The 57,671-nt window shown below is 45.2% G+C and carries 49 protein-coding genes (1 of these 49 only partly in view); 18 read left to right on the top strand and 31 right to left on the bottom strand.

Annotated elements, in window-relative coordinates; genetic code table 11:
* Positions 1-203 precede the first annotated feature (203 nt).
* The 3 genes from rsfS (at position 204) to HMPREF1536_RS16305 (ending at position 3,598) form a co-directional block, all read left to right on the top strand.
* The gene (gene rsfS / locus HMPREF1536_RS16315; RefSeq protein ID WP_028726312.1) at positions 204-563 is read left to right on the top strand and encodes a ribosome silencing factor; all 360 of its coding nucleotides are present in this window, start codon (positions 204-206) and stop codon (positions 561-563) included.
* Between the two features lie 29 nt (positions 564-592).
* Complete coding sequence (gene ftsH, locus HMPREF1536_RS16310) at positions 593-2,626, top strand: ATP-dependent zinc metalloprotease FtsH (protein WP_044191349.1); 2,034 nt, start codon at positions 593-595, stop codon at positions 2,624-2,626.
* A gap of 138 nt (positions 2,627-2,764) precedes the next feature.
* Complete coding sequence (locus HMPREF1536_RS16305) at positions 2,765-3,598, top strand: phosphatidate cytidylyltransferase (protein ID WP_028726311.1); 834 nt, start codon at positions 2,765-2,767, stop codon at positions 3,596-3,598.
* On the opposite strand, the gene porT is transcribed toward HMPREF1536_RS16305, so the two are convergent.
* A complete protein-coding gene (gene porT, locus HMPREF1536_RS16300) occupies positions 3,585-4,286 on the bottom strand; it encodes a type IX secretion/gliding motility protein PorT/SprT (protein ID WP_028726310.1) in 702 nt (233 codons plus the stop codon). The genes HMPREF1536_RS16305 and porT overlap by 14 nt on opposite strands.
* 111 nt (positions 4,287-4,397) lie before the next feature.
* Here porT and HMPREF1536_RS27130 point away from each other — a divergent pair, with 111 nt between their 5' ends.
* Positions 4,398-4,568: a DUF362 domain-containing protein gene (locus tag HMPREF1536_RS27130; protein ID WP_007658993.1), complete on the top strand. Its 171-nt coding sequence runs from the start codon at positions 4,398-4,400 to the stop codon at positions 4,566-4,568.
* A gap of 98 nt (positions 4,569-4,666) precedes the next feature.
* Here the strand turns inward: HMPREF1536_RS27130 and HMPREF1536_RS16295 are convergent, their stop codons facing one another.
* Positions 4,667-5,029, bottom strand: a complete 363-nt coding sequence (locus HMPREF1536_RS16295) for a DUF3276 family protein (protein WP_028726309.1) — start codon at positions 5,027-5,029, stop codon at positions 4,667-4,669.
* Between the two features lie 224 nt (positions 5,030-5,253).
* Between HMPREF1536_RS16295 and nusB the strand changes: the two genes are divergently transcribed.
* From nusB to HMPREF1536_RS16270, 5 genes are all read left to right on the top strand, one after another.
* Positions 5,254-6,180, top strand: a complete 927-nt coding sequence (nusB, locus tag HMPREF1536_RS16290; protein ID WP_028726308.1) for a transcription antitermination factor NusB — start codon at positions 5,254-5,256, stop codon at positions 6,178-6,180.
* Between the two features lie 62 nt (positions 6,181-6,242).
* Positions 6,243-6,554, top strand: coding sequence for a preprotein translocase subunit YajC (gene yajC, locus HMPREF1536_RS16285; RefSeq protein WP_007658999.1), 312 nt, complete (start codon positions 6,243-6,245; stop codon positions 6,552-6,554).
* 12 nt (positions 6,555-6,566) lie between these two features.
* Complete coding sequence (locus HMPREF1536_RS16280; protein ID WP_028726307.1) at positions 6,567-7,580, top strand: YbbR-like domain-containing protein; 1,014 nt, start codon at positions 6,567-6,569, stop codon at positions 7,578-7,580.
* On the top strand, positions 7,573-8,172 hold the full coding sequence (coaE, locus tag HMPREF1536_RS16275) for a dephospho-CoA kinase (protein ID WP_028726306.1): 600 nt from the start codon (positions 7,573-7,575) through the stop codon (positions 8,170-8,172). Before HMPREF1536_RS16280 ends, coaE begins: the two co-directional genes overlap by 8 nt.
* A 105-nt stretch (positions 8,173-8,277) precedes the next feature.
* Entirely contained in the window at positions 8,278-8,727 is a 450-nt protein-coding gene (locus tag HMPREF1536_RS16270) for a DUF5606 family protein (protein ID WP_028726305.1), read from the top strand.
* Between the two features lie 71 nt (positions 8,728-8,798).
* Here HMPREF1536_RS16270 and HMPREF1536_RS16265 read toward each other — a convergent pair whose 3' ends face one another.
* From HMPREF1536_RS16265 to lon, 9 genes are all read right to left on the bottom strand, one after another.
* Entirely contained in the window at positions 8,799-13,496 is a 4,698-nt protein-coding gene (locus HMPREF1536_RS16265; RefSeq protein ID WP_028726304.1) for a T9SS type A sorting domain-containing protein, read from the bottom strand.
* Positions 13,497-13,508: 12 nt separating this feature from the next.
* On the bottom strand, positions 13,509-14,816 hold the full coding sequence (locus HMPREF1536_RS16260; RefSeq protein WP_028726303.1) for a hypothetical protein: 1,308 nt from the start codon (positions 14,814-14,816) through the stop codon (positions 13,509-13,511).
* Between the two features lie 11 nt (positions 14,817-14,827).
* Positions 14,828-16,096, bottom strand: coding sequence for a hypothetical protein (locus HMPREF1536_RS16255; RefSeq protein ID WP_028726302.1), 1,269 nt, complete (start codon positions 16,094-16,096; stop codon positions 14,828-14,830).
* 37 nt (positions 16,097-16,133) lie between these two features.
* Positions 16,134-17,255: a FimB/Mfa2 family fimbrial subunit gene (locus HMPREF1536_RS16250; RefSeq protein ID WP_028726301.1), complete on the bottom strand. Its 1,122-nt coding sequence runs from the start codon at positions 17,253-17,255 to the stop codon at positions 16,134-16,136.
* Positions 17,256-17,281: 26 nt separating this feature from the next.
* A complete protein-coding gene (locus HMPREF1536_RS16245; RefSeq protein ID WP_028726300.1) occupies positions 17,282-18,112 on the bottom strand; it encodes a DUF6261 family protein in 831 nt (276 codons plus the stop codon).
* Between the two features lie 278 nt (positions 18,113-18,390).
* Positions 18,391-19,830, bottom strand: a complete 1,440-nt coding sequence (locus HMPREF1536_RS16240; protein ID WP_028726299.1) for a hypothetical protein — start codon at positions 19,828-19,830, stop codon at positions 18,391-18,393.
* 42 nt (positions 19,831-19,872) lie between these two features.
* Entirely contained in the window at positions 19,873-20,799 is a 927-nt protein-coding gene (locus HMPREF1536_RS16235; protein WP_044191339.1) for a hypothetical protein, read from the bottom strand.
* A 693-nt stretch (positions 20,800-21,492) separates the two neighbouring features.
* Positions 21,493-22,338, bottom strand: a complete 846-nt coding sequence (locus HMPREF1536_RS16230; RefSeq protein WP_028726297.1) for a helix-turn-helix domain-containing protein — start codon at positions 22,336-22,338, stop codon at positions 21,493-21,495.
* Positions 22,339-22,522: 184 nt separating this feature from the next.
* Positions 22,523-24,982, bottom strand: a complete 2,460-nt coding sequence (lon, locus tag HMPREF1536_RS16225; RefSeq protein ID WP_369800835.1) for an endopeptidase La — start codon at positions 24,980-24,982, stop codon at positions 22,523-22,525.
* A 107-nt stretch (positions 24,983-25,089) separates the two neighbouring features.
* Between lon and HMPREF1536_RS16220 the strand changes: the two genes are divergently transcribed.
* A complete protein-coding gene (locus HMPREF1536_RS16220; protein WP_028726295.1) occupies positions 25,090-25,806 on the top strand; it encodes a tRNA1(Val) (adenine(37)-N6)-methyltransferase in 717 nt (238 codons plus the stop codon).
* Here the strand turns inward: HMPREF1536_RS16220 and HMPREF1536_RS16215 are convergent.
* Positions 25,791-26,762 carry a diacylglycerol/lipid kinase family protein gene (locus HMPREF1536_RS16215; protein ID WP_028726294.1) on the bottom strand — a complete coding sequence of 324 codons (972 nt, stop codon included), beginning with the start codon at positions 26,760-26,762 and terminating at the stop codon, positions 25,791-25,793. The two genes, HMPREF1536_RS16220 and HMPREF1536_RS16215, sit on opposite strands and share 16 nt — an antisense overlap.
* Positions 26,763-26,959: 197 nt before the next feature.
* Here HMPREF1536_RS16215 and spt point away from each other — a divergent pair, with 197 nt between their 5' ends.
* The 3 genes from spt (at position 26,960) to gldH (ending at position 30,215) form a co-directional block, all read left to right on the top strand.
* Positions 26,960-28,147, top strand: a complete 1,188-nt coding sequence (gene spt / locus HMPREF1536_RS16210; protein ID WP_028726293.1) for a serine palmitoyltransferase — start codon at positions 26,960-26,962, stop codon at positions 28,145-28,147.
* 171 nt (positions 28,148-28,318) lie between these two features.
* On the top strand, positions 28,319-29,764 hold the full coding sequence (locus HMPREF1536_RS16205) for a PSP1 domain-containing protein (RefSeq protein WP_044191336.1): 1,446 nt from the start codon (positions 28,319-28,321) through the stop codon (positions 29,762-29,764).
* On the top strand, positions 29,703-30,215 hold the full coding sequence (gene gldH, locus HMPREF1536_RS16200; RefSeq protein WP_028726291.1) for a gliding motility lipoprotein GldH: 513 nt from the start codon (positions 29,703-29,705) through the stop codon (positions 30,213-30,215). The genes HMPREF1536_RS16205 and gldH overlap by 62 nt, the downstream gene beginning before the upstream one ends.
* Here the strand turns inward: gldH and rodA are convergent, their stop codons facing one another.
* The 6 genes from rodA to purH form a co-directional block, all read right to left on the bottom strand.
* Positions 30,216-31,661 carry a rod shape-determining protein RodA gene (rodA, locus tag HMPREF1536_RS16195; RefSeq protein ID WP_028726290.1) on the bottom strand — a complete coding sequence of 482 codons (1,446 nt, stop codon included), beginning with the start codon at positions 31,659-31,661 and terminating at the stop codon, positions 30,216-30,218.
* Positions 31,651-33,528: a penicillin-binding protein 2 gene (gene mrdA, locus HMPREF1536_RS16190; protein ID WP_028726289.1), complete on the bottom strand. Its 1,878-nt coding sequence runs from the start codon at positions 33,526-33,528 to the stop codon at positions 31,651-31,653. Before mrdA ends, rodA begins: the two co-directional genes overlap by 11 nt.
* On the bottom strand, positions 33,518-34,036 hold the full coding sequence (gene mreD / locus HMPREF1536_RS16185; protein WP_028726288.1) for a rod shape-determining protein MreD: 519 nt from the start codon (positions 34,034-34,036) through the stop codon (positions 33,518-33,520). Before mreD ends, mrdA begins: the two co-directional genes overlap by 11 nt.
* Complete coding sequence (mreC, locus tag HMPREF1536_RS16180) at positions 34,029-34,883, bottom strand: rod shape-determining protein MreC (protein WP_028726287.1); 855 nt, start codon at positions 34,881-34,883, stop codon at positions 34,029-34,031. The genes mreD and mreC overlap by 8 nt, the downstream gene beginning before the upstream one ends.
* Positions 34,884-34,996: 113 nt before the next feature.
* Positions 34,997-36,016 (bottom strand): rod shape-determining protein, encoded by a 1,020-nt coding sequence (locus tag HMPREF1536_RS16175; RefSeq protein WP_028726286.1) that lies wholly within the window; start codon positions 36,014-36,016, stop codon positions 34,997-34,999.
* A 19-nt stretch (positions 36,017-36,035) separates the two neighbouring features.
* Positions 36,036-37,559 (bottom strand): bifunctional phosphoribosylaminoimidazolecarboxamide formyltransferase/IMP cyclohydrolase, encoded by a 1,524-nt coding sequence (gene purH / locus HMPREF1536_RS16170; RefSeq protein WP_028726285.1) that lies wholly within the window; start codon positions 37,557-37,559, stop codon positions 36,036-36,038.
* 229 nt (positions 37,560-37,788) lie between these two features.
* Between purH and HMPREF1536_RS16165 the strand changes: the two genes are divergently transcribed.
* Both HMPREF1536_RS16165 and HMPREF1536_RS16160 read left to right on the top strand, forming a co-directional pair.
* Positions 37,789-39,402, top strand: coding sequence for an ABC-F family ATP-binding cassette domain-containing protein (locus HMPREF1536_RS16165; protein ID WP_028726284.1), 1,614 nt, complete (start codon positions 37,789-37,791; stop codon positions 39,400-39,402).
* 66 nt (positions 39,403-39,468) lie between these two features.
* Positions 39,469-41,310, top strand: a complete 1,842-nt coding sequence (locus HMPREF1536_RS16160; protein ID WP_028726283.1) for an LTA synthase family protein — start codon at positions 39,469-39,471, stop codon at positions 41,308-41,310.
* 66 nt (positions 41,311-41,376) lie between these two features.
* Here HMPREF1536_RS16160 and HMPREF1536_RS16155 read toward each other — a convergent pair whose 3' ends face one another.
* The 13 genes from HMPREF1536_RS16155 to HMPREF1536_RS16095 form a co-directional block, all read right to left on the bottom strand.
* Positions 41,377-41,916: a DUF1097 domain-containing protein gene (locus HMPREF1536_RS16155; RefSeq protein WP_028726282.1), complete on the bottom strand. Its 540-nt coding sequence runs from the start codon at positions 41,914-41,916 to the stop codon at positions 41,377-41,379.
* A gap of 260 nt (positions 41,917-42,176) precedes the next feature.
* Positions 42,177-43,715, bottom strand: coding sequence for a ribonuclease Y (rny, locus tag HMPREF1536_RS16150; RefSeq protein WP_028726281.1), 1,539 nt, complete (start codon positions 43,713-43,715; stop codon positions 42,177-42,179).
* 106 nt (positions 43,716-43,821) lie between these two features.
* A complete protein-coding gene (locus HMPREF1536_RS16145; protein WP_028726280.1) occupies positions 43,822-44,118 on the bottom strand; it encodes a cell division protein ZapA in 297 nt (98 codons plus the stop codon).
* A gap of 5 nt (positions 44,119-44,123) precedes the next feature.
* On the bottom strand, positions 44,124-44,417 hold the full coding sequence (locus HMPREF1536_RS16140; protein WP_028726279.1) for a hypothetical protein: 294 nt from the start codon (positions 44,415-44,417) through the stop codon (positions 44,124-44,126).
* A gap of 148 nt (positions 44,418-44,565) precedes the next feature.
* Entirely contained in the window at positions 44,566-44,766 is a 201-nt protein-coding gene (locus HMPREF1536_RS16135) for a winged helix-turn-helix domain-containing protein (RefSeq protein ID WP_028726278.1), read from the bottom strand.
* 127 nt (positions 44,767-44,893) lie between these two features.
* Positions 44,894-45,583, bottom strand: a complete 690-nt coding sequence (locus HMPREF1536_RS16130) for a B3/B4 domain-containing protein (RefSeq protein ID WP_028726277.1) — start codon at positions 45,581-45,583, stop codon at positions 44,894-44,896.
* Positions 45,584-45,591: 8 nt separating this feature from the next.
* Positions 45,592-46,443: a peptidoglycan editing factor PgeF gene (gene pgeF, locus HMPREF1536_RS16125; protein ID WP_044191330.1), complete on the bottom strand. Its 852-nt coding sequence runs from the start codon at positions 46,441-46,443 to the stop codon at positions 45,592-45,594.
* Positions 46,388-47,545 (bottom strand): GTPase ObgE, encoded by a 1,158-nt coding sequence (obgE, locus tag HMPREF1536_RS16120; RefSeq protein WP_028726275.1) that lies wholly within the window; start codon positions 47,543-47,545, stop codon positions 46,388-46,390. The genes pgeF and obgE overlap by 56 nt, the downstream gene beginning before the upstream one ends.
* A gap of 14 nt (positions 47,546-47,559) precedes the next feature.
* Positions 47,560-48,132 (bottom strand): adenylate kinase, encoded by a 573-nt coding sequence (locus HMPREF1536_RS16115; RefSeq protein WP_028726274.1) that lies wholly within the window; start codon positions 48,130-48,132, stop codon positions 47,560-47,562.
* A gap of 35 nt (positions 48,133-48,167) precedes the next feature.
* Entirely contained in the window at positions 48,168-48,704 is a 537-nt protein-coding gene (hpt, locus tag HMPREF1536_RS16110; protein WP_028726273.1) for a hypoxanthine phosphoribosyltransferase, read from the bottom strand.
* 174 nt (positions 48,705-48,878) lie between these two features.
* On the bottom strand, positions 48,879-49,553 hold the full coding sequence (locus HMPREF1536_RS16105; RefSeq protein WP_028726272.1) for an ABC transporter ATP-binding protein: 675 nt from the start codon (positions 49,551-49,553) through the stop codon (positions 48,879-48,881).
* A 31-nt stretch (positions 49,554-49,584) separates the two neighbouring features.
* The gene (locus tag HMPREF1536_RS16100; RefSeq protein ID WP_028726271.1) at positions 49,585-51,993 is read right to left on the bottom strand and encodes an ABC transporter permease; all 2,409 of its coding nucleotides are present in this window, start codon (positions 51,991-51,993) and stop codon (positions 49,585-49,587) included.
* Between the two features lie 20 nt (positions 51,994-52,013).
* The gene (locus HMPREF1536_RS16095) at positions 52,014-54,407 is read right to left on the bottom strand and encodes an ABC transporter permease (RefSeq protein WP_028726270.1); all 2,394 of its coding nucleotides are present in this window, start codon (positions 54,405-54,407) and stop codon (positions 52,014-52,016) included.
* Positions 54,408-54,871: 464 nt separating this feature from the next.
* Here HMPREF1536_RS16095 and HMPREF1536_RS16090 point away from each other — a divergent pair, with 464 nt between their 5' ends.
* The 3 genes in view from HMPREF1536_RS16090 to HMPREF1536_RS16080 are tightly spaced (at most 10 nt apart) and all read left to right on the top strand, a layout consistent with a single transcriptional unit that may run on beyond the window.
* Positions 54,872-56,026 carry a PDDEXK nuclease domain-containing protein gene (locus HMPREF1536_RS16090; RefSeq protein ID WP_028726269.1) on the top strand — a complete coding sequence of 385 codons (1,155 nt, stop codon included), beginning with the start codon at positions 54,872-54,874 and terminating at the stop codon, positions 56,024-56,026.
* Between the two features lie 10 nt (positions 56,027-56,036).
* Positions 56,037-57,404 (top strand): sigma-54-dependent transcriptional regulator, encoded by a 1,368-nt coding sequence (locus HMPREF1536_RS16085; RefSeq protein ID WP_028726268.1) that lies wholly within the window; start codon positions 56,037-56,039, stop codon positions 57,402-57,404.
* Positions 57,401-57,671, top strand: partial view of a sensor histidine kinase gene (locus HMPREF1536_RS16080; RefSeq protein WP_028726267.1) — the start only. Its footprint extends 1,052 nt past the window's final position; the window shows 271 of its 1,323 coding nt (coding positions 1-271); it begins with the start codon at positions 57,401-57,403; its stop codon lies beyond the right edge, outside the window. Before HMPREF1536_RS16085 ends, HMPREF1536_RS16080 begins: the two co-directional genes overlap by 4 nt.

Here is a 57,671-nt window from a genome sequence, read left to right as displayed (position 1 = left end):
TGTTTCTCGATTACGGGTGCAAAGATACAGACATTTTTTATATCTGCAAATATTCTGCGAAAAAATTTTGTCAAAATAAACATTTTCATCTTTTCCCTGTTTTGAAAATACAGGGTTTATACATATATTAAATAGAGAAAGCATGTAATAATAAATATAAGAAGTATATTTGCAACTTCGAAATATTATTCAATAAAAAATAGATGGATCAAACAAAAGAATTAGTAAAAACAATTGTAGAAGGTCTACAAGAAAAAAAAGGCAAAAATATTGTAACCGTAGATTTAACCCAGTTATCAGGGGCAGTATGCCAGTACATGGTAATCTGCGAAGGAAATACTCCCACCCAGGTATCAGCCCTGTCTGATTCTGTATGGGATTTTGCGCGTAGAAATGCAGGTGAAAAACCACTGTCTATCGACGGCAATCAAAGTTCCTTGTGGATAGGTATGGATTATGGCACGGTTCTTGTACATATATTTACCCCGGAACAACGTGAGTTCTACAATCTGGATAATCTATGGTCTGACGCTAAAGTCACCCAGATTCCGGATCTCGACTAAGGCCGGATTAATATTATCGAATTCAAAGTATGGAAAATAAAAACGACATGTTCAACAAAGCACCGAAGAACAATAAGCCTAAGATGTTCCGGTTCAACCTGTATTGGATGTATGGGCTAATTTTCATGATGCTTATTGCTTTGTATCTGACTAACGACTCTTCGGCGTCAAAAGAACTGGGATGGACTGAATTCCAGAAGCTGGCACAGGAAAATGTATTCGACAAAATGGTTGTCTACAACAAGAAAAACCTGGTTGAAGCCAGCGTTAAAAGCGGTCAAAAAGGATTAGTATTTAAAAGTGACAGTGCCGCTTTGGGAACAAACCCGAAGGTGTACGTAAAAATACCGTCGGCAGACAAATTTTCCGATTTCTACGATAAAGCGGTTACCGATAACCATATCGACACCCAGGTGCGCTTTGAAGAGGGAGACGATGCCATATGGAACTTCCTGGTTTCATTCGGCCCCATCATCCTGATCATCGTTGTATGGATTTTCCTGATGAGAAGAATGTCAGGAGGTGCTGGAGGTGGCCCGGGTGGCGTTTTCAGCGTCGGTAAGGCTAAAGCACAACTATTCGACAAAGATAATGACCGGAAAGTAACATTTAAGGATGTGGCAGGATTGTCGGAAGCCAAGCAAGAGGTGGAAGAAATCGTTTCCTTCCTTAAGAGCCCGGAAAGATATACGGAACTGGGAGGTAAAATACCTAAGGGCGCCTTATTGGTAGGCCCTCCGGGAACAGGTAAGACATTGCTGGCCAAAGCGGTAGCAGGCGAAGCGGATGTTCCGTTCTTCTCCCTTTCAGGTTCCGACTTCGTTGAGATGTTTGTCGGTGTGGGTGCATCACGTGTTCGTGACCTATTCCGCCAGGCAAAAGAGAAATCTCCGTGTATCGTATTTATCGACGAGATCGATGCTGTTGGCCGCGCCCGTGGCAAAAATGCCAATATGAACAGTAATGATGAACGCGAAAACACATTGAACCAGTTGCTGACAGAAATGGACGGCTTCGGTTCCAACAGTGGAGTAATCATCTTGGCTGCAACCAACCGTGCCGATATTCTGGATAAGGCCTTACTTCGTGCCGGACGTTTCGACCGTCAGATCAGCGTGGAATTGCCCGACCTGAACGAGCGTAAGGAAATATTCGGCGTACATTTACGCCCGATCAAGATAGACGAGAGCGTGGATGCGGAATTCATGGCCCGTCAGACTCCGGGATTCTCCGGTGCCGACATTGCCAATGTGTGTAATGAAGCTGCATTGATCGCCGCCCGTAGCGATAAGAAGTTCGTTCAAAAAGAGGACTTCATGAACGCTATCGACCGTATCGTCGGCGGTTTGGAAAAACGCTCTATGATAACGACGGCGGATGAACGAAAGAGCATTGCTTTCCACGAAGCCGGCCATGCTACATTAAGCTGGTTCCTCGAACATGCCAATCCGTTGGTAAAAGTAACCATCGTCCCCAGAGGTAAAGCGCTGGGAGCTGCCTGGTATATGCCGGAAGAACGTCAGATCACCACCCGCGAACAGATGCTGGATGAAATGTGCGCAACTTTAGGCGGACGTGCGGCAGACGAATTTTTCCTCGGCAAAATAACAACCGGAGCATCCAACGACCTGGAACGTGTAACCAAGCAAGCTTATGCAATGGTCGTTTACTTCGGTATGAGCGAAAAACTGCCTAACCTGAATTATTACGATTCAACCGGTCAGGACTGGGGATTCACCAAACCGTACAGCGAGGAAACATCCCGCATGATCGACCAGGAAGTACAAAAGATCATCAGCGAACAGTATGAACGTGCCAAGAAAATCCTGTTTGAAAACAAGGAAGGACATCACGCATTGGCACAGGTCTTACTTGAACGGGAAGTGATCTACACAGAAGATGTAGAACATATCTTCGGTAAACGTGCCTGGGTTTCCCGTTCGCAGGAAATTCTGGAGTTACAGGAAAAAGCAAATAACAGCAAACAGGAACAGGCTGCTGCCAACGAAAATGACACCCAGGTTTCACCTGCAGGTGACAATACGGCAGATAAAATTGCCTGACCCATTCGTCTCTGAAAAATAAAATGAGGCCGGATAGTTCTTTATTGAAGATACTATCCGGCCTCCCTGTTTATATTTGGATTTATTCTTTATCTTTGCACGAAAAATAAATCAACAAACGAACTAAACAATACGGCTTTGAAAAATCTGATAATACGAGCACTTACCGGTATAATCTTCGTTGCAGTTCTGGTCGGAGCGATCTGCTACCACCCGATATCTTTCCTTGTTATATTCAGTTTGATCACCGGATTGACGGTATGGGAGTTTTGCGGTCTTGTAAAACATTATGAAGACGCTTCCATCAAACGATTTATCAGTTCGCTGGGAGGAGCCTACCTGTTTGCTGCCACATTTGCTTATACCAATCAACTGACAGATGGAATGATCTTTCTCCCCTATTTGCTATTCCTTATATATACGTTAGTTGCCGAACTATATTACAAAGCTCCGAATCCGATCAACGACTGGGCTTTTACTTTTTTCGCCCAGGCGTACTGTGCTGGAACATTCTCGATGCTGAACTTCATTGCCGCCATTCCCGACACTCCGGGAACGATCGCCTATTCGCCGCTATTCATTATGGCTATTTTCATTTTCATCTGGTTGAATGACACAGGCGCTTATCTGGTTGGTTCCATGATCGGCAAAAGAAGATTATTCGAACGCATATCGCCCAAGAAGTCATGGGAAGGATTCTTCGGCGGACTGGCAGTTGCCTTAGGCGCCTCGCAGGCATTGGCTTGGTATGCACCCGAAATCAGCTGGTATAACTGGTTGGGATTATCGGCAACAGTAGTCGTGTTCGGAACTTGGGGCGATCTGGTTGAGTCTTTATTGAAACGTACATTAGGCGTAAAAGACTCCGGCCATCTTCTTCCCGGTCACGGTGGTATGCTCGACCGCTTCGACAGCCTGATGCTGGCAGCTCCTGCCGCCTATATCTATATAGAACTCTTTATTCGAAATTAAACGTCAGCACGACCATACGGGAAGTAGCTTTCGATAATGCATTCGGATATTTGATCAATTCTTTATCCGTCAGGTCGCTGCGGTCTTTCTGCAACAGGTCTACCAGGCCGAAACAGAATTTCAGCTCCGGACACAGTTTAAAGAACGGCAGGTAGATATCGCATCCGATACCGAACTCCACTCCGAAATCAGCCCCTTTAAGCAGAACAGGCATTCCCTTTTTACGTCCGAGATCCATAGCTCCGTAAATCCCGCCTATCAGGTAAGGGCGGTAGTTGTTTAACCGGAGAGCGGAATATTTCACATCCAACGGAAAACTGAGAATCGTAGAGCGCACGGAAGTAGTGAACTCCTCCCCTGTCTCCTGTTCACGAAACATAAACTTTTTATCCCCGAAATGGACAGTCGGTATGAAACGCAGGTTAAAATAAGGATTCAGATACATATCCCCGATCACTCCGACACTGAAACCCGGCGAGTAACTGGGTATTTCGGCAAACCATATTTGGCCATCGGTAGTAACACCCGAATTTGTCAACAACATATCCTGCGCATGCAGTCCGACATGGAATCCTAAATGGAGCCATTTCAAATCGGCATACGGCTGATTCTTCACCTTCTCTTTTTGCGCCAGTACACCCGGTACGGCAAGGCTACATACCAATAATAGAAATAATAGACGTCTCAACTCTCAATCAATTTTGAATTATAACGAAAAAGATAGGAACTTATTGCAGAAATACAAATAAAACTCTATTTTTGCACCAACTAATAGTTATCAATTTAAACGTTTAAGAAAATGGCTTATTTAATTAGTGAAGATTGTATTGCTTGCGGTACTTGTATTGACGAGTGTCCGGTAGGAGCTATCTCAGAAGGTGATATCTATCATATCGATCCTGAAATGTGTACTGATTGCGGAACTTGCGCAGATGCATGTCCGACCGAAGCAATTCACCCGGTTGCATAAACCGCAGTAAAATAGGCAACCGAAAAGGATACCTATAAAAGATAACGAGCAGTTTGTTCTTTTAAAGAAAAACTGCTCGTTATTATTTTCACCCCTTCTTAAAAATCGATGTTCAGCTTTATCTCATCCGAACCATCGTCTGTCTTTGTCTCCGTACCCGGGGCTTTTACGTTTAAATCTTCAGAGTTATGCTGTTTGATGTAATTGATTACATCATTCATTCCCTCCATAAACTTTTCAAAATCCTCCTTATAAAGGAAAATTTTATGCTTCTCAAAAGATACCTGTGTTCCGTTTTTAGGCTGCACCTTCTTACTTTCGGTTACAGCCAGGAACAAATCGTCTTTTAAGTTCTTCTTCACATCCAGGTAATATATTCGTTTACCTGCCTTTATAGCTTTAGAGTACAGAATCTCTTTATCGCCACCTTCAACCTGTGTTTTCTTCACCGACTCATCCATATAGCCAACTTTTGTTAAATACCGACCCGTTTATCATAACTTGCTTCAAATATGTGCATTTTTTTTTAAACAACAACTATTTTAACTCATCAAAATGTATGATTTTACGTTTCAAAGTGTAAAATAACAACTAACGCACATAAAATTAAGTAAACCCGAACCCTTTTATCAAAAGAATGACTAACTTTGCAGCCTAAATTTATAACAAGTAGTTCCTTCAAACGATGATCAACAGAATTTTAATCCGCATTAAAGTTTTACAGATAGTATACTCATTCTATCAAAATGGAAACAATGACCTCAAAGTAGCGGAAAATGAATTGCTTTTCAGCTTACGGAAGTCGTATGATTTATATCATTATTTTCTTCTTCTAATTATCGAAGTCACCAACCTACAAAAACGGACACTTGACGTCAAAAAGAACAAGTACATGCCGACTCATGCGGAGTTAAACCCGAACACTCGTCTGATAGACAACCGTTTCGCCGCCCAGGTGGCTGAAAACGCGGCACTTCAGAAATATGTGGCTGAGCAAGGTCTGTCATGGGCGAACGATGAAGAGTTCGTAAAGAGCGTTCTCGACATCATTCTGGCTTCAGACCTGTACAACGAATATCTGGACAACGAGAACGATTCTTATGAAACAGATAAAGAGTTCTGGCGTTGCGTATTCAAAAAGCTGATCTGCGGCAACGAAGTTATCGAAGATTTCCTGGAAGATAAAAGTATCTATTGGAACGACGATATCGAAATCGTTGAAACATTCACATTAAAGACAATCAAGAAGTTCGAGGAAAAGAACGGAAGCAAGCAGGAATTGTTGCCGATGTTCAAAGACTTGGAAGATCATTCGTTTGCGATCAAACTGTTCCGCCAGACCTTACTGAAAGGCGCCGAATACCGCGAACGCATCAACAATCATATGAAAAACTGGGAAACGGAGCGTATCGCCAATATGGACTTGATCATCATGCAGGTAGCACTGGCTGAAATCATGACTTTCCCGTCGATCCCCATCAACGTAACACTGAACGAATACATCGATACGGCAAAATACTACAGCACGCCTAAAAGCGGTAACTTCATTAATGGAATATTAGATTCTATTGTTTCGGAGTTAAAAAAAGAAAAGGTATTGCTCAAAGATTAATTATTATACTTACATTTGTACCTAGTCAAATAGGTATAAATTTATAAACGAATATAGTGAATATGAGCTTAGTTAGTATTTTACTCCAGGCTGCCGGAGGCCAGTCACAGTGGTCAGGCATCCTTATGATGGTAGTTATTGTTGCGATTTTCTATTTCTTCATGATCCGTCCGCAGCAGAAAAAGCAGAAAGAGATCCAGAAATCCCGTGAAGCATTGAAAACGGGTGACAAAGTAATCACAGCCGGCGGTATCTATGGTAAGATCAAAGAAATCGGTGACACTTATATGCTGATAGAAATCTCAGACGGCGTTCGTATCCGTGTAGATAAAACTTCTATCTTTGCTTCTTCAGAAGACGCACAGCAAAAATAAGAAACAACAAATATGTCGCAGCTTGATAGAATAAACCAATCGTTCAAGTCTGCCCGGATAAAGATTAATGCTTTTCTGCGTCGTCAAAGATGGAAAGAAGCATTAATCTTTTTCTCTTTCGTACTATTGTCTTTCGGCTTTTGGCTATTACAGAGCTTGCAGCAAGAATATGAAATAGAGATCAACATTCCGGTCAGATACAAGAACATTCCACCGGATATTTCTTTTACGGGAACACCACCTCAAGAGGTCGTTGCAAGAGTAAAAGACAAAGGAAGTGTTTTGCTGAACTATTCCTTCGGGCGTTCGTTTGCCCCTATCGAAGCAAATATGAAAAATCAGGCGGAGAAAAGCGGTTCTTTATCAATCGCCAAAAAGACTATACAAAGCGACATCCAAAAGCAGTTGTTGGCTACCACTACTTTAATGGGGTTCGAACCTCAACTTATCGAAGCGGCCTACAGCAAACGCATTAAGAAAGATATACCGGTCGTTTTCAACGGAACGATACAAACAAACCCGGGCTTTCATGTGTCCGGAAATATCACAATCTCTCCTGCCAGTATCAGCGTATATGCCAGTGATGTGGTACTCGACACGCTGAATCAGGCAAAAACCGTATTCACGGAGATAAAGAAAGGCAATAAAACGGTGACCAAAACGATCCAGTTGCAAAAGGTAGACGAAGCGACTTATGATCCGACAAGCGTCACCATAACAATTCCTATCGAAGAATTTACGGAAAAGACATTGGAGATACCTGTGCTCTGTACAGATCTGCCTCCGCATTATACCTTGCGTACTTTCCCTTCAATCGCAAAGGTGACATGCAGCGTTCCGCTATCCCGCTTCAAAGACTTGTCGGAAGATGCTTTTGAAATCAAGTTTTCTTTTAAAGACCTGGAACAAAACGTATCGGGCACCTTACCTATTCATCTGACTAAAAAGCCGGATTGGGTAACTTCTGCAACTCTTGTTCCGGATAAAATAGAATTCATACTGGAACAAAACAACCTACATGATTAAAATAGGCATAACCGGTGGTATCGGAAGCGGCAAATCTGTTGTTGCTTCCTTATTAAACTTATACGGCATACCTGTCTACGTGGCAGATACCGAAAGTAAACTACTCACAGCCACCTCCCCCGTGATCAAAGAAAAGCTGACCGCTTTATTCGGCAAGGAGCTCTACACGGATGGAGGACTGGACAAAAGACTATTAGCATCGTATATATTCGGTAATCCGGAATACCTGAAGCAGGTTAATGCCATCATACATCCGGAAGTCGACCGCCATTTTACCGAATGGACAAAAAGGCAGTCGTCGGAGTTCTGCGCCATCGAGTCGGCCATTCTTTTTGAGTCCGGCTTTAATAATGCAGTAGATAAAAGCCTGATGATATATGCACCGCTGGAGCTTCGCATCCAACGGGCTTTATTGCGCGACAATGTATCCAGGGAAGAAATCGTAAGCCGCATCAACAGCCAACTGCCGGATGAGACTAAAAAAGATCGGTCTGATTATGTGATCCATAACGACGACAAACAGGCATTACTCCCTCAGGTTGAGATTTTTTTGGCTTCGCTTCGAAATAATCCGAGCGAACAAGCAATTTAAATCACTCCCTATTTCATATTTTTCTTTCCGATTGTATCGGTTAAATCGTATAGTTATGCTACATTTGCAGCTTTAAAGTTTAACACTATTAGAAAACGAAGTATTATGTTGAAGACTATTTTGTCTATTTCGGGAAAACCGGGATTATTTAAATTGGTTTCCCACGGAAAGAACATGCTGATTGTCGAATCGCTGACAGATAAGAAAAGAGTACCTGCGTATGCAAAAGATAAAGTGATCTCATTAGGTGATATTGCTATCTATACAACTGAGACAGAAGTACCTTTGCACGAAGTACTTACCAGCGTAAAAAATAAAGAGAACGGAGCAAAGGTAACCGTACCTTCCGATTCGAAAGAACTGCGTACTTACTTTGCAGAAGTATTGCCAGATTTTGATCGCGAAAGAGTATATCCCAGCGATATCAAAAAGCTTTTAAGCTGGTACAACATCCTGATCGGCGCAGAAATCACAGATTTCACTCCGGAAGAAGCACCTGTCACTGCAGAAGAAAAAGCTGAAACAGAAATCAGCACCGAAGAAAAAGCTGAATAAAAATATTCAATCAGTATAAAAAGCGACTGTGTCAGGTTTTTGAAAACAAGATGACACAGTCGCTTTTTTATTTACACAATAACCTTAAAGTTACGAACCGTACCGCCTTTCAATGTAACTTTCAGTATGTTTATGCCTGTGCGAAGAGGTATTCTCACTTCTGCTATTGCCGGAAACTTTTGACTATGAACCTTACTTCCGTTCAAAGTATACACTTCGACATAAACAATATCCGGACTTGATGATTTAACTATCGCATGCTCGTCGGCCACGGTTATATACACATCCTTTTTATCAACCGGCTTTATAGCTGTTGCCAGTTTCTGCTTCAATGCAAAACGTCCCACATTCGTGCTTACCCCCTGCAAAACAACTTCCTCCTGCAAAGAGTAATGGATACCCGTTTTTTTATCCAACAAAACATAGTCAGCCGCATATCCCAAGCCATTATCACGGAAACACAAAGTCAGCGTATCATTCTTTTGCAGACACATGCCTAAGGGTATTTCAGTCGCTCCATTCACACCCAGTATATCGTAGGCTTGCTCATCCTGCACAGTAAAGATTGCCAGCGATGGTTTTATTTCATTGTCAAACAATGACTCCACTCCCGGCTCTACATCGAATACGGATGAATTCCCTACCAACAATGTACTCGCCTTTACCGAAGCATTTTCGGCTTCAATTTTCAGGAACGGGATTCTGCCAGCACTTTCAGGCTGATGCTTCAACATCGATTGCGGAGATGCGAGCAACATATCTTCAGTAAAAAGAATATCTGTCGTTGTAGCCTCCGCTCCCAACTCTACAAAGAAAGACTGCATAGGAGCGATTGCCGTAATATCAGCCGTACCCAAGAGTTGGGCATCTACCGCCACAACTGTATTCGCAGTATTCCCATCGTAGATTTTGATCGATTGTACATCTGTATTTCCTGCCAGAAATGCCTTTACATCAATATGACTCATAAATGGATTTCCTACCAAAAAATGGCTGGTAGATTCCTCTGCGGTAAGCGTTACCGACAACGGAAGCGCATTCGTATAAACCGTTCTCGTTTCATCTTTATAAGAGAATATCGGATTGTTTACGTCCTCGCGCTCATAAATGAAACGTCCGGTGATATCCTTGGCTAACGTTTCTGTAATGTTTAATTGCGATTGATCGAAGTCGCTGAAATAATTGTATTCCGTATGCTCTTTCGGGAAGCGGAAACGAAATCTTTGTTTAGCAGACAACCGCCCGTTATCCACCCAAAGAGAAAAACCATTACCCGGTCGATATAAATGTGCCAGATGGTTGAAATTTTTCGACCACTTAGTTGTCGTAATAGCCAAAGTTGTTTCCGAACCATCCATTAAACGTCCTTTTGCAGTAGTAGCCCAAAGTCGTTGATAGACACGCGGATTAAAACGGTTTTGAGGAGTATTATCGGCTGTCAACTCCGTGAAATAATCGCCGGTATGTACCCCATTCATCAGGGCCGGAATAAACATATCACCCGTATACATGTTCGTTAACGGGGCTGAAAGCATATAATAACGATTCGGAACAAGCTCCATTTCAGCCCATGCTTTCCGGTAGTTCAGCCTCGTAGTTTTTTCGACAGCGGCACGAGGTTCAAAATGAATATACCGGCAGCAATACTTATCAAGCGCATCCGGCACGACTGCTTCATCAAGAACCGGATAAAGCTTGGCATTACTTGGAATAATTACATCTGTGCAGCAATAAGGCGAACCGTCCGTCCAATTATCCCATTTATTCCAATCAGTATTCGAAGCAGTTGTCTTCCAGGTTGTCCGGGTAGGATGTACGCTGTAATCGACGGCGGTCAGCGGTTTGCCACTACCGTCGTAAAAAACCATTTGATGATGGCCGGGCGTCTTTGTCACATAAGAAGCGGTAAAATATCCCTGCTCATCTGAAGTAATCTTGATGAAAGGTATGCTCGGTTCGCTGAAATAAATATAATAATCGGTACTTATCGTACCTTTCCCGCTGACAGTGATCGTTTCACCAACGCAGACATCGTTAATCACAATATCCCCGATTGACGTATCACACGACTCCGGATCCTGACAATCAGGAATACCATCGTTGTCGACATCATTACGCAGGAAAAGGCCAAAAAACCGCTGTATATCGAGTGCACCGACAATATTCGCAATTGTCATCCTCACCTCGTCATAGCGTTTTTTAGGCTGCATAAACAGATAATTCTTGTCGCCAAATCCAATTACATCTGCCCCCAAAACCTTCCAGTCTGTAAATTTATCCCCGGTAGAAACGCCTTTATAAAATGTTTCGACCGTCATCCAGTTGCCGACATTGATAGCAGCCGTATACGTTTTATTATCCACCACAATACCCAATTGATGATGATAATCGAGTGTCCGTCCCATATCGACAGCAATCGTTGTTCCTCCTCCGACTGTTACGGTATTTGTCAGCGTCATTGCCGTATTCAGGTCACTATCGACCAAATACCCCAAATTGTCTGTCACATTGGCAACGGCAATAGCACTTCCATACTTCGTTTCATCCGCATTGATGGTTGTACCGGTAACCTCATGAGAAAGGACAATCGAACCACAACCCAATGGGTCGTTACAGTCAGAGTCGGCTTCTTCCGAAAAAGCATAGTAAATATTCATTTTTGAAGCCCCCAGATTCAATACCCCGGAAGTCCAAAGCATAAACTCGTCAAACTCAATAAAATTTCCATCACTATTTACTGCCGGTACCTCTATGCTGTATCTTACTTTTAGTGCTTGATCCGAACCGGCAATCCCGGCAGAAATAGCATTTGACTCTTCTATCACATGACTATAAACCGGCACTTTATCATTATAGCAACGTATTTGAAAAAATTGAAGTAAACTAAGATCCACTCCCGTAGCCTGAAACTCGACAATAAAACCAATCCGTATCGGTTTTTCCACCTGGACTCTGTCAATCTCTTCAAAACCGCTATGTATAGGACTTCCGTCTTTAGTTCTAATACCAATAATTCTCAAATCGCTCGCAATATTGAGCCCACTGGTATAAGTTGCGTAATTACCCAACTCCGCATCAATAATATTTCCCGGATTAACCAAATCACTTACAGAAATAAGCGAACCGCTCGTTTCATAAATTGTATCAGAAAGCTCATACCCGACATTTCCTGTCGTCGGATCCATGTCATCTATAAAAGGATTACCACACTGTTTCTCCAAACCATTAATCCCGCTGGTAATCTCCAGTTCTTCATAACAACCATCGGAAGCAGTAGCCCGAAAAACATACGTGCCTTTTTGCAAACCCGTTACATACCCTCCGGGAGTGACCTTCACATCTGCCGGAGGAGTCTCAGGTTTGGATTTCTCCAATGTCCAGGTCACACTGATATCCGGATTGGATTGGAGCTGGATACTGGATTGCGTTTCGCAAAGATTCATGTCGACCGACGGGTTGATAGGGCAATGATGATCTACATCCGGTTTCTCGCGAATAAAACCGTAATGAATCCCCATCATCCCCAGGTTAATACCGATAACGGTATGAAAACGAAGCTCCGCCCCTGAAAAATCCTTTGTCGCCGTCACCGAAGCAATCCCGCTTCCCCCTTTGGCAACACTCAGATTCAGCACCCCTGCCGAAATGGTTTCCTCCTGTATGACATCCCCGTTACGATCGAAAAGCAGCAAACTGATCCATGCCCCGGCATCCAATGCCAGGGCGGAGCCGAACAGATACTTAAAACCGACTTCAGTACCGGCTTTGTATATTTCATTCTTCGTCCCGTCTTTCATCCTGAATTTAGCACCTCCCTGATAACCTATGACAAGAATAGGTGTCAACGAAGCATAATCATCATAATCGGCATTGGTCATTTTTTCCACCTCGGCTTTTACAAATGGGAACGGGATTCCTAACAATACCGGATTCCACCCCTCCATCTTCTGCAATGCCAACCCCGTGTTTCCCGTGTAAGTCTGATAGGCCGGTATACCATTCTCCGTATTTTCTGTAATCGTAAACTCGCGTGCCTTACCCACGAATGCGTATTTTATTTTCAATATATCACCGACAGAAACCTGCACACCCCCCGAACGGTCGAGAGAAATCTCGTCGAAAACCCAATCGGAAGTAGCCGTCAACGTTATACAGGCTTCGTCTGAGCCCGGCACTTGAATCAACGACAGGTTAACCCCCGCTCCATCCTGGCCTTCTTCCACCACTTTTGTTCCCACCAACTCTCCTTCCCGGTAAAAGCCTATCGACAACGCCTTGATAATATCGAGCGACAAGACGGCATCCCCCGAAGAGGCCACGATGCAATACCCCGCCTGCGTCCCTTTGGAATAATAATTTTTCATATCCCGGATACTAACGATCGGATCGACTGTCACCCCTGCCCCCACTACACTGGGAAAAGTTGCATAATCCCCCAAATCATCATTCGTCAAATTACTCATATTCTCATTCCACGAACCTACCCCGACCACGTTGATCAGTTTGTTGACAGTACAATGCCTTCCGGTCAACGCCCGGCGATTGTTCATATAATGGATGCTCAGGTTACCATTGTCGTCACCCGCAACGCCATTAACCGTCGGGTCTTGATCCTGGAAAATAATCTTTTGGGGATGCGAAGCGACAATAGAGTCCATCTCTTCCTTACTGGCAAAGAAACGATTGTCGACTGCATAAACACGGCCTGCCTGTCCTCCCCAAAAGAAAAGGAACAGCAAGATGATATATAATACATTATTCTTTTTCATAACAATCTCCTTTTATTCGAGTTCATTATTTTGTAAGGTCGAAACCTTTCCGGTAAAAACATACTTATAGTTGCGCCGCAGGTAAAAGATATTATCCTGCGCATCGGGCGAAATAACCCCGGTGGCATTCTCCGCATCCGAAACGTTGTCTACACGGATCTGGCAGTTATGAACACTTTGGTCTGCCACCCCGTAACTGTTTCTGATCCGTACCCCCAGCCGCGTTTTGGTCGGTAACATCCAGGCGGTAAAAACAACGGTTTTCCCCACCACAAAATGACCTCCGTCATAATTATCCCCCGTATTATTTTTACTGTCCTGAAAGTCTACCAGCGTGTAGCTTCCCTTCTCCCCACTCGTCGTTATCGGATCGGAAGGGGCCAGAAAATCATCATAATCGCTGAGCTTCACTTTCGTACAAACATGATCGGCCAGCAAGCCCATCCATTCGATGTCGTAATAAAGAGCACCTTCCTCATATTTTTCGACCTCCAGCCTCACTTCCACTTTCGCCATCCCGCGGTAAAGGATACCGGTGAGCGGAGTATTCGTTGTAACATTTCCATCCGGATCTTCCTTCGAATAATCGATAACCGGATTTCCATCTCCGGTATGGCAAAAACCATAAAAGAGTTGGGGGCCATAAGCGAGCCGGCGACTTAAATACTTCGTGTTATAAGAAGAAAGCCCAGCCCCGTTCAAAAAGCTTTCCCACACACCACCCTGATTCAGCGTCGCCGCAAAATCTTCATACGCCACGCCATCGAGTGTATTCAGAGAGAAAAGAGCCTCCTCCCCTTCGGCTTTGTAAACATCCGTCTTACCGGGTTCGCCACTGTAAGGCAATATCCTGTCGGCATCGTAGGCTATGGCAATAACACGGTATTCGTAGCCGTAGGTCTTTTTCAGAATGCCACGCGCTTTCAGACGATGATCGGTGTCGACCTCTTTGGTGCAAGGGACAACCTGATCGTTTTTCGGATCATAAAGAAAGGAATTGGGACCGGCGGCCTGCTCATCGACCTCCTTTTTATCGTCGAGGTCGCGACGGCGGAAAACGATGATACGAACGGCATCGACACCCGCCGTTTCATCCGAACCGTCAACACCCAGGCCGGGTGTAGCATCGGGCGGTGCAGCCTTGGAGCCGGTATTGTCGGTGAACCAAACCGTACCGATCGAAACCTCGACTGGCACCTCCGCAACGGGCAGTTGTTCGTCGTCGCCGGAAGCCTCTTCCTCCGGCAGTTCTTTGGAACAGGCGGACAATAAAAACCCGGTTATCAACAGAAGATAGTATATATAACGGTGTGTACCCATAGCTTTATTTTTTATATGATTGGGAAGTCATGTTTTTTCTCGAAATTAGGCTCTACCTCAATTACGATGTCCGATTCGCTGGTATCCGTAGCGTAATTTTCAAATTTGCCGGACAGATTGACCCGCACGTTCGAGTAGGAATAGAAACAATATTTTCCTTTGCGCCCGTCATAGACATAAAGATCATTGCCATTTTTCAAGTCAGCACTGTTAACGGAATAAACCGCTGCGTCGGTACCGGTCAGGAAATAGCTTTTGGCGGGTTGTATGTTGAACTCTTTGGTCGTGCCCCCCTTATAAGTCACCCTCAACCTCAGATAAGCACCGATTTCGCTAGGCAGCAGGAAAGAAGAAAGAGTTACGGTTCCTGTTGTAATCTGTCCACTGGCAGCCAAGAGTACCGGAGCTACGTCGGCACCGATCCCGGTTGTAGCCGTAGGGTCTGTCACTGCCGTCACCGGATAATATTTTCCATGCGTACCGTGCAAGGTTATCTTTGTCGGATAATTATACATATACAATTCCAGCTTGTTCACCTCATCGACCGGTATATCGGTTATTTTCACATTCAGCTGGCTAACGATGCGGTAAAGGCGACCGTAGAGAGGAGCAGACAAATTATCAGCTCCCGCCAAATCATAAAATCCAATCGCCCCATTGTCATTAATCTGGGAAGTAGTATAGCCTAATCCCCCATCCCCCGGATTAAAAACGACAATTCCACAATAAACCTCCGGAGTATGATACCCCATGTTAGAAGATAAAGAAAGCGAAGGGGTTGTCCGGTTATCTCCGGGTGAAACTGTAAAATCGGCAATATCTTTTTCATTATAAGCAAATGTGGCAAAAGAGAGCCAGTTGTAACTACCCCCATCTGATGTAAAATCATAACTATGCTGTACCCAACGGTCATTTTTTGCGAACTTAAGTTCTTTGATCTGCTCTTCTTTCACAAACTTCAATTCATTTTCATATGGGCCTGATTTATTTAACCTATAAGAAAAAATCTTCATCCTGTTCGCCCTGCAAACCCCATCGAGTTTAGGCGCATCGTCGGGTTCGTCGTTATCGCCGGGGCCGACCCAGCCTTTGGTCTCGGCCGTCAAATCATCGTTGCCACCTCCGGATATGTAGATATGCGGTTCCTTACCGGGGGCAGACGCATCGGGTTCGGGTAGAATAGCAATCTCGTTGCTGCAAGCCAAGCACGTAGACAAGAAGCCGACCGACACCATCGGCCACAGCCATAACCTGCACTTTTGTATCTTTCGCACATTCATATTTCACACTGTTTTAGTTTTATATCCCTTTTCGCTTCTACATCGGTATATCGACATCCGCCTGCCAACTGCCGTCTACGCGGATAAATACCGTTTCGTCGATAGTTCCTCCCAGGTCGATCGGCTCATCGGTCGTGCCGTTCTTGATTCCCAGGGTGTAAAAATGGTTCGCGAGGATAGGAAAAGAGTTGACTAACGCACCGTTCTGTAATTTCGCGTTGACTTTATAAGTTTTCTCCTCCACATCGCCTTTGTAAGTTTTCAGCACAAACGTACCTGTCCCGGCGGATGGCGCATCGACAGGCAGCATATAGGCTGCCTGCAAAACCGAACCCGACAGTTTGGTGTAGGTCGTTCCGTCATCGGCGGTGAGCGTTTCTTTTTGCAACTCGTCGGCAGTGACGGGAATATCGAGCAAGACGGTCGAACCGGACAAAGGCGTGGTTCCATGATCGCCGATCGTCCGTTTCATTAACGGCACATCCAGGTATTGGTCTTTATAGAGTATCAATTCGATACGGGTCACCCCGGTCGGGATGTTCGTAAAATATCCTTGTACCCCGGCCACGCGCCGCCAAAGGTCGACGGTAGTCATTGCCGTTCCGTCGCTGGCAGCCTCGATGATGACCGAACCGGCAAAAAGTTCCGAGCCGGCAATATCGTCCTGCTCTTTTGCGTCTGTCAATTTGGCAACAGCATCGCCAAGAGGGGTTCCGGCAACAATGCTTCCGGGCAAACCGTAGGTCGCAGCCGAATTAGTTGTCAAGTCTGCATTTCCATCCGCATCCAGACGGCAGTCGAGCCCAACAGCCAGCAAGGTATAAGTTTCATAAGGCGTCAATTTGGTTTTCAGCATATATTTTTGCCGGGCAGTCTGACCGACCGGCTGCCTCCACTCCACATCTTCCGCACCAATGCAGGGGGAGGCAGGATCTGATCCTTTAAATATATAAAGATGCACATAAGTGACATGCTGGATATGATCCGATCCGGTCAACGTCGTGCGCGTCTTTTTTTCGTTTCCTGTCTGGAAATCGATCACAACATCGCTGCCTTGTGTCTCTCCGCCATTGTCCCGTTCGATTATCTCCTCGGTAGTACAGGCGGCCGTAAGCAGCAAAAGTATCAACCAACTGATATGTCGTACGATATATATCATCTTTATGTTTATCCTGTAGGGAGTTTTTATTCTATTACCGGACGATCGTCTTCACCACCGTCGCCGCCGTTGTTGCCGCTATCGGTAGAACCGCCGTCGGTGTCAGGTTTGAAGTTAGGCTTTGCACCAACGCCTGCCTTCGAGAGTGTTTGTTGCAACTGGATGATCAGGGCGTTTACCTGGTCGATCACCGTGCCTAGAGCCGTTTCCTTGTTTACATCATTGGTTATCAAAAAGTTTACCCGGTAGAGCGCATTGATAGCCAGAACTATTTCCCTGTAGGCCTTGTCTACGAGGGGACGGGCACTTTTCATCGTTTCAGAGGTAGCACGGCTGAGGGTTTCAGCCGAACGTTCGGTATAAATTGTATTAAATTCGTTATTGGCTGTTGCAAGGGAGGTGAGTACTTCGTCAAGGTCTAACGCCGTAACAAATGCGGCATATTCGGGTTTACGTATTTTTTCCAGGAAATCGCTGATGGCAGCGGTATTGGAAGCATAATTCAAACGCGGAGCATTGCGGTAAGGAGCCACCAAATAATCTAACTCGATAGCAGCCTGCCGTTTCGATTCGATGGGACAAAGTTTGCCGGTCGTGATAGTCTGGGCCGTATACAGGAACAGATCGTCGCGGTTACGATCTACCATTTCTATGGCAGCCGTATCTTTATAGGTTCGGTTCCGCAGGTAACATTCATTCTCGACGTCCAACAATTGTTTGTAGGCGGCACGCTGTGGAGCAAAGCCCTGCTTGTCGGCAAACTCTTCCGAGACAGTTCTCAGCATATCGGTGTGAAACTGGAAATGTTCGGCATTACGGGCGCGAGAAAGATCGAATTTCAAATTGATTTCTTTCATGACATCTTTGTTTTATTAATTTATAAATAGAAAAAAACTTCGGAAAGGTTGCGGAACTATCCGAAAACTCCAAAAACGTTGCAGGAAGCAGGCGGAAAATCCCGCGAGGTTGCCGCAACGTTTTCGAGCCTTCCGGAAAGTTCCGAAAGCTTCAAAAATGATTTTCGGACTCTTCGGGAAGTCGCGCCAGGGTGAAAAAGCGTTTTTCAAGCTGTCGGGAAGTTCCGCCTGCTTCCTGCATCATTTTTGAAGTTTTCGGAGAAAAATTCTTCGATGTATTATTCGATTTCCATATCGTGGATGAATTCCCACTGGTCGTTGATACGGATTGTCAAATCCTGGTCTTTATCCAACGGCTGTGGTTTGTCGGGGTCTACGCCCGGTTGGTCAGGATCGTCGCCGCTTCCGCGTTTACCGATCTGGTAGAGGTGGTTGCGGTAGATGTTGTAGATATTGGCATCGTCTTTCTTTCCTGAATCCCAAGAGGCCCTGTCAAGTTTGACGTTCCAGCTTTTCAGGATTGCTTTTTCGCCACTATCTTCAAACCCGAGCAATTGCAGTTCGAATGTATTCGTTTTTTCTACATGGTTGAACGGAATCATAAATTCTCCGGCAAATACGGCACCTTGAGCAAGGGTTGGGGCAGAGTTGGCAGCGCTGATGGCGTTGATCCAGTTGTCTGCTTTTAATAGGCCGTCATTGTCGATAGCATCATCACTCCAAGTACTTGGCGTTTCAGCCGACACACCACCCGGGAACCATTTTGCCAAGTCGATTTCGTAAACGATATAAGCATCGTCTGCTTCAGAAGCATCAGCGGTAGCTTTAAACTTCGCATTAGCAGTAGCAGGTTCGAAACCATTCACAATCGTTTCTGCATCTTTGCTTTGATCTTCGGTTGCATCGTCTTCCTGCTTAGGCAGATGGGTTGTTAAGTCTAACTGTTTATTTCTTGCTGATGAAACAAGGCGGATAAAGCCGACGTGTTTAGCATCGGCTCCATCACCTACTTTTGCAGGAATGCGGTTGAAATACCCCAATACACCGGCAACTTGACGTTTCAGCAGGACATTAATTTGAGCACCTTCATCAAAAGCTAATAAAGTAGGTTCTGATTCACCTGAGAAGATTTCGCTGGCAGGTGTTGCATAATTATCAATTGCGTCTGTAAATAATTGACTAAAACCTTTTCCCGCTTCAGCAGCAGAGCTCCAGGTTGGAGCACTCGGAGTTGTTTCAATATTTAAAGCCGAAAGTTTAGTACCGTTACCTCCAAATGTAAACGGTTTCGGTTCTTCTGTCTTTTCATCCTGCCCAACGGCTACGACGGTAAATTGTCCACCTTTACCGATCTCATCCTCCTTAATTTTATCATCTCCAGTCAACCGGATAGTCATCTTTTGTCCATAATCATACTTGGAAGATTTAAGATCCCAATCAGGGACATGGATAGACTTCACGAATGTTTTCTGATTGTCGGTTTCTACCTTAAACACCAACAATTGCAAATCGGTTACTGTCTCAGCCCCTTTATTGGAAGTACTATACAAAGGACGTGATTTGGTGGACAATACGTCAGTGTCTTGCATATCTAAAACGATAATTTGTTCGCCTGTTTGTTGTTCATTTCCTTCAATAATCGGATCATTGCTGTCACTACATGATGCCAACGTCAGCAAACCTAGTGCCGCGAAAGCTAAAAATTTACTCTTTTTCATTGTTTTAAAATTAAATATATAAACACATATTAGCTAATATTCTTATGAAATCTCCATAGAGTGCAATACTTCCCAGTGGTCGTTGATTAAGATGTAAATCTTAAAGCAACAACAACTTTTGTCGTACACGTATCGCATAATGGTCAGCTCGTTACGCTGCATGTTCATCGTCACCGCCTCGGGGCTGATCCAGTACGCGCTTTCATTGCATTGGTTGCCTTCGAAGAAACGGAGCGTCAGCACCGACAAGTCGCGTTCGAGGGAGGGAGCCATTATCGTTTTTGTCAGTATCTCACGAGGAGCGGGCCAGACGGTATCTAGCCGCATGTCGAGCGAACGGTCGTAATTGAAACGGTTGTCCACATAACCCGAAAGGCCAGTCACCGCCTTCGATGAAGCTTGGTATTGAACGGGCATGTCTTCTACGCGGATAATCAATTTGCCTTTCACGCGTTTCATGCCAATCGTATAATCGTACGTGAGATGATCGTACACCAGTGTGTCGTGGGCAAGATAGAGGTCTTCGCCCGGAAGATTGTCAGGATGCAGTTTGGCGCCTTTGTGTTCTTCCGTCAGGATAGTGCTGCCGGCCAGGTTGCCCCAGGCGGTCAGGACGTATGTGCCGAAGGGGAGGTTTTCCGGTATCGGCAAAGCGAGCATTTGCTTGTCACCCTCAACGGGAGCCACGGGAGCGACCAGCACCTCTTCGCCGGTCTCGGCATTGTGCAGCCGGTAGGTCAGTGTGCCGACATAATCGCGGAAAGGCAGCTCTTCGCTCTTCCACTCTTCGAAACCCAAACGTACGGCACTATTAATATTATGGTAGTTCTTGTCTTCCACATCGAGGATAACCTGCAATGGAGGGCACGCCGGCAACTCTTCGCGTATGCACGAACTAAGGTTCAATACCGTCAGGAATAATGAGACATACAAGACTACCTGATTATTTAGAACTTCTCTCGAACACATAAAACAACACAAAACAGAAAATATACTAGAACCAATAGTCGAAGCGGACTTTCGGCGCCCGCTTCGACTATCTTCAGCTAGCTGAAGCATTTCTTTATAAAGAATGTAGTCCGGATACGAAACAACAATATTTTGTCCCTTCGAAGCGGCACATCCCGCATGGAAATTAAACGCGGATGCAAATAAAGTTGTATGTCGCTGTGTTTGTTTCATTCATTCAATTAATTAAAAACATATATCAACGAGAGTACCGCTTTCGTCGGGACAAAATAGTTTTTTTGTTTATTTTTTCGTGACATTTTTCGCAAGGGATACGGTCACTTCTTTATTCAGGAAACGAAGACTACCTATACCAATAAAAACTTCAATATTTCAGTGAGGCGAGAGGATCCAGTCTTATTCATACTTGAATCCTCCGCCAACCAGATACCTTCATATCTGCTCTCCTTAAAACCACTGAATATTTACACCATGAGTGTGTCTTCGATTTTCCAATAAAATACTTCTATAGGCTTTCTTTTAACCCGGACAATACTTTTTGCCTTTTATTATCTTTCATTCACTCCAGGAAGAAATGCCTTTTTTTAACAAGGGCAAAATTACAGGCTTTGGGAAAAACGTGCATTGTAAAAAAAAGACAAACAATTACGATTTTAGGACAAAAGCTGTTGTTTTACACAGGTTTTGTCAATTTTATTTCTCATTTCGTATTTGTATAGGCGTTTTCCCAACGTTCTTTTTACAAAAAGAAGTCAGGTAGCTTGCCGATGAAAAATTATAATCCATAGCTATTTCAGAAACAGGTTTCTCTGTCAATGTCAGGTCGCGGCAAATCAGTTCGACCTTCTTTTGTATCACCCATTGGTGAAAAGAGGTTCCGAAAGTGTTTTCAAAGTGGCGATTGAAGGTTTTGAGGGTCAGATTCAATTTTCCGGCAAGAGTAGCGGCATTGATATCCAGGGTATAGTTATCCATTACAAAATCCCTGAAGTCCAAATCCGTAGCCAATAAAGGCTGGAAAAACATGGCCAGTTCTTCTTTGGAATAATACGATCTAAGTAGAAGAAAAAGTTCGTTTTCTTTATTTTCATGGAAATGGGCACATTGCAGTCCGTCGTCGAGGCAATGGATAAGCAAAGTACAAAATTCTTTCAAGCGTTCCCTGATCGAGGGCATTTGAAATTCGTATTGAAAATTATCCGGCAAATAATTAACCAGTTTCTCAAAAGCATACCGGTTACATAAATTCAGGCATTGTACAAACGCACAACTAAGAACCACACAATCTTTAAGCACTTTGAATAAGAATTCGCTGTTTCGAGGATATAGGACAAAATGACCAGCTTTGTGAACATATTCTTTGTGTAATCCATTGTTCACCAGGACCTCGCCTTTCATTAAAAAAACAATAACCGATCGGTTTACATCAACCGGTACAAAATCTTCACCGGCTGCATAACGCAACACTTTAAAGTTTGCTACAGAGGGTAAACGGTAATTGTAGCAGGTGGTATGTTCTTCCTTATAAAATAAACTCATACTAGTGTTTTTTTATCCGTTTAAATGACAATATAAATGAATATCAACGGCTTTCAGGAGGCAAAAATAATAAAAACACTTTTTTTCAGTATCTCATTCGTATTAATTAACACAAAAAGCGGCTGTGTCAAAAAGTATCAACACAGCCGCTTTTTCGTGTTATTTATCTTATTCAGAAATCGAATCAGAACAACGGATTATCCACCTTTTCCTTTAATAAGGCAATGTCTATTACCTGACGAATATCTTCCACATAATGGAAAGTAAGTCCTTTTACATATTCAGCTTTGATCTCTTCGATATCTTTCTGGTTTTCTTTGCACAATATCAATTCTTTGATCCCCGCCCGTTTAGCAGCCAGGATCTTTTCCTTGATACCACCCACCGGAAGGACTTTACCACGAAGCGTTATTTCGCCTGTCATTGCCAGGTTCTTTTTCACTTTACGCTGCGTAAAAGCAGACACCAGGGATGTAACCATAGTTACACCGGCACTGGGGCCATCCTTCGGAATAGCTCCTTCGGGAACATGGATATGTACATTCCAATTTTCGAATAACTCTTCGTTGATACCGAATAAAGAAGCATGGGCATGAATAAATTCCAATGCCAACATGGCAGATTCTTTCATTACCTCTCCCAGATTTCCTGTCAGAGTTAACTTGGAACCTTTTCCCCGACTCAGGCTCGACTCCACGAAAAGGATCTCACCTCCTACTGCAGTCCAGGCTAATCCTGTAACCACACCGGCGTATTCGTTGCCCTGATATTTGTCACGGCTATATTCTATCTGTCCCAGATATTCATGAAGATCTTCCGGCTTGATCTGTGAGGGGATCGCTTCATCAGAAGCTACCTTACGGGCCAGCTTACGCATGATCTTGGCAATCTTCTTGTCCAGTTCACGAACACCACTCTCGCGGGTATATGACTCGATAATAACCTGCAAAGTCTTTTTAGGCAGTTTCACCTTTCCTTTACTGAGGCCATGTGCTTCCAACTGCTTCGGCACCAGGTGACGGGCAGCGATTTCCACTTTCTCTTCCAGAATATAACCGCTTACCTCGATCAACTCCATACGATCCAACAACGGCTGGGAGATCGTATTCAGGTTATTGGCAGTAGCGATGAACATAACCTTGCTCAGATCATAATCAATATCCAGATAGTTGTCATGGAATGTCGAATTCTGTTCCGGGTCGAGCACTTCCAGCAAAGCAGAAGCAGGATCGCCTTTAAAGTCATTCGTCACTTTATCTATTTCATCCAGGATAAATACAGGGTTCGAACTTCCTGCCTTCTGAATATTCTGGATGATACGACCTGCCATCGCACCGATATACGTACGACGGTGGCCGCGTATCTCCGCTTCATCATGCAATCCGCCCAGAGAGATACGGACATACTTACGATGCAATGCTTCGGCAACCGACTTTCCTAAGGAAGTTTTACCGACACCCGGAGGGCCATACAGACAGATAATAGGCGATTTCATATCCCCTTTCAACTTCAATACGGCCAGATGCTCGATAATACGTTCCTTCACTTTTTCCAGTCCGTAATGATCGCGGTCGAGCACTTTCTGAGCATGAATCAGGTTAAAGTTATCTTTGCTGTATTCATTCCACGGCAGGTTGATTATGGCCTGCACATATTGTGTCTGTATAGAAAAATCAGGCGACTGCGGATGCAGACGTTCCAACTTACGAACTTCTTTTTCAAATATTTCAGCGACAGCAGCCGGCCATTTTTTACGGGAAGCCTTTTCACGCAATTCCCTTATCTCCAGATCATTTATATTACCACCCAGTTCTTCCTGGATCGTTTTGATCTGCTGTTGCAGGAAATATTCTTTCTGTTGCTGGTTGATATCCTCATGCGTCTTCATCTGGATGGAAGCTTTGAGTTCCACCAGCTGGTATTCACGGTTCAGGATAAACAACAAGCGGTAAGCACGGTCTTTCAGGTCACCGATCAACAAAAGTTCCTGCTTCTCAGCCGATCCGCTGGGAATATTGCTACAGGAGAAATTGATCAGGTAAAGAACATTCTTATTATTCTTTATTGAAAAGATCAGATCACGGGGCGGTTCGTTCAAAGCGCCCAGCATTTTAATCGTCAGATCTTTGATAGTGGAGATCAGTGCTTCAAACTCACGGTCGGACTTTTTCGGCATTTTATCTTCCAGCAATGAGATCTTACCTTTCAGATAAGGCTCTGTATCTTTCAGAGAGTCCAAGGCAAAACGTTTCTTTCCCTGCAGGATCACAGTCGTCGTACCATCCGGCATTTCCAGGACACGCACGATATCAGCAATCACACCGGTAGTATACAGATCGTCGAAACCCGGATCTTCCGTATTCATTTCTTTCTGGCAAACAACACCGATCAACGCTTTTTTATGGACAGCTTCTTTAATCAGACGCATAGATTTCGGGCGACCCACTATTACCGGCATCGCCACGCCCGGAAAAAGAACCATGTTCCTCAACGGGAGAATAGGTATTTCGCTACCCACTTTTTCTATACCTTCTGTAAAATCCTCATCCACATCACACTCGGTAAGGATAGGCATTACAATCCCAATATTATCATCCAAATCGTCGTACGACTCTTCGGCAAACCTCTTCATTCTTTCTTTCATCATATTTTGTTCCCTATCAATTGTATGTACAGATACAATAAACGTGCCAAAGTTACAGTTTTTTCAATCAATTCTAACTACTTTTGCGCTTCACATTATAAAATAGTATGGCAAATCCTTATTTCCGGTTCAAAAAGTTTACAGTCTATCATGATAAATGTGCGATGAAAGTCGGCACGGACGCGGTATTGCTCGGCGCTTGGGCAGACACGAGCTTTTGCAGGAACATACTGGATATAGGAACCGGCACCGGTATTATCGCTTTGATGCTGGCACAGCGGAGCCAGGCAACAGTCGAAGCGATCGATATAGATAAAGAGGCATGCGTACAGGCCACGGAAAATGCAGCGGCCTCCCCTTACACAGAAAGAATAAAGGTCGTACATGCTTCCTGTGCGGACTTCGCAGCTTCAAACCAACAGAAAAGGTATGATCTGATTGTATCCAATCCTCCTTATTTTATCAATTCATTGAAATGCCCGGACAATAAACGTACAGTGGCCCGCCATACTGACACCTTGTTACTTTCCGATCTGATCAGGGAAGCCCAGACCCTGTTATCACCCAGCGGACGGATTGCATTGGTTTTACCTTACGAACGGCTGGAAGAGGTGAAGGCGCTTGCTTCGGCAAACCATTTATATATCTGCAGGCAGACGGATGTGATCCCTACTCCCGGAGCAGCCCCCAAGCGGTTGCTGGTGGAACTATCCACCACAGAAGAAAACATAAAAAACCGGGATACACTGACTATCGAAGAAGCTCGTCATCAGTACACCCCGGAATATATTGCCCTCACCAAAGAGTTTTATCTGAAAATGTAAGGTAATCTTTTATCGAAGAAACGGGTCACTTCCCCGAACAGGTTATGTACTTCTTTCGTAAAAGAGACAACCTCGGGAGTGATAACATGCAGGGACTGCGGAATAACAGAAATGTCAATCCTACTATCGGCCATGATAGGTTCACCGTCCAGGTGCATCACACCCGGTTCCTGACGGATAATTGTAACCTGCTGGGCTTTCAGTGTCTTGATCTTACTGTTGCGGTCGATCTGCTTCGTGAAAAGCTGGATTGCCAGCGGTGCAATGTCCAGGGGAGTGAAAGGAGACAGAATGGTCAGATCCATTCTTCCGTCCTGGATATTGGCATGGGGAGCGATAAACGCATTATTCCCGTACTGCGATGCATTGGCACATGCCACCAGGAAAGCCTTTTCCTTGATCGTCTGGTTATCCACCAATAACTCATAAGGTTCCGGTTTGTAACTCAGATATTCCTCCACCGTGTTCTTTATATAGGTAAGAGAGCCGCGACGCCTTTCTTCGGCAAACTTCTGGCTGACGGCAGCATCAAAGCCCACTCCGCAAGTACAGAAAAACACCTGGCCGTTTGCCCTACAGCAATCGATTGTCGAAATATGCCCTTTCGCAATCAGATCCAGTGCCCGTTTGGCGTCCATCGGAATATGCAGCTCACGCGCCAGTCCGTTACCCGATCCTTTCGGAACAATCCCTAATACAGCATCCGAATGAAGCATGGCACGGGCTATTTCATTAACCGTACCATCCCCCCCTACTGCTATAATGCAGTTGGCGCCCTCATCAATCGCTTTTTTCGTCAACTCACTTGCATGCCCCCGGTATTCGGTAAAAGAGATATCCAGCAGACAGTTGCCCTTTTCGCACATCTGTTCTATCATTTTGGGTATCTTTCTTTTTGAACCTACTCCGGATATAGGATTTATTATAGCCTGCACCTTTATTATTTTCCCGTCCATCCTAACTGTTTATAAAGATTGAAGGGACAAAAATAATGCTTTTGTAAAACTTTTAAAGCATTAAGGCAACTATAAGTTATTTTTTTACTACTTTTGCGGCTGGATTTGCCGAAACATAGGTGAATATGTATGCGACAAACCTACAGTTCTCTAATAGAATTTTAAAAAGCGAGAAAATCATTCTCTTCAATAATAATATGAAACTTTTACAAGAGAAACTAGCAAAGTACGATGCTCCTCAAAAAGCAATGGCTGCAGGAATTTACCCTTATTTCAGAATGATCGAAAGCGATCAGGACACTGAGGTAATGATCAGCGGTAAGAAAGTCTTGATGTTTGGTTCTAACGCTTATTTAGGATTGACTAACCATCCTAAAGTAAAAGAAGCGGCAATCGAAGCGATCAAGAAATATGGTACAGGCTGCGCAGGTTCGCGCTTCCTGAATGGTACGCTTGATATCCATATCCAATTGGAGAAACGTCTGGCTGAATTTGTCGGCAAAGAAGACGCAATCGTATACTCTACGGGTTTCCAGGTTAATCTGGGAGTAGTATCCTGCCTGACAGGACGTGAAGATTATATCCTATGGGATGAATTAGACCATGCCTCTATTATCGAAGGTCATCGTCTTTCCTTCTCCACCAAGCTGAAATACAAGCATAACGATATGGATTCGCTGGAAAAACAACTCCAGAAATGCGAACCCGACAAAGTAAAGTTGATCGTTATCGATGGTGTATTCAGTATGGAAGGCGATGTAGCCAAACTACCGGAGATCGTTGCCCTGGCTAAAAAATACAATGCCAGCATCATGGTCGACGAAGCACACGGCTTAGGCGTTCTGGGAGATCACGGACGTGGTACCTGTAACCACTTTGGCGTTACGGACGATGTAGACCTTATCATGGGCACGTTCAGTAAATCGCTGGCCTCTATCGGCGGATTTATCGCATCGGATAAAGAGACGATCAACTACCTTCGTCACAATTCACGTTCGTATATATTCAGCGCAAGTAATACACCGTCTGCTACCGCAGCTGCCGGTGCGGCTCTCGATATAATGCTGAGCGAACCGGAACGTATCAAGCATCTTTGGGATCTGACCCATTATGCCTTAGACGGTTTCCGCAATATGGGTTGCGAAATCGGACATACTTCAACACCGATCATCCCGTTATTCATTCGCGATAACGACCTGACATTCCTCATCGTTAAAGAATTATTCGAAGAAGGAATATTCGTTAATCCGGTGGTTTCACCTGCCGTTGCTCCCGAAGATACACTGATCCGCTTCTCCCTGATGGCTACTCATACGAAAGAACAGCTGGACAAGGCGCTTGAAGCGATACACAAAGTATTTAAAAGTCACGGCTTAGTAAAATAAACTGTTACTATATTTATAATTAAAGGCCTTCAAACGGTAGTTATACTGGTTTGGGGGCCTTTCACATTTCCGCCATTCTTGTTTTTTCACTATACCTTGCTCATTCTCTGAGAATATTTGACTATTTTTGCGTAATTGTAGACACTATAAATACATATATATTACCAGACAATGGATTTCAAACTAAATACAGGTGGTTGCTGCATGGGAAAAAAAGGATGCAGCAAAATACAAAATAATAAACTAAACACCTACGATTGGCTCTGCGACGTTCCCGATGCGGAAAATGCAACCGACTACGTAGAAGTACAATTTAAGAATACCCGCAAAGGGTATTTTCTGAACAGTTCCAAAATACCTCTCGAAAAAGGGGACATGGTAGCCGTAGAGGCCAGTCCCGGACACGATATAGGTACCGTCACGCTTACCGGGAAACTCGTTCTTCTTCAGATGAAAAAGAATAATGTACGTACCGGCGAAGGGTATGAACCTAAAAAGGTCTACCGCAAGGCTAAACCGACCGACATCGAAAAATACGAAGAGGCTAAAGGCAAAGAACATGCAACCATGATCCGTTCGCGCCAGATCGCGGCTGATCTGGGACTGAACATGAAGATCGGCGACGTGGAGTATCAGGGAGACGGCAACAAGGCTATCTTTTATTATATTGCCGACGAGCGTGTCGACTTTCGCCAACTGATTAAGGTTCTGGCTGAAGCTTTCCGTGTCCGTATCGAAATGAAGCAGATCGGTGCCCGCCAGGAGGCCGGACGTATCGGTGGTATCGGGCCATGCGGTCGCGAACTATGTTGCTCGAGCTGGATGACAAGTTTCGTATCTGTTGCAACCGGAGCTGCCCGTTACCAGGATATTTCTATGAATCCGCAAAAGCTGGCCGGACAATGCGCCAAGCTGAAATGCTGTATCAACTACGAAGTCGATGCATATGTCGAAGCACAGAAACGTTTGCCGTCGCGGGAGATCGTACTGGAGACGAAGGACAACAATTACTATCATTTCAAGACAGATATTTTCAAACGCGAGATCACTTATTCAACAGATAAGTCATTTGCGGCGAACCTGATCACAATATCAGTCGATCGTGCTTTCGATGTGATCAATATGAATAAGAAAGGAAGTAAGCCGGTCACACTGGAAGCCGATACGAAACCGCAACCGCCGAAACGCGATGCACAAGACATCCTCGGTCAGGACAGCGTTACCCGCTTCGACTCTGTTAAGAAAAAGAAGAAAAAACGTCCGGCCGGAAATAACGGAGGTGGCAATAACGGAACCCCGACAAACAACAATGCTCCTGCCAACGGAGAAAATGGCAACAGTAAACCGGCCAATAATCGTCCGGCAAACAACCGACCAGCTCCGGCTAACGGCGAAAAGCCATCCGGCAACGAAAACAACAGGAATTCCGGAAACAATAATAATAACAACGGAAACAGAGGCGGTGGTAACAATAACAACAACCGCAACAACAATAACAACCGGAATAACAGAAACAAACAAAAGCCTAAAGGTAATAATGACAAGCCTGCGAATAATGACAAACCTCAGCAACAAGCTAAACCGGGGAATAAGCCGGAGAACAAGCCCGAAGCTTAAGGGACTCATTGTCGTTCTATTTATATCCTTATGCTTCTCCTGCGATCAACAGGCCTTGTACGACCAGTACCAGGCCATTGATAATACAGCGTGGGGGAAGGATAAGGAATATTACTTCTCTTTTCAGGTAGACGACATTTCCGTTCCTTATGATCTGATACTCGAAGTACGTAACAATAATATGTACCCTTATCAGAACCTCTGGTTATTCTGCAATGAAGAACAGCCGATAGGCCCGCTGAAAAGAGATACCGTAGAGTGCGTATTGGCCGATGAGTTCGGTAAGTGGTACGGACATGGCATTTCGTTATTCCAATCCAGTTTTCCGATACGGGAGAAATACAGATTCGAGCATACAGGCATGTACACATTCAGTTTCCGCCAGGGAATGCGCGACAGCACTTTAAGAGGGATTCAGGAGATAGGTTTCCGGGTGGAGAAGGCGAAGTGATTACCGTTCTCTCCGGGAAGCATCCAGCCGCAGAAAGATAAACAACAGGATCGTAAACCCAAGCAAAGAAGAGCCTCCATAACTGAAGAAAGGCAACGGAATACCGATCACCGGAGTCAATCCGGTCACCATACCCACATTAATGGCCAGATGGAAAAAGAAAATAGATGCGACACTGTATCCGTAGACCCGACCGAATGCCGTATTCTGCCGTTCGGAAAGGATAACCAACCTGACAATAAATACTCCGAACAGAAAAAGCACCAGGGTGGAACCGATAAATCCGTGCTCCTCTCCGACCGTGCAAAAGATAAAGTCTGTTTCCTGCTCCGGCACATATTTCAGCTTGGTCTGTGTCCCGTTTAAAAAGCCTTTTCCGGTGAGTCCTCCCGATCCGATGGCGATCTTCGACTGGTTCACGTTATATCCGGCACCACTCGGATCGTCTTCCAACCCCAATGATACTTTGATACGGATTTGCTGGTGAGGTTCCAGTATCTCATCAAACACATAATCCACCGAATACATAAATGCCATAGATCCCAAAGCGAAAGCGGCGATCAATGCATAATGCCATACCCAGTTCCGTACGGAAAGATAAACCAGGTAAACGACAGCCAGCCCGACCAGTCCCATCGATACCCAGGCAAAATTAACGGGCATGAACAAAGAAACGATGTAAGCAGCCAGATAAACAACTCCTGTTCCTCCCAACATTACCTGCAACGCCATCCTGTCCTTACGTACCACTACGACAAGAATAAAAGATATAACAAGTATCATCGTCGAAACGATCAGCTCTCCCATCGCGGTCGCCCCAACCATGACATCCGAAAATTTCATGGTCGTCACAAAGAAAGCCACGGCACAAACTCCTGCCAACAAAATATATCCGGACATACCTTCCCGGTAGAGCATCAGAAAGAAAGCAAAATAAACCAGTGCTGATCCTGTCTCCTTTTGCAGGATAATACAAATCATCGGCAGGAAAATAAGCATTAGCGTTATGGAGAAATTCTTTACGGTAGTCAGTTTAAATCCATAGGAGTTCATAAACTTCGCGACAGCCAACGCCGTGGCAAACTTCGCGAACTCAGCCGGTTGAATGCGGAAAGAACCCAACTGCAACCAGGAATGTGATCCTTTGACATTAGGAGCCAGAAAGATTGTAGCTATCAACAAGACAATGACGGCGGCATAGATCAGGTAGGCGAATACATCAAAAAAGTCGCTTTCGAGCATCAATATAACGAATATAACCACCATCGATATACCGACCCACATCAACTGTGATCCCGGCCGGCCGTTTATATCGAACAATCCCATACTGTCGAATTCGAAGCTCGCACCACAAATTGTAAACCAACCGGCCACTATCATCAACAAGTAAAGTATGATGGTGAACCAGTCGACCGTTTTCCATATTTCCGTCTTTCTATAACCCACGATCTACTAAAGAATATATTCTGTCAGAATCCACTACCGTATTACTTATCTGTTCTTCCAGCACCTTATCTTCCGGAGCGATTTCTCCTTTCAAATAAAGTTCCATCATCAGCTTACCGATCGGTACACCGAATGCCGCCCCGAAACCTCCGTTCTGCACATACACGCAAATCGCGACCTTAGGATCTTTATAAGGAGCAAAACCAATAAAGGCCGAATGATCCTTTCCATGAGGATTCTCCGCTGTTCCGGTCTTACCGCATACTTCGATACCGGGAATAGCCGCTCTCCAGCAAGTACCGCCCAATACAGCATTGCGCATCCCCTCGGCTACAATATCATAATATTTCGAGTCAATCGTCGGATAACGTTTATTCGTATATAGCGTATCCAAAGGTGTGTCCTGTACTTCCTTTACCACATGCGGAGTTATAAAATACCCTCGGTTGGCAATCGTTGCGGCCAGATTACATATCTGTAACGGCGTAGCGGAAACTTCTCCCTGCCCGATCGCAATGGAAATAACGGTGCTGGAATTCCAACGTCCTCCGTATACTTTATCATACACCTTACTGTTGGGGATATATCCCCTTTTCTCTCCGGGCAGGTCTATACCTAACGGATAACCATATCCCATCGATACAAGATGATTTTTCCAAATTTCAAAAGCTTCCTGAACACTCGGATACCGACGCCGACTATCCAACATATCATGTAACCCCCAGCAAAAATAAGAGTTACACGAAGTAGCCAAAGCGGGAACCAAGCTCAAAGGAGAAGGATGTCCGTGACAGGCAGGTTTTCCTCCGCGATAGGTGTAACCATGTGCACAGGTATACATCGTTTCAGGAGTAATAACCCCTTCCTGTAGAAAGATTAGTCCCTGTGTAGGTTTGAATGTTGACCCGGGAGGATAAAATCCAGTGATCGCACGGTCGATAAGAGGCTTTTGAGGATCTTCACTCAAAAGGTGATGATTCTTTCCTCTCTGACGTCCTACCAGCAAGCCAGGATCATAGTTCGGCGAAGAGACCAGGCAAAGCACTTCGCCTGTCGCCGGTTCTATCATCACGATACTTCCAACCTTATTTCTCATAAGCTTCTCGCCATAGGCCTGCAAGTCCATATCGATAGAAAGCGTCAGATTCTTTCCGGATACAGGTGCGACGTCACTGTTTCCTTCATCATATTTACCTTTGATACGCCCGTGTACATCCCGGAGAAGGATCTCCACCCCTTTTACACCACGCAGCTCCTTTTCATACGATCGTTCCACTCCTGAACGTCCGGAGTTATCCCCCTGCACATAATAGTCATCGCTTTGAATATCTTTCCGGTTCACTTCACCGATATTTCCCAGTACATGGGCTGCATTCGGATATTCATACTGCCGGATCGTACGGTTCTGGATATAAAAGCCGGGGAATTTATAAAGCTTTTCCTGCAAAACGCCACACTCCTGTGCCGACAGGTGATTCATAAAGACCTGCGGTACATAAGAAGAATAACCGGGATTCAACCGCCGATTCTTTATATCGGCAATACGTTTATCGAATTGTTCTCTCGATATACTCAAGATCTTACAGAAGTCCAGTGTATCGAAAGGCTGTACTTCACGCATAATAAGCATGACGTCGTAAGCAGGCTGGTTATATACAAGAAGTTTACCATTGCGGTCATAAATTATCCCACGGGAAGGATACAACGTTTTTTTCAGGAATGCATTACTGTCTGCCCATGCTTTATAGTCGTTCTCTACCACCTGAAGGTAGAACAAACGAGCAATAAAGATGAGAACCAACAGAACCACGGCGCCTATTATAACATAACGCCTGTTCTCAAGTGTATACTTTGCATTAGTCTCCACTCTTCTGTGTCTCTATATTGAATGCTTCTATTGTACAAATTAATAATGTAGTCGTTATCACACTCGCTCCGATACGGAGGGCAAGGAATAACGGGTCGAATAAGGTCAGCGACTCGATCAGGAACAAGGTTACATGATGAATCACCACTAATGACAGTACATACCGGAAAAAACCACCATATCCGAATGTCTTATAAGAAGGATATATCCCGTCGGGAAGATCCTTACCCATATAAAAACGTATCAACGGCTCACGGATAAATCCGGTTAAGGTACATGCTGCGGCATGCATTCCCGGGGTATTTGAAAATACATCGATCACCAGACCGATAAGGAACGAGAAAAGAACAACCAGATCACGTGGTGAACCGACCGGCATCTTTACGATAAAATAAAGATACAGGAACGGTGTTGCGATCCGCAGGAAATGGATATTATTCAGGATCAACACCTGAATCAACACCAATACAACAAAATAAAGCAATCCCCTTATTAAATTATTAATCATTTCTTCTTGCTTCTTGTTCTACCCTTATCTGTTCTTCCTGATTATAATTCTTTATGATACGAACGTTCTTCAATGACTGAAAATCTGTTGCCAGCTCTACTTTCAGCGTAAAGAAGTTATCGTCATGCTGTTTCTCAAAATCAGCTACCGTCCCCACGACAATTCCAGCAGGGAATACACTCGAATAACCGCTGGTTACGATCGTATCACCTTTCTGAAACTCCACATGACGGGGCAACTCTTCCAGATTGGCATATCGTGTGCTGCGTCCGTTCCAACTCAATGAACCGAAATAACTACTACCCAATACCTTGCAGCTAAGCTTCGATTTAGGATTAAGCAACGGAATAATGACAGAAAAATGATCTGCCACAGTCGATACAATCCCCACAACTCCCTGTACGGAAACAACGCCCATATCCGGAGCAATTCCATCCTTACGTCCTTTGTTCACAGTAATATAGTTCGAAAGGTGGGTCACACTGTTATTCGTCACCTCCGCCAAAACAAAACTATACGGGAACTGTTCGACCGAGTCGGGAGCAAATCCGGCAAAATGTACCGTATCAGCCATCATCATATCCAAACGATCCTGCAACTCCAGTAAATCCATTTCCAGCTGCCCGTTCCTTTCCAACAACTCCTTGTTTATTTCACGAAGGTCGAGATAGGAAGTCACATAACCGGAGACAGAAGAGACATGCCCTGTCAATACATTTGCCGAACTGAAGATAATATTCCGCTGGTACGCATTATTGCGATAAATCAACATCAGCGAAACAATCTCAAGCAAAACAAACAGAAACCAATGCCTCTTTCTTACCAGGAAGTCCAGCAGTTTACGCATAAATAATAATGTGCCAATTTGATAATGTACCAATATGCCAATTAATCAATACACCAACGAATGCGCCTCTTATTGGCACATTGGCATATTGATTAACTGGCACATTATTTCCCTTATCGAATAAGGAAATTAAATTTATCTATATTCTTCAACGCTACGCCCGTACCTTTCGCTACCGCATGCAACGGATCTTCGGCAATATGGAACGGAATGTTGATCTTATCAGTCAAACGTTTGTCGAGTCCGCGCATCAAGGCACCGCCACCGGCCAGATAGATACCGTTACGAACGATATCGGCATACAGTTCAGGCGGAGTCTGTTCCAACGCACTCAGGATAGCCGCTTCCATCTTCGAGATCGATTTCTCCAGGCAGTGTGCAATTTCCTGATAAGAAACAGGTACTTCCATCGGAAGAGCTGTCATCTGGTTCGGACCGTGTACGATATAATCTTCGGGCGGATTATCCAGGAATGTCAATGCAGAACCGACATTGATCTTGATCAACTCGGCAGTACGTTCACCCACCTTCACATTGTGCTGGCGACGCATATATTCCATAATATCAGCCGTCAGGTCGTCTCCTGCTATACGGATCGATTTATTGGAAACGATACCTCCCAGCGAGATAACAGCGATCTCGGTTGTACCACCGCCTATATCTACGATCATGTTGCCTTCGGGTGCTTCCACATCGATACCGATACCGATCGCAGCAGCCATAGGTTCATAAATCATATATACATCACGGCCTCCGGCATGTTCGGCAGAGTCGCGTACGGCACGGATCTCGACTTCAGTGCTACCGGAAGGAATACATACTACCACCCGGAGCGAAGGAGAAAACCAACGGTGTTTCGGATTTATCATTTTGATCAGACCGCGTATCATTTGCTCTGCAGCAAAGAAGTCGGCAATCACACCGTCACGAAGCGGACGGATCGTACGAATATTCTCGTGCGTCTTTCCGTGCATCTGGCGTGCCTTTTCACCGACAGCCAGCACTTTGTCGGTACGTCTGTCGAGGGCAACTACCGATGGCTGATCCACTACTACTTTACCACCACTGATGATGATGGTATTAGCAGTACCCAGGTCCATCGCTATTTCTTGTGTGAAAGAAAATAATCCCATTTTTTAATAAGGTGTTTTTTTAATGTTTGAAATGACGGACTCCCGTCTTAACCATAGCCAAGCCATGCGCGTTGCAATATTCAACGGACAACTTGTCATTTACAGAACCACCCGGCTGAATAACTGCAGTAATACCTGCCTTATCAGCTATTTCAACACAGTCAGGGAATGGGAAGAATGCATCAGAAGCCATAACGGCACCTTTCAAATCGAATTCGAAAGCGTTTACCTTTTCAATAGCTTGCTTTAAAGAGTCTACACGCGATGTCTGACCGATACCACTTGCGCAAAGCTGTTTGTTCTTTACCAGGGTGATAGCGTTTGACTTACTGTGTTTCACCAGTTTATTAGCGAACAATAGGTCTTCTACTTCCTGAGAAGTAGGTTGTTTGTCAGTCATCGGTTCCAGATCTGCAGCAGTCTGGATACTGAGGTCTTTTTCCTGCATCAGGGCACCATTCAACAGTGAACGGAACTGCATCGGACAAGTCTTTGCTTCCTTACGGATCAGGATGATGCGGTTTTTCTTCTGCATCAACACTTCCAAAGCGTCTTTTGTATATTCCGGGGCGATGATCACTTCGAAGAAGATCTTGTTGATCTCTTCAGCTACTTCTTTATCGATCGGCGTGTTGGTAATCAGGATACCGCCGAATGCAGAAACCGGGTCACCGGCCAATGCATCTTTCCATGCTTCGAGCACAGTCGGACGGGATGCGATACCACAAGCATTATTATGTTTGAGGATAGCGAATGTCAGTTCATCGAATTCGTCGATCAGACTGACAGCGGCATCGATATCCAGCAAGTTATTGTAGGAGATCTCTTTGCCGTGGATCTGGTCGAACATATCGCTGAACTTACCATAGAACTTAGCTGCCTGGTGAGGGTTTTCGCCATAACGCAGGCTCATCGGCTGGTCTACAGTAGCACGGAAGTGTGAACCTTCGCGTCCGTCAAAATAATTGAAAATAGCAGAATCATAACCGGATGAAACGGCAAAAGCTTCTTTGGCGAACCATTTACGGTCTTCCAGGGAAGTTTCCGCCCCTTTTTCATTCAGCAACTGCATCAAGGGCTGATACTGTGCTTTGGAAGCTACGATTACTACATCTTTGAAGTTCTTTGCAGCGGCACGGATCAATGAGATACCGCCTATATCTATCTTTTCGATGATTGCCTGTTCTTCCGCACCCGAAGCCACTGTTTCTTCGAACGGATACAAGTCTACAATCACTAAATCAATTTCAGGAATTTCGTATTGTTCAATCTGGCCTTTGTCGCCTTCGTTGTCTCTACGGGTAAGGATACCACCGAATACTTTCGGGTGAAGCGTCTTAACACGTCCTCCCAGGATAGAAGGATAACCTGTCAGGTCTTCCACAGCATCACAAGGGATGCCTAATGATTCGATAAATGTTTGAGTTCCCCCTGTTGAAACGAAGCTAACACCTTCGTTATGAAGCTTTTTTAAAATTTCATCCAGTCCCTCTTTATGGAATACAGAGACTAATGCACGCTTAATACGTTTTGTTGCAGCCATCTTTGTTGAGTTTATTTTAATGTTTTAGAGCACAAAAGTAGACAATTATTTTCAATATGTACATTAATGTAAGTATTTTATTCCAGAGCGAATTATTTAATAAAACTTAGAATCTGTTGAAAACTGTGGGGCAATAGTCCTCTACATATATATAAGAGCCACAAAGCCATATACGGATATTTTTTTGTATCTTTGCGCTCTCATTCGAAATTTAATAGGTATACAAGATATGATAACGGTTAACAATCTGGACGTACAGTTCGGTAAACGTATCCTCTTTCAGGATGTAAACATGAAGTTTACGCCGGGCAACTGCTACGGCATTATCGGTGCCAATGGTGCCGGGAAATCAACTTTCCTGCGTGTGATCAGCAAACAGCTGGATCCGACACGCGGCACGGTAACTTTAGGCCCGGGGGAACGCCTCTCGGTATTAAGCCAGGACCACTTTGCTTTCGATGAGCATACAGTAATGGATACTGTCCTGATGGGACACACCACCCTGTGGGAAGTGATGAGCGAAAAGAATGCGCTCTACGAAAAACCTGATTTCAGCGATGCCGACGGTATCCGTGTATCGGAACTGGAAGAAAAGTTCGCCGAGATGGAAGGATGGAATGCCGAAAGTGATGCAGCCAACCTTTTGAGCGGTCTGGGTATCGCCGAAGAGTATCATTACAGCATGATGAAAGACCTTAGCGGTAAGCAAAAGGTTCGTATATTACTTGCCCGCGCCCTTTTCGGACAGCCGGACAACCTGCTTTTAGATGAGCCGACCAACGACCTCGACCTTGAAACGGTGGGCTGGCTGGAAAACTATCTGTCTAACTCCGACCATACAATCCTGGTAGTGAGCCATGACCGTCACTTCCTCGACTCTGTTTGTACACATACGGTCGACATCGACTTCAATAAGTTGCAGATGTTTGCCGGTAACTATAGCTTCTGGTACGAATCAAGCCAGTTGGCTCTCCGCCAGCAGCAGAACCAGAACAAGAAGGCTGAAGAAAAGAAAAAGGAACTGGAAGAGTTCATTCGCCGTTTCAGTGCCAACGTTGCAAAGTCAAAACAGACTACCAGCCGCAAGAAGATGATCGAAAAGCTGAATATCGAAGAGATTAAGCCGTCTTCGCGCCGTTATCCGGGTATTATCTTTACACCTAACCGCGAACCGGGTAATCAGATCCTGGAGGTAAAAGGACTGACAAAAAGCATCGAAGGAAAGGTGCTCTTCAAAGATTTCAACCTGAATGTGGAGAAAGACGACAAGATCGTTTTCATCAGCCGCGACCCGCGTGCCATGACGGCATTCTTCCAGATCATCAATGGAGAAGAGAAAGCGGATGCCGGTACGTATCAGTGGGGACAGACCATCACGACAACTTATCTGCCGCTGGATAATGCGAAGTATTTCGACTCGGATTATAACCTGCTCGATTGGTTGAGCCAGTTTGCCGGAGACACGAACGAGGTATTCCTGAAAGGTTTTCTGGGACGTATGTTGTTCTCGGGCGAAGAGTTGCAGAAAAAGGTAAGTGTACTGTCGGGAGGCGAGAAAATGCGTTGCATGATTTCCCGAATGATGCTGACGGATGCCAACACGATTATCCTGGATACACCGACTAACCATCTGGACTTGGAATCTATCCAGGCATTCAATAATACGTTGCAGTCATTCAAGGGAAACGTCCTTTTCTCCAGCCATGACCACGAGTTCATCCAGACTGTGGCAAACCGTATTATCGAACTGACACCTAACGGCATCATCGACAAGATGATGGATTACGATGATTATATCACTGATCCGACTATAGCCGAACTACGCGAAAAGTTATATAAATAATTAAGACAAGGGCGGCTGTTACAGTCGCCCTTCTTTATTTTAAGTAACATCTAAATACCCGTAAAGATGAAAAAACGTATTTTGTTTCTTCTGGCAGTATTTATCACCTGGCTTCCGCTTCTTGCTATTCAAAAGCCGGTCTTTATGTTATATCACCATGCCTTAGCGAACGGATGTTCGCTAATCGATTACCTTAAGGTAATTACTCATGGACTATTACTGGACTGTACGGTTTCAGGATACCTGACGGTGATACCGTTTCTCTGCGTACTGGTTTCTATCTGGTTGCCGGGAACTTTTTACAAAAAAGTCCTGAAAGGTTACTTCCTGGTGATGGGACTGGTCATTGCGGCTATCTTTGCGGTCGATGTTGCTTTATACGGATATTGGGGGTTCAGGCTAGATGCCACCCTGTTCTTTTATCTGCAATCGCCGGCCGATGCGATGGCTAGCGTGCCTGTCGGAACATTCTTTTTGCAGTTCGGGTTATTCCTATTATATGCATACGGAATCTTTCTGGCTTTCCGGAAACTGATCATTCCTTTATTCCCGGTCACACCTGCACACAACCGGGTGGGTGGATCGGTCGCAGTCTTGCTTCTCGGAGGTATTTTATTTATTCCTATCCGGGGCGGGGTAACGACTTCTACAGCAAATGTGGGAATGGTTTATTTCAGTAAAAATCAATTTCTGAATCACTCGGCAATCAACCCGGCCTTCAGCCTGCTGGCGTCATTAAGCAAACAGCAGGATTTTGCGGCGCAGTTCAATTTCTTTCCGGAAGAAGAAAGACGGGAACGCTATACAGCACTCACCCATCACAACGATAGCCTGACGAACAGTACGGAAAAGGTCGCGCTATTGACTACCGACCGACCTAATGTCCTGATCATTCTGCTGGAAAGTTTCTCGGCTAATGCCATTGAAGCCGTCGGTGGAGAAGCAGGGATCACGCCCAACCTGAACAGGCTAAGCAAAGAAGGAGTTACATTTACTAATATGTATGCCAACTCCTTCCGTACCGACCGTGGGATAGTCGCCGTACTGAACGGTTATCTGGCACAACCTACAACATCCATCATGAAGTATCCGGCCAAAAGCCAGACACTTCCTTCCATTGCCAAAAGTCTGAACGAACAGGGATATACAGCCGATATGCTTTATGGTGGAGACATCAACTTTACCAATATGCAGAGTTATTTCTTCGGCTCCGGATACAGTAAAATCACAGCCGACCGGGATTTCCCGCTGACCAGTCGTCTCAGTAAATGGGGAGCCAACGATGATATCACTTTCTCACATCTGTATGAGTCGATCAAAGAGAGAGACGAAAATACTCCCTGGCTGAGTACATTCCTGACATTAAGCAGTCACGAGCCGTTCGAGGTTCCTTTCCATCATCTGGAAAATCCTTATCTCAACTCGGTGGCTTTTACCGACAGTTGTATCGGTAGCTTTGTAGACAAGCTAAAGGAACTACCCGTCTGGAAAAACACATTGATCGTGCTGATATCCGACCACGGTTACCGTTATCCTTCTTCCATCCAGGAACACGGGCCACTTCGTTTCCACATACCGATGATATGGCTGGGCGGTGCAATCAAAGAACCGGTTGCCATCGACACGTATGCTAATCAGACAGATTTGGCGGCCACCTTACTAAGTCAATTAGGATTACCGCACGATCAATTCACCTTTAGCCGGGATATACTTGATCCGGGATATCCAAAATATTCCTTCTATACGTTCTCTAACGGCTTCGGGATTATCGACAGCACAGGTGTTTCAGTTTATGACAACGAAAGCAACAGACCATTGCTCGAAGAACCTTCCACAGGCAGCGAAACCCGCCTGAACAAAGGAAAGGTACTGTTACAGACATTATATGACGATTTAGGAAATCGGTGACAATAAAAAAGAGGTTGCAGCTTTCTGACTGCAACCTCTTTTCTTTACTATCCACATCAGGTATTTCTATTCTTTCCCTTCTTCTTTTTCTGCATTCACCTTCTTCTCATAAGCAGTACGCAGACAGATCGTAATATAACCGAACAACAAACCGATCGTACAATAGATCATTTCTGTCAAAGCGGCTGTACAGAAAGTCGCATTCGGCACATAATTCATAAAGGCGAAAAACGCTCCGGCTCCGATGAACAGGGCTGGCACCAGAGAAAGCCACTCATTACGCTCACAGAAGATCGCACAGAAAGCAATCACGCCCACTGCCACAGGGACGGCGAAGAAGCCTAAAGCCGGAGTCAATGCACCACCTAGCACCATAATAACGATAGAAGCTGCAATACCGATCGCATACGCAATAAAGGCTTTTATCCCTCCCCTCACCGTACAACCGGCCAGGAAGTAAACAGCCCACGACTGAAAAGAGATCCAACTGAAACCGACATTTCCTTCGGGGGGAACAGAAGAGTACAACAACTGGTCTAAAGCCTGGATCAGGCACGCTAAAACACCGATAATTACGGGAATTAAAACAAACTTTTTTAGTGTCATGTGGTAAAAGATTTAAATGAGTTATTAGATATAGAATATTAGTGATTTTAGATCTATCGCAACAAATATATTAATTAAACCAATAAAACACAAAGCCATAATCAAGGATAACTCACTGTTATTGTGCAAAATAGAGTATTACCACCGATGGAAGCTGTAAACAGGATCGTTTAAGAATGAACAGCTGCACAAAATAAAAATGGCCGATCTTTACCGATCGGCCACCTTATTATTATGTATACAAAATTTACTTAACGACTTTATTTTGCATAACTTACAGCACGGGTTTCACGGATAACCGTGATCTTCACCTGTCCCGGATAAGTCATTTCATCCTGTATCTTCTTTGCAATCTCGTTCGACAGGTTTTCTGTATCCTTGTCGTCGATCTTGTCTGCCCCAACAATGACGCGAAGTTCGCGGCCTGCCTGGATAGCATACGTCTTAACAACACCCGGATAAGAAAGAGCCAACTGTTCCAGATCGTTCAAACGCTTGATATAAGCTTCTACGATTTCACGACGGGCACCCGGACGAGCACCTGAAATAGCATCACAAACCTGAACGATCGGAGCCAACAGCGTCTGCATTTCGATCTCATCGTGGTGAGCACCTACCGCATTACAGATATCCGGTTTCTCTTTATATTTTTCGCAAAGCTTCATACCCAGGATAGCGTGTGGCAATTCCGGTTCATCATCAGGCACTTTACCTATATCGTGCAACAGACCTGCGCGTTTTGCTTTCTTCGGGTTCAACCCCAGCTCAGAAGCCATCACAGCACAAAGGTTGGCTGTTTCACGGGCATGCTGCAACAGGTTCTGACCATAAGAAGAACGGTATTTCATCTTACCGATCATACGGATCAACTCCGGATGCAATCCATGAACACCCAGGTCGATCACGGTACGTTTACCGGTTTCCACCACTTCGTCCTCAACCTGTTTCTTCACCTTAGTAACTACTTCTTCAATACGTGCCGGATGGATACGTCCGTCCTGAACCAGCTGGTGCAATGCCAGACGGGCAATCTCACGGCGAACCGGGTCAAATCCGGAAAGGACAATTGCTTCAGGCGTATCGTCCACAACGATCTCAATACCGGTTGCGGCTTCCAAAGCACGGATATTACGGCCTTCACGACCGATGATACGTCCTTTGATCTCGTCCGATTCGATATGGAATACGGTAATAGAATTTTCAATAGCTGTTTCAGTAGCAACACGCTGGATAGACTGGATAACGATTTTCTTCGCTTCCTTATTAGCCGTCATCTTCGCTTCCTCCATAATCTCATTGATAAAAGAAGTAGCTTCCGATTTCGCTTCATCCTTCAACGACTCGATCAGTCGTTCTTTAGCTTCGTCGGCCGACAGACCGGAAAGAGCTTCCAGTTGTTCGATTTCCCGCTGATGAAGTTTTTCCAGATCATTCTTTTTCTTATCCACCAGCTCCAACTGGGCGGCCAGATTTTCTTTTACTGCATCTACTTCGCAGTTCTTACGCTGCAAATCTTCCTGACGCTGATTGAGTGTCAATTCACGCTGTTTCAGTTTACCTTCAACCGACTGGATCTTGGCATTCCTTGCCGATACTTGTTTTTCCAGGTCAGCTTTCAGGTGCAAAAACTTTTCCTTTACTTCCAGCAACTTATTTTTCTTGATCACTTCCGCTTCCTTTTCAGCCTCCCTCAGCACGGAATCGTACCTCGACTTCAGAAGGAAACGCATGCTCAACCATGTCAACAACCCTCCTATCAGGAGAGCTACAATTGATGATATGATTATATACACTGTCATTTTACTTATAGTTTAAATTCATTTATATATAAAACAAAAAAAGCACTACAATACACGGTTCACCGTGCAGAGCAGTGCGGAAACTCTTCTTACAATTATATTATAATTACTTATCCTTCAAATACTTTTCCAACTCACTCGTGAGTTCCTGTACCTTATCTGTAATAGGACTTGTATCGTTTTTATCTTCCAATTGCAAATTACTCATAGACAACTGAAAAGCAACCATGGCTAACAAATCTTTTACATCCACATCGGATTGAGCAAAATTCTGCCGATACTGATTGATCTTATTACGAATCTGCTTGGCGGCATCCCGCGCAAGTTGCTCGTCCTTCCGATCGATCCAGAGACCATAGCTCTTTTCGGCTATTTCTAAATGTATAAGAAATTTATCGTCCATCGCTTCTATTCGTTTAATAGTGCAATGCACTTGTCTACTTCCCGCACTAACTTCGATAATCGCATCCTCGCACTTTTCATTTCTCCTTCGTTTACAGAAACGACTCTTGCGGTCAGCAACTTATCGCACTTGGTATTCAACTCTTCAATCGTATTTATTGCCTGCTTCAACTCCGCTTCTTTACGGAACAGAGTAGTTTTGAGCTCGTCAATCGTATGGTTTTGTTTGTTACATAACTCCATCAAATCGCGAACTCTCACCTCAAATACAGCCAACAATCTCTTTTGATCTTCGGTCATTTCACACCAAATTCTACACAAAAGTAAAATTTAGAATTGAATAAAGCAACAGTCAGTCCGTTTTTTTGAACTGAAAACGTCCAGACACACAAAAGGCCGTCCAAATATCATCCGAACAGCCCTCCTTAATCTAGTATCGGCTACGCTATTAGATCAGCGCAACAAATAATTCACCTTCAATCTCTTCGAAAGCAAGCTTGCCTTCTTTAGCTAACCAACCAAATGCAGCATACATGTCTTTTTCTGCTTTGATTTTAGTTGCTTTCTTTACTGCCTTAACACTCATTTTTCCGCCTTCGTTCAATACTGTCCAAACGAGGCCGGCGTTTGTTCCAATCAATTCGATCATTTTCTTTTCGTTTTGTTAATTCTTAACGGGGGCAAATTTATAGATTAATCGATTAAAACAAAAGGAAATAGATGTTTTTTAGCATAAAAACGCCCACTTTTGAGGTTTATAAACATAATTAACGCGTTTATAACATAATTTTCACTCTACTTTCGGGTGTTATCAGTTCCATTTCCAAATTAGTGATTGATACATATCGTGTTAAAAGGGACACTCCATAGGCAACCGCCTCTTGTAAACCATCTTTCCCCGAATAGCCATTTATAATCATTAACAGCTTTTCCGTATTGATATCGATCTTGGTTCGTTCCTCGTCGCTGGTCGGTGTGCCGACGCCTCCCAGGTTATCGCGATAAACCGGAAGCCCGGCGATATTCAACTCACCCCGGCCTATTCCATGATAGACTTCCCCCTCCTTTCCTACTCCCAACACGAGGTTGCCATCTATCTTTGCCGCATCGAAGCCACCGATAGAATAACCGCTTTGAATAGATAACAGATTGATTATATCGACCAGGGTATCTATCTTATATAAAGGTAGGTCACGAAAAATACGCCTACGAAGCGCCTCTGCAGAAGGACGATACCGGTTCGGATCTTTACCCAATCGTTTATATGCCTGCCGGGTGGCTTGTATAGGAAGAAATTTATTTATGTCTTCCAGCTTACCGGATGAACGGATCGTATTCTCCATTTCGGTAATTTCCTTCCACAGTTGTTCGTCGTATACCGTATTCTTTACATCACATGCCACGACTGCCACATGCAAGTCCGGACATGCCTTTGCTATTTCTTCTGAGATAGAAACGTGTATCATATATACAATTAGTCTTTAATCATTATTCCGGACAGGATACGCCCGCTTTTTATTCCCAACCGACGGGCAGAGAAAAAGTCGTCAGGATGCTGATACGTGCAGATGCCGGATACTTCTATCTGTTCAGGTTGAAGACCGGATTGAAGCAGTTGCATACGGTTGGCTTCCCACAGGTCGATATGCGCTTTGCCTGTCCGGGCATTCCGTTCCATAATGCAGTTCATATCAACTCCGGTCGCCCGGAAAGCTTCTGCCACCTCATCGCCCACCTCAAAGGATTCTTTGCAGATAGAAGGAGCAATACCTGCCAGCATCAGCGAAGGATCGCAACCGTAACGGGCAATCATATATTCAACAGTCTTTGCTACAATCTGCTTTACCGTACCACGCCAGCCGGCATGGATCGCTGCTACGACTTTCTTATCCGGGGCATATACCAGCACAGGGACACAATCGGCCGTGGAAACAGCTATGCATATCCCGGGGACAGCCGTCACCAGGGCATCTTTCCCGTTCAGTTCCTCTTTCTGACGGGCGAGCGTAAGAGAAAGGAAGCGAGTGTCGATACAAGCTATTTCCGCTTCGTGTATCTGGAAGGGGGCAAAAATCCTTTCGGAAGAAATTCCGATTGCATCCGAAAGAAGTTGTCGGTTCATCCGAACGGATTCCGGATCATCACCGCTATACTCACCCGGATTCATCGAAGCATAGTTACCCAGGCTGACACCACCGTGACGGGTCGTTATAAAATGAGAAATGTTGCATTCTCCGCTTAATCCGGAGAATTGCAACATTTCAACTTTATTACTTTTCAGTTTCTTCATCATCTTCATCCCATTCGTATTCTTCATACTCTTCATCCGGATCATCCTCTTCGACAGGGAAGACGTAATCGTCATCGTCGTCATCGAACTGGATCGAACTGACATCGATATCCTTATGAACGATACGTTCGACTTCGTGGAAGGTTTCCTTGTTCAGTTCCTTCCAGAGCAAGTCTTTCAGTTCCGTAATGCCCTGCTGGGTAATTGAAGAGATAAATACATGAGGAACATCTTCCGGCAGATCCTCGGCAAGCGCTTCCATCAGTTCGTCGTCCAGCATATCGCTTTTGGTGATTGCCAGCACGCGGCTCTTGGTCAGCAACTCCGGATTGTACTTTACCAGTTCGTTATGAAGGATCTCATATTCTTTCTTTATATCGTCGGAATCTGCCGGGATCATAAACAGAAGCAGCGAGTTTCGTTCGATATGACGCAGGAAACGAAGTCCGAGACCTTTCCCTTCACTGGCCCCTTCGATGATACCGGGGATATCAGCCATTACAAACGAACGATGGTCGCGATAGCTCACGATACCCAGATTCGGTTCGAGTGTAGTAAACGGATAATTGGCGATCTTCGGTTTGGCAGCCGATACGACAGACAGTAAAGTAGACTTACCCGCATTCGGAAAACCTACCAGACCGACGTCGGCAAGCAACTTCAACTGAAGGATCACTTTACGTTCCTGTGCCGGTTCGCCCGGTTGAGCATAACGGGGAGCCTGATTGGTAGATGTCTTGAAGTGCCAGTTACCCTGTCCGCCACGACCACCTTTCAGCAGCATGACTTCCTGGCCGTCTTCGGTCACGTCGCAAATGTATTCGCCGGTTTCGGCATCATACACAACGGTTCCGCACGGAACTTCGATAACACGGTCTTCACCATCTTTCCCGAAACTACGTTTGGCACTGCCGCCTTCACCGCTTGTCGCCATGATATGACGCTCGAACTTCAGGTGGAGCAACGTCCAGTAATTTCGGTTACCACGAAGAAACACATGGCCTCCTCGCCCTCCGTCGCCTCCGTCGGGGCCTCCTTTCGGAATATATTTCTCACGACGAAAGTGAGAAGACCCTCTTCCGCCCTTCCCCGAGCGGCAATAGATCTTTACGTAATCTACAAAGTTTGATTCAGCCATTTTACTATTCTTTCTTATTTTACTTTATTTACTGCTTCTTTAATACGATCGAAGATTTCTTCGACTGTACCCATACCGTGAATACCCACGTGCTTGCCTTCGCCTACATAATAGTCAGCCAAAGGAGCTGTTTGCTTGTGGTAAACATCCAGTCTGGATTTGATTGTTTCCAGGTTATCGTCAGAACGGCCTGAAACTTTACCGCGTTCCAACAGACGGTTGATCAGTTCTTCTTCTTCCACCTGCAGATTCAACATAACAGATACATCCGTACCACGTTTGTTCAACATTTCTTTCAATGCCTTTGCCTGCGGGATTGTGCGGGGGAAACCGTCAAAGATAACGCCTTTAGAACCTGCTTTGCTGTCGAGTACCTTTGCCAGCATGTCTACGATCAGTTCATCCGGTACAAGCTGACCTTTTTCGATGTAATCTTTTGCGATCTTACCCAGTTCGGTTTCTTCTTTCATTTCTGCACGCAATACATCGCCTGTAGAGATGTGATTCAAACCGTATTCTTTAATAATCAACTCGCTCTGTGTTCCTTTTCCTGAACCCGGAGCTCCAAAAATAACAACGTTCAACATAATATTGTTTCTTATTTATATAAATGTATATCCTTTTAACCAATAACCTTATATATATCCCTGTAAGCACGTCCCATCTCGTCATAGTCCAAACCGTAGCCGACAATAAAGTCACTGGGGATCTGCAAACCGACATAATCCGGTTTCAAATCACACTTCAGCGAATCCGGCTTGAACAGCATCGTAGCCAGCCTGACATCGGCCGCCCCGTCGTTCTTCAGCTTATCCATCACGAACTGCATGGTATAACCGGTGTCGATAATATCTTCCAGCAGGATCAGGGTACGTCCCTTCACATCGGCCTGTACCGGCATGATCTCGCGAACAACTCCGGTCGTATTGAGGCCACGGTAGGATGAATACCGGGCAAAAGTGATCTCGTAGTGCGTATCCATCTGGCGCATCAGTTCGGCGGTAAACATGAACGCCCCGTTCAGTATACCGACAAACAGCGGGTTAGTATCTCCTACATCTGACTTGATCTGTCCGGCCACCTTCGCAATAGCCGCCTTGATCTCCTTCTCCGGGATAAACAGTTCAAATTCTTTATCTTTTAATCGGATCTTATCCATATACCGTTTATTTTTCGAGGGAACAAAGGTACAATATTTTCAGCGAAGCACAAACATTGTTTTACGTTTTAGGGTTCATGCATTCATAACAAGGCTTTTCTCATTGATTCTCGGTTCTTACCGCATGAACCCGGCTTGGGCTTCCGGGTTCATCCAGACTTCATAGAGGGTTCATTATTTACGGCTTTCGGTCAGGATATTGCCGTCCATCATACGGATCAGGCGGCTTGCCATCCGGGCATTCTCTTCCGAGTGGGTCACCATAACGACGGTCGATCCTTCTTTGTTGAGTTCGAGGAGGAGATTCATGACTTCGTTGCCGTTCACCGAATCCAGGTTTCCGGTCGGTTCGTCCGCCAGGATGATATGGGGGTTTGTAACGATGGCGCGGGCAATGGCTACACGCTGTTGCTGTCCGCCGGAAAGTTGTTGCGGGTAATGTTCCGTACGATGGGCGATCTGCATCCGGTCGAGGGCGGCATTCACTCGCGTCACCCGTTCTTTCATGGGGACTCCGGCATATAAAAGCGGTAATTCTACATTCTCAAAGACCGTCAGCTCATCTATCAGGTTGAAACTCTGAAAGACAAATCCCAAATTGCCATTCCGCAAGTCCGTGCGGTTGTTCTCCGTATAGCGGGAAACTTCCTCATCCAGAAACCATAATTCACCGGAAGTCGGATTATCCAGCAATCCCAACAAGTTCAGCAAGGTAGACTTACCACAGCCCGAAGGCCCCATGATTGCCAGGAACTCTCCTTTGTTGATTTCCAGATTAACACCGTTCAGAGCCGTAGTCTCCACACTTTCCGTACGAAACACCTTCGTTAAATTTACTGCTTTTATCATGATCTTCTATTTTTATTTTATGCTTGTTACTTTATTCATACCGTAATGATTTTACGGGGTTACGCGAAGCAGCCCGCCAGGTCTGTGCCGCCACCGTCAGGAAGGTGATCAGCAGAATGACCAGACCCGAGAGCGGGAACAGCCACCAACCGATCGTGGTCTGGTAAGCGAAGTTGCTCAACCAGCGAGCCATGAAAAGGTAACCCACCGGACAAGCCACCACAAATGCGATCCCTACCCAAACCATATATTCACGGCAGAACATCCGCACGATCCGATCCGAATGGGCACCGTTCACCTTCCTGATCCCTATTTCCTTCGTACGTTGTGCCGTCGAAAGGGCAACCAGGCCGAACACGCCCATCATCGCCACAAGAATAGCCAGCACCGTAAAGATCAGGAACATCCGGCTGAGCTGTTGCTCACGGGCATAGTTCTGGTTCAGGGTATCGGAGAAGAAGCGGTAAGAGAACACATTGTCCGGGCGCATCTCTTCGTATTTATCTTTCAGGAATTTCAGCGTCTCCGCCTTATTCTCCGGGGATATCTTTATATACATCGTGTTCAGCAACTGACGGGAATAATACAGATAAGCCGGCTTCACCTCCTCGCGCAACGGCTGGAAATGGAAATCTTTTACTACGCCGACAATCTTCGACGTCTCACCGAACCAGCCTTTGTTTTGTACAACCATGCCTACCGGGTCTTTCACCTGCATCATCTTCCAGGCGGTTTCATTGATGACGACAGGTAGTTCTTTCTTATAAGTCCCATCCATATACGCATCCTTATCCGCTCCGAACGATTCCCCTTTCAGCAGTGTCAGCCCTAATGTATTCATGAAACTTCCGTCGCCTACCACACCGACTACGGTCAGGGAGTCTACTTGTCCCTTTTCATTCATCCAACTAAAAACACTTTCTTCCGTCTTGCGACCCTGAAGATAATTGGCTATTTCCACTCCTCCGGCCACGCTTTTCACATGCGGATTCTTCATCACTTCGCGTCGGTAATCGTCTATTCCCTGGTTACCGAAATAAGCCATCAGTTCGAACTCCCCGCAATCGACAACCACCATATCTTCTTTGTCCAGTCCCAGATCTGCCTGTTGCAGGTAATGAAGTTGACGGAACACCACCGAAGTACAGAAAAGCATCGTTATGGCAATGACAAACTGCACGCAGACAAGCCCTTTAAGCAGCGTCCCTTTCTTACCCGTAGCCTTTCCGCCTTTGAAAGCCAGCAACGGATTGAACGACGACATATAAAAAGCAGGGAACGCCCCGGCCAGGCTGCCGACCCCTATAATACCGAACAGGATAAACAACAAGGTCTGCCAGTTAAACTGCAAGACAATATCTTTTTCTACAAACTGATTGAAGGCAGGCAACAACAATTCCGTCAGCGCCAAAGCCAGCACCAACGAAAGGAAAGCCTGCACCAGACTCTCCGACAGGAACTGTGCGACCAGCATTTTACGCTTCGCCCCCGTCACCTTCCGGACACCGATCTCTTTATACCGCAGGGAAGCGCGGGCAGTCGACAGGGTTGTAAAGTTGAAAGCGCCCATAAAGATAACCAGCAGGGCTAAGGCCATAAACAAACGGATTTGCGACATATTCCCATAGTTGTCGACTGACGGGTCTTTAAAGCCTGTATGCAGATGAATATCCTCCAACGGTTGGAACTCCAGCGTCCTTCCGTCTTCCCGATGGTTTGTCCAAGCACGGCTCATGACTTGCCGGTCGGTAGCCGATAAGTCCGCTCCCTTTCTCAACCGGATATATACATTTGTTCCTTCCACATAGTCCCAGCTTGCCGGCTCGAAATAAGCCTGCTCACTCAGCAGAACTTCAAACTTAATATGACTCTTACGCGGTACCTTCAGGACTGCCGCCACCTTATAACGAAACGTCTGTCCGAGGAACTGGCAAGTCACTTCCTTGCCGACAGCAGAAGCCCCCCCGAACAACTTCCGCGCCGCAGACTCGGCCAGCACGATCTGTTGCGGGTCTTTCTTCAGCAGGGACGGATCGCCGGAAACTACCGGAAAACTGAACACATCGAAGAAAGTCGTATCTACATATGTATACTTCGCTTCAATCAGGTTCTCCCCCGAATGGAGATTCAGTGTACCGAAGTTTAGTAAAAAGGTAGCATCCTCCACCTGCGGAAACTCCTCCCTGAGCGTTTTACTCAGCGGAGCTACCGTATAGGCCGACTCTTTTATCTCTCCTCCCGGTTCCCGTTCGACAGCGATTACGCGGTAAATGGAGTGACGGTTCTTATGGAAATCCTCGAAGGTCAGTTCGTCTACCACCCAGAGATAGATAAGGAAAGCGGCTGTCATTCCCAGCACAAACCCCAACATATTAATAGAGGAAAACAGGAAGCTCCGTTTGATCAACCGGATCGCTACTTTAAAATAGTGTTTCAACATATCTTTATTCTTATAATGTTTTATTCATACCTTAATGATTCCACCGGATTGCGCGAAGCAGCCCGCCAGGTTTGTGCTATAACGGTCAGCATCGTTATCAGCAAGATAATACCGCCGGCCAGCGGAAACAGCCACCAGCTGATCGTCGTCTGGTAGGCAAAATTGCTTAACCAGTTCAACATAAACAGGTAACCGAGCGGACAGGCTATCAGGAAAGCCAACCCTACCCAATTCATATATTCCCGGCAAAACATCCTGACGATCCGGTCGGAATGTGCACCGTTCACCTTGCGGACACCTATTTCCTTTGTCCGTTGCACCGTCGAAAGCGCCACCAGACCGAATACACCCATCATAGCCACGATAACAGCCAACACCGTAAAGATCAGAAACATCTGGCTCTGCTGATGCTCACGGGCATAATTCTGGTTCAGCACATCGGTCAGGAAACGGTAGTTGAACAGCATATTCGGCCGCGCTTCCTCATACTTCTCTTTCAGGAACTTCAGGGTCGCCGCCTGGTCTTCCGGTGAGATACGGACATACAGGTGACTGAACATTTGAACGGTATAATACAGGTAAGCCGGTTTTATCTTCTCGCGCATCGGTTGGAAGTTAAAGTCTTTCACGACTCCTACCACCCGTGAATTCCTGATACCGAAAGTACCGCCTCTCAGCAACATGCCGATTGGATTTTCCACTTTCAGCATCTTCCAGGCTGTCTCATTGATAACGATCGGCGACTCTTTCGAATAAGAACCATCCCAGTAATGATCGGGGTTCGTACCAAATATCTCTCCCTTCAACAACGTCAGCCCCAGGCCATCGATAAAATTACCGTCGCCAACCATCCCGACCATCTTCAGCGAGTCGGTCTTTCCCGTCTCGTCTTCCCAACTGAAAAGGCACTCTTCCCAGCGAGATCCCTTCATATAATCCGTAATCTCCACCCCTAACGTCAGACTCTTTACATGCGGATTCTTCAGCACTTCCTGCTGAAACCCTTCCGATTCACGCCGCCAGTCCTGCACATCCACTTCGATCAGGTTCTCCTTATTCAGTCCCAGATCCGCATTTTGCAGGTAACGAAGTTGTTTGAATATCACTGTCGTACTAATAATCATGGTTATCGCGATCACGAACTGAACACAAACCAAGGCTTTAATAAAAGTTCCTTTCTTTCCAGTCGCCCGTCCTCCTTTGAAAGCCAGCAACGGATTGAACGACGACATATAGAATGCCGGAAAGCTCCCGGCCAGACAACCCACTCCCACAATACCGAACAGGATAAACAACAAAGTCTGCCAGTTAAACTGAAGGACAATATCTTTCCCGACAAACAGGTTGAACAACGGTAGTAATAATTCCGTCAGCGCCAAGGCCAACAGCAACGAGATAAAGGCCTGTACCAGACTTTCCGCCAGGAACTGCACGATCAGTGTTTTCCGCTTCGCTCCGGTCACCTTCCTGACACCTACCTCCTTAAATCGCTGGGAAGCACGAGCCGTCGACAACGTCATAAAGTTAAACGCTCCCATAAAGATAATCAAAGCAGCCAGTATCGTAAACAGATAGATCTGTTGCATACTGCCGTGGTTATTCACATCGCCCAGTTCTTTGAAGTTCGTGCGCAGATGGATATCTTTCAAAGGCTGCAACGTTAAAGGCTTGCCTTTCTTCGAATGGTCTGTCCAAAGGTTGCGCATAGCCGCACGGTCGGCATCCGAAAGCACATTATCTTTCCTGAGTTGGATATAGATATGCATACTTTCCGAAAAGTCCCACTTCATACTATCAAAGTCACCCCACACATAAGAGTCCCAACTTCCGAGCACTTCAAACTGGATATGACTTTTACGCGGAACTTCCAACACGGCAGCTACTTTATAATATTTAGGATTAGTAAAGTACCGGCAAACGACTTCTTTACCGATAGGCGATGTATCACCAAACAATTTCTTTGCCGTAGCTTCTGATAAGACCAGCTGTTGGGGGTCATGCTTCATCAGATTCGGATCACCGGCTATAACCGGGAAACTGAATACATCAAAGAAGGCAGTATCTACATACGCATAACTCGGTTCGATAAATTTCTCTCCCCAATGAAGATCTAACTTTCCGCCATACTTGATAAACGTTGTATTCTCCACCTTCGGGAACTCCTCCCGGAAAAGTCTGCAAAGAGGAACTACTGTCGAAGATATCTGCTTCCCGCCCGTCGCATCTTCCCGTATCACCCGGTAAATAGAATCCCCGTTCTTATTAAAATCTTCAAACGTCAGCTCGTCTACGATCCAGAGATAGATCAGAAAAGCGGCCGTCATGCCCAGCACAAACCCCAGCATATTGATCGAAGAGAACAGAAAGCTCCTTTTGATCAGCCGAAGGGCTACTTTCACATAGTGTTTCAACATATTATTCTTATTTTATCGTTAGCATGAATATATCCTACTGATACGGATAAGCATTCAATATCTATGCCATTTTCATAACCAGATAAAAATCAACCACATAAGCAGATCACCGTCATAACCAAGTGTACGATTTCGTACAGTTTGCCAGTCTAGCCGCACGCTTCCGCCTACTAACTAACTCCCAGCAAAGGAGAAACTAATCTTTTTCTGCTTATATACTAATGTCCGAATGCCTTATTTTTTTGCTTTTGAGCAAGCCCGAAATTAATTTTGAGCATGCATGAATTTAATTTTGAGCTAGCTCAAAATTGATTTTTAGCATGGGCAAAAGCAAAAAAATAAGGCATCCGTGAACTAATAGGTAAGCAGAAAAAGATTAAAAGTTCACTTGTTACGGGATAGTCTGTCGGCAATACGGAAATTTTAGCTAAGTTTGTGTTGTAGTTTAATGCATAATTTTACGTATGAATCCCAAAGAGATGTTATCGGAAAATCTTCATAATGTAGTCTGCACCATTAAAAACGCTATTCTTCAAAGCCAGTTGCGGGCTGTCAAAGCTGTTAATGCAGAACAGTTATCACTTTACTATGGTATAGGTCAATATGTATCGGCTAATTCTCGCAAGGGATTTTGGGGAACCGGAGCAATAGAAACTATCAGCGAACAACTACAAAAAGAATTGCCGGGACTTCGTGGTTTTTCAGCAACAAGCATAAAGAAAATGCGAAACTTTTACGAAGAATGGCATGATGTACTTAGTAAATCGACCGCCGCGGCGGTCAATTTGGAAACAACAAACAAACCATCAACAGCAGATAGCGAAATAGATACGAAAGCCTTGTTCGTAGACAATCCGACCGCCACGGCGGTCAATTTTAATCTGAACGATTTCCTGTCTCTTGGATTTACCCATCATATTGAGATTATCAATAAAACTACAAGTCCTGCGGAACGAATTTACTACATACATCAAGCGGTTCAGAATAGTTGGAGTAAATATACACTAAGAACTCAGTTAGAAGCGGACGTGTATCACCGCCAAGGCACGTTGCCCAATAATTTCACGAAAACAATAAGCGATGCCCGTTCCGCCTTAAAAGCTATAGATATGTTCAAAGATGAATATCTGTTAGACTATATCAATGTGGAAGAATTAGGGGAACGAGATAAAGAAGATATTGATGAGCGGGTTATTGAACAAGCCATCATCCATAATATCAAGAAGTTCATCATGACTTTTGGGCGTGATTTCACCTTTGTGGGTAATCAATATCACCTCGAAGCCTTCGGTATAGACCATTTCTCCGATTTATTGTTTTTCAATAGAGAATTGAATGCTCTCGTCTGTGTGGAATTGAAACGGGGTGAGTTCAAGCCCTCTTATTTAGGACAACTGACCACTTATCTACGCTTACTTGACGACCAGGTACGAAAACCGCATGAGAACCCCTCTATTGGTATTATTCTTTGCAAAAGTGCAAACAAAGAATATGTAGAATATGTCATTCAAGATTATGAGAAGCCTATGGGAGTGGCAACTTATAGAACATTAAATGATATGCCTGAGAAGTTGAGGAAGGCTTTGCCCGATATGGAAGAGCTCAAAAAAATGATATAAACGATAACGCATGGCTGTACGACAAGGAAAAATACTGGTAATAGACGATAACGAAGATATTCTCTTCACATTGAAGATGTTGCTCCGCCCGCAGGTGGAAAGCATTACGACCTGTGCCGACCCGAAAGAGATCAACCGCCTGGTGTCGCGAACGAAATATGACGTGATCCTGCTCGATATGAATTTCACGGCAGATGCCGTCAGCGGGAAAGAAGGCTTCTACTGGCTGGAACGCATCCGGGAGATATCGCCCGAAACGGTCGTCATACTGATCACGGCTTACTCGGATACGGAAAAGGCAGTCAGGGCTATCAAAGCGGGGGCGACCGACTTTATTCCCAAACCCTGGCAGAATGAGAAGATGCTGGCAACTATCTCGTCGGCGCTCGAACTCAGCCGGCGGCGGACGGAAGTGCAGACCCTGAAAGAACAAAAGTCGGTGCTCACCACCACGGAACCGGAAATAGAGGTGATCGGCGACTCACCTGCCATGCAAACGGTATTCAAAACACTGGAGAAGCTAAAGAATGCGGATGCCAACATCCTCTTGCAGGGTGAGAACGGAACGGGGAAAGACCTGATTGCCTATACGCTTCATAAGCAATCGCCGCGTAACCAGGAGCCTTTCGTCCCGATCGACCTGGGAAGCATCCCGCACAACCTCTTTGAAAGCGAACTGTTCGGTTACGAGAAAGGAGCCTTTACCGACGCGGGAAAAAGCAAGTCCGGACGTTTTGAAATAGCTTCCGGCGGTACGCTTTTCCTCAACGAGATCGGTAACCTGCCACTGATGCTTCAATCGAAGCTGCTCACCGTAATCGAGCAACAGAAGATAAACCGCCTCGGCTCCACCCGGGAAACTCCGATAGATGTCCGGCTGATTTGTGCGACGAACACCGATCTGCACGCCGCCGTAGAAGACGGTAGTTTCCGGCAAGACCTGCTTTACCGTATCAATACGATCGAGATCGCCATCCCGCCGTTACGCGACCGGGGAAACGATGTGTCCCTACTGGCCGATCATTTCCTGAAACGTTACAGCCATAAATATAAAAAAGATATAGAGGGTTTCTCGCGGGAAGCTCGCCAACTGCTGAAACAGTATCACTGGCCGGGCAACGTACGCGAACTGCAACATGTCATTGAACGGGCTGTCATATTGTCCGACCGGAAACGATTGCAATACGACGACTTCATGCTTCGTATTCCGGTTTCCGTCTCCCGCGAGAAAGAAGAGAAGTTCAATCTCGAAGAGCTCGAAAAGAATACGATACAGGAAGTACTGCGTCATTGTTCGGGCAATCTGACACAGGCAGCCGACTTATTAGGTATCACGCGTACATCTTTATATAGACGACTAGAGAAATACGGACTATGAGACAATCCTCGAAAAAGGCGGCTGCCCTGATCCTTCTGTTGCTGATCACCTGTCTGGTGTTCGCCTTTCTGGTGGCCGGAAAGTTTTATATATCCGCGCTGGTTGTCGGAGTGGTTTTACTGGTCGAAGTGTATTCTCTTTTCCATCTGATGGGGAAGAGCGAACGGCTGTTCCGGCAGTTCGTCTGGTCGATCCGTTATTCCGACTTCCTGTCTTCCGGCATCACTTCTTCCAATACACCGGACGCCTTACCGCAGGAACTGACGG

The organism is Parabacteroides gordonii MS-1 = DSM 23371, assembly GCF_000969825.1.
GTDB classification, from domain to species: domain Bacteria; phylum Bacteroidota; class Bacteroidia; order Bacteroidales; family Tannerellaceae; genus Parabacteroides; species Parabacteroides gordonii.
The sequence above is the reverse complement of the archived record's forward strand: the minus strand, read 5'-3'. Positions and strand labels throughout refer to the sequence as shown.

Bases quoted from the DNA above. Each gene is read 5' to 3' on its own strand.
- HMPREF1536_RS16280 (WP_028726307.1), top strand. From the start codon at position 6,567: ATGTCGCAGCTTGATAGAATAAACCAATCGTTCAAGTCTGCCCGGATA.
- HMPREF1536_RS27130 (WP_007658993.1), top strand. From the start codon at position 4,398: ATGGCTTATTTAATTAGTGAAGATTGTATTGCTTGCGGTACTTGTATT.
- HMPREF1536_RS16085 (WP_028726268.1), top strand. From the start codon at position 56,037: ATGGCTGTACGACAAGGAAAAATACTGGTAATAGACGATAACGAAGAT.
- HMPREF1536_RS16250 (WP_028726301.1), bottom strand. From the start codon at position 17,255: ATGATATATATCGTACGACATATCAGTTGGTTGATACTTTTGCTGCTT.
- rsfS (WP_028726312.1), top strand. From the start codon at position 204: ATGGATCAAACAAAAGAATTAGTAAAAACAATTGTAGAAGGTCTACAA.
- HMPREF1536_RS16115 (WP_028726274.1), bottom strand. From the start codon at position 48,132: ATGTTGAACGTTGTTATTTTTGGAGCTCCGGGTTCAGGAAAAGGAACA.
- HMPREF1536_RS16090 (WP_028726269.1), top strand. From the start codon at position 54,872: ATGAATCCCAAAGAGATGTTATCGGAAAATCTTCATAATGTAGTCTGC.
- HMPREF1536_RS16175 (WP_028726286.1), bottom strand. From the start codon at position 36,016: ATGGGATTATTTTCTTTCACACAAGAAATAGCGATGGACCTGGGTACT.
- coaE (WP_028726306.1), top strand. From the start codon at position 7,573: ATGATTAAAATAGGCATAACCGGTGGTATCGGAAGCGGCAAATCTGTT.
- HMPREF1536_RS16215 (WP_028726294.1), bottom strand. From the start codon at position 26,762: ATGGACGGGAAAATAATAAAGGTGCAGGCTATAATAAATCCTATATCC.
- HMPREF1536_RS16260 (WP_028726303.1), bottom strand. From the start codon at position 14,816: ATGGGTACACACCGTTATATATACTATCTTCTGTTGATAACCGGGTTT.
- HMPREF1536_RS16255 (WP_028726302.1), bottom strand. From the start codon at position 16,096: ATGAATGTGCGAAAGATACAAAAGTGCAGGTTATGGCTGTGGCCGATG.
- HMPREF1536_RS16270 (WP_028726305.1), top strand. From the start codon at position 8,278: ATGTTGAAGACTATTTTGTCTATTTCGGGAAAACCGGGATTATTTAAA.
- HMPREF1536_RS16095 (WP_028726270.1), bottom strand. From the start codon at position 54,407: ATGTTGAAACACTATGTGAAAGTAGCCCTTCGGCTGATCAAAAGGAGC.
- lon (WP_369800835.1), bottom strand. From the start codon at position 24,982: ATGAAAGAAAGAATGAAGAGGTTTGCCGAAGAGTCGTACGACGATTTG.
- pgeF (WP_044191330.1), bottom strand. From the start codon at position 46,443: ATGAAGAGTATGAAGAATACGAATGGGATGAAGATGATGAAGAAACTG.
- HMPREF1536_RS16130 (WP_028726277.1), bottom strand. From the start codon at position 45,583: ATGATACACGTTTCTATCTCAGAAGAAATAGCAAAGGCATGTCCGGAC.
- gldH (WP_028726291.1), top strand. From the start codon at position 29,703: ATGACAAACCTCAGCAACAAGCTAAACCGGGGAATAAGCCGGAGAACA.
- hpt (WP_028726273.1), bottom strand. From the start codon at position 48,704: ATGGATAAGATCCGATTAAAAGATAAAGAATTTGAACTGTTTATCCCG.
- obgE (WP_028726275.1), bottom strand. From the start codon at position 47,545: ATGGCTGAATCAAACTTTGTAGATTACGTAAAGATCTATTGCCGCTCG.
- HMPREF1536_RS16135 (WP_028726278.1), bottom strand. From the start codon at position 44,766: ATGATCGAATTGATTGGAACAAACGCCGGCCTCGTTTGGACAGTATTG.
- HMPREF1536_RS16220 (WP_028726295.1), top strand. From the start codon at position 25,090: ATGGCAAATCCTTATTTCCGGTTCAAAAAGTTTACAGTCTATCATGAT.
- HMPREF1536_RS16100 (WP_028726271.1), bottom strand. From the start codon at position 51,993: ATGTTGAAACACTATTTTAAAGTAGCGATCCGGTTGATCAAACGGAGC.
- rny (WP_028726281.1), bottom strand. From the start codon at position 43,715: ATGACAGTGTATATAATCATATCATCAATTGTAGCTCTCCTGATAGGA.
- yajC (WP_007658999.1), top strand. From the start codon at position 6,243: ATGAGCTTAGTTAGTATTTTACTCCAGGCTGCCGGAGGCCAGTCACAG.
- HMPREF1536_RS16160 (WP_028726283.1), top strand. From the start codon at position 39,469: ATGAAAAAACGTATTTTGTTTCTTCTGGCAGTATTTATCACCTGGCTT.
- HMPREF1536_RS16240 (WP_028726299.1), bottom strand. From the start codon at position 19,830: ATGAAAAAGAGTAAATTTTTAGCTTTCGCGGCACTAGGTTTGCTGACG.
- HMPREF1536_RS16235 (WP_044191339.1), bottom strand. From the start codon at position 20,799: ATGTGTTCGAGAGAAGTTCTAAATAATCAGGTAGTCTTGTATGTCTCA.
- HMPREF1536_RS16140 (WP_028726279.1), bottom strand. From the start codon at position 44,417: ATGACCGAAGATCAAAAGAGATTGTTGGCTGTATTTGAGGTGAGAGTT.
- ftsH (WP_044191349.1), top strand. From the start codon at position 593: ATGGAAAATAAAAACGACATGTTCAACAAAGCACCGAAGAACAATAAG.
- HMPREF1536_RS16145 (WP_028726280.1), bottom strand. From the start codon at position 44,118: ATGGACGATAAATTTCTTATACATTTAGAAATAGCCGAAAAGAGCTAT.
- purH (WP_028726285.1), bottom strand. From the start codon at position 37,559: ATGGCTGCAACAAAACGTATTAAGCGTGCATTAGTCTCTGTATTCCAT.
- HMPREF1536_RS16265 (WP_028726304.1), bottom strand. From the start codon at position 13,496: ATGAAAAAGAATAATGTATTATATATCATCTTGCTGTTCCTTTTCTTT.
- HMPREF1536_RS16105 (WP_028726272.1), bottom strand. From the start codon at position 49,553: ATGATAAAAGCAGTAAATTTAACGAAGGTGTTTCGTACGGAAAGTGTG.
- mreC (WP_028726287.1), bottom strand. From the start codon at position 34,883: ATGCGTAAACTGCTGGACTTCCTGGTAAGAAAGAGGCATTGGTTTCTG.
- nusB (WP_028726308.1), top strand. From the start codon at position 5,254: ATGATCAACAGAATTTTAATCCGCATTAAAGTTTTACAGATAGTATAC.
- HMPREF1536_RS16155 (WP_028726282.1), bottom strand. From the start codon at position 41,916: ATGACACTAAAAAAGTTTGTTTTAATTCCCGTAATTATCGGTGTTTTA.
- HMPREF1536_RS16230 (WP_028726297.1), bottom strand. From the start codon at position 22,338: ATGAGTTTATTTTATAAGGAAGAACATACCACCTGCTACAATTACCGT.
- mreD (WP_028726288.1), bottom strand. From the start codon at position 34,036: ATGATTAATAATTTAATAAGGGGATTGCTTTATTTTGTTGTATTGGTG.
- HMPREF1536_RS16205 (WP_044191336.1), top strand. From the start codon at position 28,319: ATGGATTTCAAACTAAATACAGGTGGTTGCTGCATGGGAAAAAAAGGA.
- HMPREF1536_RS16295 (WP_028726309.1), bottom strand. From the start codon at position 5,029: ATGGATGAGTCGGTGAAGAAAACACAGGTTGAAGGTGGCGATAAAGAG.
- HMPREF1536_RS16165 (WP_028726284.1), top strand. From the start codon at position 37,789: ATGATAACGGTTAACAATCTGGACGTACAGTTCGGTAAACGTATCCTC.
- spt (WP_028726293.1), top strand. From the start codon at position 26,960: ATGAAACTTTTACAAGAGAAACTAGCAAAGTACGATGCTCCTCAAAAA.
- HMPREF1536_RS16245 (WP_028726300.1), bottom strand. From the start codon at position 18,112: ATGAAAGAAATCAATTTGAAATTCGATCTTTCTCGCGCCCGTAATGCC.